This window comes from Nocardia carnea NBRC 14403 (genome assembly GCF_000308515.1).
In the GTDB taxonomy this organism is placed as follows: Bacteria; Actinomycetota; Actinomycetes; order Mycobacteriales; family Mycobacteriaceae; genus Nocardia; species Nocardia carnea.
Window position 1 is genome coordinate 1 of sequence record NZ_BAFV01000016.1, and the last position, 40,378, is coordinate 40,378.

At 66.8% G+C, this 40,378-nt stretch carries 36 protein-coding genes, 2 tRNA genes and 1 pseudogene; 32 read left to right on the forward strand and 7 right to left on the reverse strand.

Features of this window, described 5'->3' with window-relative positions:
- Positions 1-356: pseudogene (locus ON22_RS37490) on the reverse strand (hypothetical protein); the annotation flags it as partial.
- Positions 357-1,131: 775 nt separating this feature from the next.
- Between ON22_RS37490 and ON22_RS34400 the strand changes: the two are divergent.
- The 7 genes from ON22_RS34400 to ON22_RS05140 all read left to right on the forward strand — a co-directional run bounded on the left by ON22_RS34400 (position 1,132) and on the right by ON22_RS05140 (position 8,726).
- A complete protein-coding gene (locus ON22_RS34400) occupies positions 1,132-2,640 on the forward strand; it encodes a hypothetical protein (RefSeq protein ID WP_051157177.1) in 1,509 nt (502 codons plus the stop codon).
- 31 nt (positions 2,641-2,671) lie between these two features.
- Positions 2,672-2,992 (forward strand): hypothetical protein, encoded by a 321-nt coding sequence (locus ON22_RS05115; protein WP_156052480.1) that lies wholly within the window; start codon positions 2,672-2,674, stop codon positions 2,990-2,992.
- 132 nt (positions 2,993-3,124) lie between these two features.
- Complete coding sequence (locus ON22_RS05120; RefSeq protein ID WP_033247496.1) at positions 3,125-3,604, forward strand: YbaB/EbfC family nucleoid-associated protein; 480 nt, start codon at positions 3,125-3,127, stop codon at positions 3,602-3,604.
- 86 nt (positions 3,605-3,690) lie between these two features.
- Entirely contained in the window at positions 3,691-6,288 is a 2,598-nt protein-coding gene (locus tag ON22_RS36535; protein ID WP_051743148.1) for a WXG100 family type VII secretion target, read from the forward strand.
- On the forward strand, positions 6,285-7,079 hold the full coding sequence (locus tag ON22_RS05130; RefSeq protein ID WP_033247495.1) for an ESX secretion-associated protein EspG: 795 nt from the start codon (positions 6,285-6,287) through the stop codon (positions 7,077-7,079). Before ON22_RS36535 ends, ON22_RS05130 begins: the two co-directional genes overlap by 4 nt.
- Before the next feature lie 41 nt (positions 7,080-7,120).
- The gene (locus tag ON22_RS05135) at positions 7,121-7,843 is read left to right on the forward strand and encodes an ESX secretion-associated protein EspG (protein WP_033247494.1); all 723 of its coding nucleotides are present in this window, start codon (positions 7,121-7,123) and stop codon (positions 7,841-7,843) included.
- Positions 7,844-7,949: 106 nt separating this feature from the next.
- On the forward strand, positions 7,950-8,726 hold the full coding sequence (locus tag ON22_RS05140) for an enoyl-CoA hydratase (RefSeq protein WP_033247493.1): 777 nt from the start codon (positions 7,950-7,952) through the stop codon (positions 8,724-8,726).
- A 9-nt stretch (positions 8,727-8,735) separates the two neighbouring features.
- Here the strand turns inward: ON22_RS05140 and ON22_RS05145 are convergent, their stop codons facing one another.
- The gene (locus ON22_RS05145; RefSeq protein WP_081595349.1) at positions 8,736-9,782 is read right to left on the reverse strand and encodes an Hsp70 family protein; all 1,047 of its coding nucleotides are present in this window, start codon (positions 9,780-9,782) and stop codon (positions 8,736-8,738) included.
- A 164-nt stretch (positions 9,783-9,946) separates the two neighbouring features.
- Positions 9,947-10,489, reverse strand: coding sequence for a MarR family winged helix-turn-helix transcriptional regulator (locus ON22_RS05150; RefSeq protein ID WP_033247535.1), 543 nt, complete (start codon positions 10,487-10,489; stop codon positions 9,947-9,949).
- Positions 10,490-10,675: 186 nt separating this feature from the next.
- Here ON22_RS05150 and ON22_RS05155 point away from each other — a divergent pair.
- A tRNA-Cys gene (locus tag ON22_RS05155) sits at positions 10,676-10,747 on the forward strand.
- A 48-nt stretch (positions 10,748-10,795) separates the two neighbouring features.
- Here ON22_RS05155 and ON22_RS05160 read toward each other — a convergent pair.
- Complete coding sequence (locus ON22_RS05160; RefSeq protein WP_033247492.1) at positions 10,796-12,217, reverse strand: metallophosphoesterase; 1,422 nt, start codon at positions 12,215-12,217, stop codon at positions 10,796-10,798.
- Between the two features lie 127 nt (positions 12,218-12,344).
- Here ON22_RS05160 and ON22_RS05165 point away from each other — a divergent pair, with 127 nt between their 5' ends.
- On the forward strand, positions 12,345-12,731 hold the full coding sequence (locus ON22_RS05165; RefSeq protein ID WP_033247534.1) for a nitroreductase family deazaflavin-dependent oxidoreductase: 387 nt from the start codon (positions 12,345-12,347) through the stop codon (positions 12,729-12,731).
- A 189-nt stretch (positions 12,732-12,920) separates the two neighbouring features.
- Here the strand turns inward: ON22_RS05165 and ON22_RS05170 are convergent.
- The 3 genes from ON22_RS05170 to ON22_RS05180 all read right to left on the reverse strand — a co-directional run bounded on the left by ON22_RS05170 (position 12,921) and on the right by ON22_RS05180 (position 14,765).
- A tRNA-Arg gene (locus ON22_RS05170) sits at positions 12,921-12,993 on the reverse strand.
- A gap of 93 nt (positions 12,994-13,086) precedes the next feature.
- Positions 13,087-13,794, reverse strand: a complete 708-nt coding sequence (locus ON22_RS05175) for a DUF305 domain-containing protein (protein ID WP_033247491.1) — start codon at positions 13,792-13,794, stop codon at positions 13,087-13,089.
- Complete coding sequence (locus ON22_RS05180; RefSeq protein ID WP_033247490.1) at positions 13,794-14,765, reverse strand: thioredoxin-like domain-containing protein; 972 nt, start codon at positions 14,763-14,765, stop codon at positions 13,794-13,796. Before ON22_RS05180 ends, ON22_RS05175 begins: the two co-directional genes overlap by 1 nt.
- A gap of 92 nt (positions 14,766-14,857) precedes the next feature.
- Between ON22_RS05180 and argS the strand changes: the two genes are divergently transcribed.
- From argS to murA, 23 genes are all read left to right on the forward strand, one after another.
- Positions 14,858-16,516, forward strand: coding sequence for an arginine--tRNA ligase (argS, locus tag ON22_RS05185; protein WP_033247489.1), 1,659 nt, complete (start codon positions 14,858-14,860; stop codon positions 16,514-16,516).
- Between the two features lie 58 nt (positions 16,517-16,574).
- Positions 16,575-17,990, forward strand: coding sequence for a diaminopimelate decarboxylase (lysA, locus tag ON22_RS05190; protein WP_033247488.1), 1,416 nt, complete (start codon positions 16,575-16,577; stop codon positions 17,988-17,990).
- Between the two features lie 23 nt (positions 17,991-18,013).
- Positions 18,014-19,390: a homoserine dehydrogenase gene (locus tag ON22_RS05195; RefSeq protein ID WP_051157183.1), complete on the forward strand. Its 1,377-nt coding sequence runs from the start codon at positions 18,014-18,016 to the stop codon at positions 19,388-19,390.
- Positions 19,391-19,449: 59 nt separating this feature from the next.
- Entirely contained in the window at positions 19,450-20,511 is a 1,062-nt protein-coding gene (gene thrC / locus ON22_RS05200) for a threonine synthase (protein ID WP_033247532.1), read from the forward strand.
- 2 nt (positions 20,512-20,513) lie between these two features.
- Complete coding sequence (thrB, locus tag ON22_RS05205; RefSeq protein WP_033247487.1) at positions 20,514-21,491, forward strand: homoserine kinase; 978 nt, start codon at positions 20,514-20,516, stop codon at positions 21,489-21,491.
- Positions 21,492-21,897: 406 nt separating this feature from the next.
- Positions 21,898-23,928 carry a transcription termination factor Rho gene (gene rho / locus ON22_RS05210; protein ID WP_373280844.1) on the forward strand — a complete coding sequence of 677 codons (2,031 nt, stop codon included), beginning with the start codon at positions 21,898-21,900 and terminating at the stop codon, positions 23,926-23,928.
- 306 nt (positions 23,929-24,234) lie between these two features.
- Entirely contained in the window at positions 24,235-24,465 is a 231-nt protein-coding gene (rpmE, locus tag ON22_RS05215) for a 50S ribosomal protein L31 (protein WP_033247485.1), read from the forward strand.
- A gap of 286 nt (positions 24,466-24,751) precedes the next feature.
- Complete coding sequence (prfA, locus tag ON22_RS05220; RefSeq protein ID WP_033247484.1) at positions 24,752-25,831, forward strand: peptide chain release factor 1; 1,080 nt, start codon at positions 24,752-24,754, stop codon at positions 25,829-25,831.
- A gap of 270 nt (positions 25,832-26,101) precedes the next feature.
- A complete protein-coding gene (gene prmC, locus ON22_RS05225; protein WP_174375555.1) occupies positions 26,102-26,986 on the forward strand; it encodes a peptide chain release factor N(5)-glutamine methyltransferase in 885 nt (294 codons plus the stop codon).
- A gap of 406 nt (positions 26,987-27,392) precedes the next feature.
- Complete coding sequence (locus ON22_RS05230; RefSeq protein ID WP_033247483.1) at positions 27,393-28,058, forward strand: L-threonylcarbamoyladenylate synthase; 666 nt, start codon at positions 27,393-27,395, stop codon at positions 28,056-28,058.
- Positions 28,059-28,110: 52 nt separating this feature from the next.
- Positions 28,111-29,277 carry an MraY family glycosyltransferase gene (locus ON22_RS05235; protein WP_051157182.1) on the forward strand — a complete coding sequence of 389 codons (1,167 nt, stop codon included), beginning with the start codon at positions 28,111-28,113 and terminating at the stop codon, positions 29,275-29,277.
- A 10-nt stretch (positions 29,278-29,287) separates the two neighbouring features.
- Complete coding sequence (locus tag ON22_RS05240; RefSeq protein ID WP_033247530.1) at positions 29,288-29,755, forward strand: Cg1360 family ATP-synthase-associated protein; 468 nt, start codon at positions 29,288-29,290, stop codon at positions 29,753-29,755.
- Between the two features lie 345 nt (positions 29,756-30,100).
- Positions 30,101-30,877: a F0F1 ATP synthase subunit A gene (gene atpB / locus ON22_RS05245; protein WP_033247529.1), complete on the forward strand. Its 777-nt coding sequence runs from the start codon at positions 30,101-30,103 to the stop codon at positions 30,875-30,877.
- Positions 30,878-30,954: 77 nt separating this feature from the next.
- Complete coding sequence (locus ON22_RS05250; protein ID WP_033247481.1) at positions 30,955-31,203, forward strand: ATP synthase F0 subunit C; 249 nt, start codon at positions 30,955-30,957, stop codon at positions 31,201-31,203.
- A 5-nt stretch (positions 31,204-31,208) separates the two neighbouring features.
- Positions 31,209-31,769 carry a F0F1 ATP synthase subunit B gene (locus ON22_RS05255; RefSeq protein WP_033247480.1) on the forward strand — a complete coding sequence of 187 codons (561 nt, stop codon included), beginning with the start codon at positions 31,209-31,211 and terminating at the stop codon, positions 31,767-31,769.
- A 19-nt stretch (positions 31,770-31,788) separates the two neighbouring features.
- Positions 31,789-32,598 (forward strand): F0F1 ATP synthase subunit delta, encoded by an 810-nt coding sequence (locus tag ON22_RS05260; protein WP_033247528.1) that lies wholly within the window; start codon positions 31,789-31,791, stop codon positions 32,596-32,598.
- A gap of 83 nt (positions 32,599-32,681) precedes the next feature.
- Positions 32,682-34,319, forward strand: a complete 1,638-nt coding sequence (gene atpA, locus ON22_RS05265) for a F0F1 ATP synthase subunit alpha (RefSeq protein ID WP_033247479.1) — start codon at positions 32,682-32,684, stop codon at positions 34,317-34,319.
- Between the two features lie 61 nt (positions 34,320-34,380).
- Complete coding sequence (locus ON22_RS05270) at positions 34,381-35,352, forward strand: F0F1 ATP synthase subunit gamma (protein WP_033247478.1); 972 nt, start codon at positions 34,381-34,383, stop codon at positions 35,350-35,352.
- Between the two features lie 22 nt (positions 35,353-35,374).
- Positions 35,375-36,823 carry a F0F1 ATP synthase subunit beta gene (gene atpD / locus ON22_RS05275; RefSeq protein WP_033247477.1) on the forward strand — a complete coding sequence of 483 codons (1,449 nt, stop codon included), beginning with the start codon at positions 35,375-35,377 and terminating at the stop codon, positions 36,821-36,823.
- A 6-nt stretch (positions 36,824-36,829) separates the two neighbouring features.
- Entirely contained in the window at positions 36,830-37,207 is a 378-nt protein-coding gene (locus tag ON22_RS05280) for a F0F1 ATP synthase subunit epsilon (RefSeq protein ID WP_033247476.1), read from the forward strand.
- A gap of 267 nt (positions 37,208-37,474) precedes the next feature.
- Positions 37,475-37,897 carry a DUF2550 domain-containing protein gene (locus tag ON22_RS05285; RefSeq protein ID WP_033247475.1) on the forward strand — a complete coding sequence of 141 codons (423 nt, stop codon included), beginning with the start codon at positions 37,475-37,477 and terminating at the stop codon, positions 37,895-37,897.
- Between the two features lie 94 nt (positions 37,898-37,991).
- On the forward strand, positions 37,992-38,654 hold the full coding sequence (locus ON22_RS05290) for a cob(I)yrinic acid a,c-diamide adenosyltransferase (protein WP_081595350.1): 663 nt from the start codon (positions 37,992-37,994) through the stop codon (positions 38,652-38,654).
- Positions 38,655-38,808: 154 nt separating this feature from the next.
- Positions 38,809-40,068: a UDP-N-acetylglucosamine 1-carboxyvinyltransferase gene (murA, locus tag ON22_RS05295; RefSeq protein ID WP_033247474.1), complete on the forward strand. Its 1,260-nt coding sequence runs from the start codon at positions 38,809-38,811 to the stop codon at positions 40,066-40,068.
- Positions 40,069-40,378: the final 310 nt, after the last annotated feature.

A 40,378-nucleotide genomic window follows, 5' to 3' on the forward strand; every position in this document is an offset into this window, starting at 1 on the left:
CCGGTGGGCACGCCGGCTGTGTCGGTGGGTGGTCCGCCTGGTACGCCGGTGGGTACGCCGCCGGGTTCGCCGGCTGTGTCGGTGGGTGGTCCGCCTGGTACGCCGCCGGGTTCGCCGGCGCCGTCGGTGGGTGGTCCGGTGGGTTCGGCTCCGCCGGGTACGCCGCCCGGTTCGCCGCCGGCTGCGTCGGTGGGTGGTCCGCCGGGTTCGCCCCCCGGTACGCCGCCCGGTTCGCCGGCCGCGTCGGTGGGTGGTCCGGTGGGTGTGACTTCGCCGGGTACGCCGCCGGGGACGGTTGCGCCGCCGGGGACGCCGATTGCACCGGGCGCGCCCGCGGCGACATCGATGGGTGGCACTGTTGGGGGGAGTGCTGCGGGCAGTGCTGGTAACGGCGCTGCCGGCGGTGGGAACGCCGCCAGCGGTGGCTTCGGGGGTTCGGCGGCGACTTCGCCGCCCGGTACACCGGTAGGGACTCCGCCGACTGCATCTGTGGGGTCGCCGCCAGGCGGTGCCTCGAGCGGTGGCGCTCCCGGCGGTAGCAGTGCCGCCGGTGCCGGCGCACCGGGTGCTGGTGGTGGAACCGGAACCAATGTGGGCCGCGCCGAAACCTCTGGCGGCGCTCCTGAAATCGTGAGTCCGCGGCCGGTGCGCCCCTGGGAGAGGATGCCGCAAGCTCAGTGGTTCACAGCGAGCGAGGGAACGGCCGGTTTCCGGGGTGATCCCGCGGCTGCCCCGCCGCCTCGTTCGGTGTCTCCGTTGTCGGATCCCGGTGTGCCGGCTACTCCGCGTTCGGTGTCGCCGTTGTCGGCGGAGGGTGGTTCGCGGTCGCCGTCGCCGGGTGTTGTGGAGCCTGGTGGGCCGCCGCCGTCGCCGTCCTCTTCGGGGGGCTCTGTGGGGCCGTCGCGTTCGGGGTTGCCGGTGTCGCGTTCGGTGTCTCCGTTGTCGGATCCTGGGGCGCCGTTCACTCCGCATCCGGTGTCGCCGTTGTCGGCCGAGGGGGGTCTTGCGGCTACTCCGCCGTCGCCTTCGGTGTCTCCCTTGTCGGATCCCGGTGTGCCGGCTACTCCGCGTTCGGTGTCGCCGTTGTCGGCGGAGGGAGGTGTGCGGTCGCCGTCACCGCGTCCGGAGGATGTGGCGTTGCCGCCATCGCGGCCGGCCAGCCCCGATGGTGCGGATTCGGCTTCATCGGTCCGGGACAGTGACGGCCGTTCGTCGACCGGCCGGGATCCGGACGCTGCACCACCGCGCCGGCTGTTGCGGCCGGATCGGGACCAGCAGATCGCACATCAACGGTGGCTGGACGAGCAGGTACAACAGTTGCGGCAGCACCGGGACGAAGTCCAGCAGCAGCAGGAATGGCAGGCGCAGCTGGATCTGTTGCGTGCGCTGGACAGCCAGGAGTCCTCGCCGGGGCAGCGCGAACTACAGCGGCAGGAAACGCAGGCGGACAACCTGCGCGAGCAGATCCAGCAGCAGGAACAGCGGGTCGAGCAACGGCAGCAGCAGGTGGATCTGCTGGCGGCGCTGGATGGTGGGAATACCCCGGCCGGGGAACGGCCCCGGGTGCAGGAGCAGTTGGCCGAACAGCGGGAACAGCTGAACCGGGAGAACGCCGATCTGCGGCGCCTGCAGGCCGAGCAGAATGAGCGGCAAGAGGATATGGACCGGCTGCGGCGGCAGATTGCTCGGGAGCAATGGCTGGATTCCCAGCTGGCGCTGTTGCGCGATCTCGACCATACGCCCCCTCAGGACCATCACGCGATGCGGATCGAGGCCGGCAGGTTACAGCGCGAGCAGGACAGCATACGGCAGGACCAGCTCGACCGGATGCCGCCCGAGCATCAGCAATTCGAGCAGCAGATGCAGCTGGACCGGGAGCAACGCCAGGCGGCCGTCGCCGATCTGCGTGACCGGCTGGACCGCTCGCTCCAGGAGCAGTGGGACAGGGTGCCACCGCCCCTGCGGGTACTGGAGGATCGGTCCCAGCCACCGCAGATGTGGCAGGTACTGGGGCTGGAACAGAACTCGGTGGCGCATTATCAGGCGGCCCGCGCCTGGTTCACCGAGAACCGTGATCCGCATTTCATCGGCGAAGGGAAGGATCTGCGCGGTAAGCCGCGGCCGCAGCGCTGGCCGATGAAGGTGCCGTACCCGATCGACAAGTTCCAGGCCCCCGATATTCAAGGTGATTGGGTCCCCGACGGCGCGGTGCCCACTGGGGACTCGCCGGACGGCCGCCCACCGGAGGCCTCGCCCGGCACACCGCCGACGATCCATCCGGACGCCATTGTCGACCCGGATGCCGAGATCGGTTCGGATTCGTCGGTCGATGCCGGTGCGGTCGTGGGCGATCGCACGAAGGTGGGGGACGGTGCCACGGTGGGGAAGTCGGTCACCGTGGGTGTCGGTGTGGTGATCGATGACGGTGCGGTGATCGGCGAGGGGGTCGAGATCCACACCGGCGCAAAGGTCGGCGAGGGTGCTGTGGTGGGGAAGGGGGCTGTCATCCACGAAGGCGCGATCATCGAGCCGGGGGCGGTGGTGCCGGACGGTGCGATCGTGGGCCCCGGGGAGATATTCGAAAATACGGCGGACGAGCCGGGTGACTCTGATGTCGATAAACCGTTCACATTGACATGACCCGGCGGTGCCCGGGAGTGAGGAGATGATCATGGCCGACCGTATCGAGGTGGATCCGGACAAACTGGATATCGCCGCGGATTCGACCGAGGCTTTGGGCGAGAGCATCCTGAGCATCGGTGAACGGCTCCGCAACGACCTGGCCGGGCTGGAAGACGAATCGACGAGTCAGCCGTGGGGCGACGACTCGATGGGTTCGAAGTTCATCAACGGCGACAACGAAAACGGTTACGGCAGTTCGAAGCCGAACTTGCTGGACGGGGTGGACGCGATCGGTGGCACTTTCACCTCGTTCGCGGTGGGCCAGCGCGACGCTGCCAACCAGTTGCGCACGATGGACGGCCAGATCTGAGCTCGGGCCGGGTGGCGGGCAGTACACCGAATTTGCATGCGCGCCATCCGGAATTCAACATCTTGCGCTGTAATCCCCGGGGTGTGGTCTTTGTGGAGTCCACTCCCGGACCGGAAGGACTGAGGTAGCACCGTGGTGAACGACCGTCTGCAAGAAGATATGGCGACGATGCTGTCCGGCTTGAGCCATCAGATGCGCAGTATCGCGGAAGTGCAGAAGAAACGTTCCCTGCTCACTGCCACGGTTCTCGCCGAGGAGAAGCGGATCGAGGTGACGGTGAATGCCGATGGTCTGCTCATCGACACCAAGTTCGCCGATGACATTCTCGACCTGACCATGGACGAGATCGCGGCGGCGCTCACCAGGGCTGTCCAGGAGGCGGCGGCCGAGGTGCAGAAGAAGGCTCGCGCGTTGATGGATCCACTGCTCGAGCACAGGGAGTCGCTGCCCAAACTCTCCGAGATGGTCGACGGGGCACCCGATATGAGCGATGTGATTCCGCAGCCACCGGCGGCGCCGACCATGTCGCCGGATTCCCCCGATTGGCCGGGTAGCAAACCCGACGATCCCGATGACGAGTTGCCGCGGTCGCTGGTAGCGGACCGCGACTGATAACTGCGGCGCCACAGCGGGTTTCGGTCCTCGTAGGGCCGGTCTGCCGCTTCGCTGCCGTGCGCGATAGACGAAGGTGAACGCAGATGCCTCTCGAACCAGGAACTATCACGGACCTGACGGGTGCGGTGAGCGACGGCAGGCTGGAGTTCGATCCGGCCGACGCCTTGAAATCCGCCAACGCCGCGCGTGACCTGTACAACGATCTGATCGGCAAGGCGGACGCCGTGGTGACGGCGGGCCTGAACGATCTGGCCGTGTTCGGAACGCTCAATTCCGGTCGGGAGCTGGCAGAGGTCTTCAACGACAAGGCCGACCGGTTACAGATGGCGATCAACGAACACGCGAAGATCGCCCGTCAGTTGAGTGATCTCTTCGTGGCCGCCGGCAAGGCCTTCGACGACGCCGAGGACGCATCGTCGGAATCGTTCAAAGGCCTCAACAACTTCGAGTTCAAGGAGAACCCGGGAAAGTACTCCCCGTCCGGGGACGGGGACAAGATCGATGTGAACGAACCGATGGACCACTGGGTTCATGCAGGTCACAACAGTAAGGATCCGGACAAGCACGACGTTCCCTCCTTCATCAACGACTACCAGAACATCGATAATGGATCCGTCGTAACGGTCGAGAACAAGGATTCGGTGACCTTTCAGGAACTGTACGATCTCGGGCAGGCCATCGAACCCCAGCCGGTGATGGACGCGGCGACTACGTGGTACCACTTCGGCAAGGATCTCGATGCGACCCTGTCGAAGTTCGTCGACCAGATCGTGGTCTTGAACCGGTCCTGGGTCGGCCCGGCCGCCCAGAAGGCGGCCGATGCGATCACCGCCTACCAGGACAATATGGACCCGCTGTTCACTACGGTCAGCCAGATCAGCAAGCTGCTGAAGTTCACGGCGGAATGGCTGAACCATACGAAGAAATGGATGCCGCCGAATACCGATCGGCACGTCGGTTGTAACGATCGGCTCGACGACTACCGCGACGCGTTCGACAAGACGTACATCACCGGAATGAAGGCCACCGCAGAGAACATGCCGCTGCTGGACGGTCCGCTCACCAAGGACGAGGGACACGGCAAGGGCGGCGACGGCAGCGGTGACGGTAGCGGAGGCGGAAGTGGAAGTGGTGACGGTGGTGGAAGCGGTAGCGGCAGTGGAAGTGGAAGCGGCAGTGGAAGTGGAAGCGGCAGTGGAAGTGGAAGCGGCAGTGGAAGCGGCAGTGGAAGTGGAAGCGGCAGTGGAAGCGGTAGCGGTGACGGAAGCGGTAGTGGTAGTGGCTCCGGCACCTACGACGAAGGCTACGAGGATGGGTACGACGACGGTATAGCGGACGCCAAGGAGAAACTGGAGAATTCGGGCGCGGGCGCGGGTTCGGGCGACGGATACGGTGGCGGTTCGTTCGGTGGCACCGCGGGCGGCGGCGGCCCCACCGGTGCTGGGCGGGGCGCAGGCGGTTCGCCGGGTGGTGGTGGATCCAACCAGGGCTCGGGTGGCGGACCCAGCCCGATTCCGGTACCGCCACTCACCGACGGCACCGGTGGCGGCGGTGGCAGTCCGTCCAAGAGTTCTGTCCCCGGCGGCGGCAGCGGCGGCGGTTCGTCGAAACCCTCGCAGCAGGCCGGCGGTTCCGGTGGTGGCTCCGGTCAGCAAATGCCGGAGATCCCGGAGATCCCGTCGGTGGAGGATTTCCTGGGCAACGAGGGGTCGTCGGAGTTCGGCAACAAGAACGTCCCAGGGCTGCAGCCGGGAGAAAGCAACTACGGTCCGGGTTCGAGCCACAGTGGCGGTGGCGGCAGCCCCAAGATGCCGAAGTCTCCCACCGCGGCCGATGTCCTGAGCAAGCTCACCGGTATTCCGGCCGATCAGCTGCCGGACGCGCTGAAGGACCGAAAGATCACGGCCTCGGACGGTTCCGGGAAGCCCAGCCTGGCGGATGCGCTGTCGGAGATCACCGGTATCCCGCTGGACGAGATGCCGGAGGAGCTGAAGGATATCCCGCTCTCGTCGCTGTACGACGAGAATTCGCCCTTCGGCTCCGCCGATACCCTGTTCGGTGAGGACGAGGGCGGCGAGCTGGTCGGTGATCGTGGTTCCGATGATGGTGCGGGGCCTGGATCCAGTTCCGGAAGTAGCGGAGCGGGGGGCAGTAGCCAGGACCCGCTGGGGATTCTGTCCAATCTGCTCACCCAGGGCATCCAGGCGTTCACACAGCTCGGTAGCGGGCTTCCCGGGATGGACGAGCTCGCGCGGATGCTGGATCCCAGCCAACTGCAGCAGCATGTGCAGGACATGCTGAACCCGGCGCAGGAGAAGCTCGGTGAACTGGCGAACGCACTCGGTGGCGGTGGCGCCGGTGCGGGTGGTGGTCCTGGTGGTGCCGGTATTCCGGACGAGCCCACCGCGCCCTACCCGCAGCAGGGGTCGGCGCTGTTCCCCCGTGCCGCATTGGCGCCGGACGGCGAGCAGATTGCCGGGTACGGATCTGGCCCGGGCGGGTCACCGCACCACCCGGGCGGGCCGATGGGAGGTGCGCCCATGGGGGGTGCCCCCGGCGCGGGCGCCGGAAACGGCGGTCCCGGCAACGAGCACAAACCGGCGAAGTTCCTGCAAGGCCGGGAGAACCTGGATGATGTCTTCGATGTCCCCGATCGGGTGAAGCCGGTGATCGAACCGTGACCTGGGTTCTCACCGACCTGGAATTCAAGGTGCTGTGCGAGGAGCACGGTCTGCCCACGGTTCCGCATCCGTTCGACTTCACCAGCCGAATCCGGCTGGAGAACGATTACCTGATGGCGAAGGCGGTGGCCCGAGGCCGGCTGGCACACGATTTCGATGCCGATATCGACGAATTCGGACGGACACTGAGCAGGCCGGACGTCTATGTTGTCGCGCAATCGTGGACCGACAGCGATTTCGACGACCCCGCCGATCGAACCAAGGTGCTGGTGTTGCGCCGCGGAAGGCGCGGCTACATGATCTACCAGCAACCGGGGGAGACCAAGGAGCACAGTGCGGGTTTCGAGGTCGCGAACTGCTATCCCGACGGTTTGGGCGAAGCGGCACTCGTCCGGATGCCCCGGGTGGAATCCGGGCGGCAGCAGGATATTCCGGTGCCGCTCGCAGGTCCCGACGTGGAGTCCGGGTATGTACCGGGCGGTTCCCTGGTGTCCGACAACGACGAACTCGAGAACAACGATTCCTACCGTGCCGCGGAGTTCTTCGGTACCGCGGCGGCCCGTAGCGGGTATGTGCGAGTGCATCAGGGGCGATCGAAATTCGGTCCGCGGGGCAGGATCGATATGGGTATGCTCTGGCGTGATCTGCCTGGCGACGGCCGCTATGTGATCCCGATGAACCATCCGGCGCCGACAGCGACCGGCATGGGCACCGAGGAACTGACCGGGTGGATCGACGAACAGGTTTCACTGGTGATGTCCCGGCTGGAATGGAACCAGGAGAACGAGTGACGGCCGGTCCGCCTTGCCCGGGCTCCGGCAGCGTTGTGCCGATGCGGCTCCGCTGGAAGTTCACCGACCTGGAATTCAAGGTGCTCTGCGACGAGTACCGCCGCGGCCGCCTGCCCAAACCGTTCACCTTCACCAGCCGGATCCGTTCGGCCGTCGAGTATTCCGCCGAGTACGAGCGGGTGCGCCGGTCGCTGCTGGGTTCCGCGGATGCGGCCTTCGCGGCGATGGCCGGGGCATTGTCGCGGCCGGACGTGATCGTGGTGGCGCGGGGCTGGGACGAGCGTAATCCGCAGGATGCGCAATCGTGTACCTACGTGCACGCGGTGCGGCAGGATTCGCGATGTTATGTGCTCCGGCAGCAGATGGGTGAAACCACTGATCACAGTGTGGGTTTCGATATCGCCGAATGCTCCGCCCCGCAGCTGTCGGAGATCGTTGTGGGGTATTTGCCCGCGATGGGCGCGGGGGCCCGGCCGCAGTTCACAGTGGATTCCCATATCGGGGCGCCACCTGCCGCGAGCTTCTTCGGTACCGCCGCGACCGGAACCGGCTACCTGCGGATATTGCAGAGTCGATTGCACTTCCAGGTGCCCGGGGTTCTCCAGACCTCGGCGGTATGGCGTGACCTACCGGGTGACGGCCGGTACCTGATCCGCTCGGACGGTAGCCGCTCGACCGTCACGGGAATGGACCGGCAGCAGCTGTCCGGGTGGCTCGACGGCTGGATCGATCGGATCGTCGACCGGCTGGAAACCGGCGAATGACCGAGCATGCCCGGGCCGCGCGCGGGGTGGCCCGTCCCGACCGGTCGTGGCCCCCGAACGGTATCGTCACCGATATTCGTAACCGTTTCGACGAAGAGGATGTGCTGTGACCGACTTCGAGACGATTCTGCTGGAGCGTAAGGACAAGGTCGGCCTCATCACGCTGAACCGGCCCAAGGCGCTGAACGCACTGAACGCGCAGGTCCTCGACGATGTGGTCGCGGCCCTCGACGAACTCGAACGCGACGACGAGATCGGTGCGGTGGTGATCACCGGTTCCGACCGCGCGTTCGCCGCCGGTGCCGATATCAAGGAAATGCAGCCCAAGTCCTATATGGACATGTTCATGGACGACTACTTCGCACGGTGGGAGCGGCTGGCGCAGTTCCGCAAGCCGACCATTGCGGCCGTGGGCGGATACGCCCTGGGGGGCGGCTGTGAGCTGGCCATGATCTGCGATCTGCTGATCGCCGCCGATACCGCCAAGTTCGGGCAGCCGGAGATCAAGCTCGGCGTTATCCCGGGTATCGGTGGTTCGCAGCGGCTGACCCGCGCGATCGGTAAGGCCAAGGCCATGGACCTGGTGCTCACCGGCCGCAATATGGATGTCGAGGAAGCCGAACGCGCCGGGCTGGTATCGCGGATCGTGCCCGCCGCGGAACTGCTCGATACCGCGCTCGAGGTCGCCGCCACCATCGCGTCGATGTCGCTGCCGGTGGCCATGGTCGCCAAGGAAGCCGTGAACCGGTCCTTCGAAACCACCTTGAGCGAGGGGCTCCGGTTCGAGCGGCGGGTCTTCCACTCGTTGTTTGCCACCGCGGATCAGAAGGAAGGGATGGCGGCATTCGTGGACAAGCGGACCGCCGAATTCACCAACCGCTGAGCGTGCCCGTCAGGGCTCGGGTGGGGCGTCGAGAATATCGGTCGGCACGTAGGTGTCCCGGGCCGGCTGCGCCGTACCGTTCTGTGCGGTGAGCAGCCCGGCCACGGTGGCGCCGAGGCCGATGGTGACGGCCGCCGCCGCATACACCTTGCGCCGGCCGGTCACCGGTGGGCTCAGCGGCACCACCTGTCCGCCCGCGCGGATATGCGCGGTACGGGTTCCGGCGGCCGGCCGCTGGGCCGCGAACAGCAGCGCTCCGCGCGCCGAGACGTATTCCGGTTCCCGGTCGCAGACCAGCGGAAGGTCGAGCAGTTCGGCCAGCCGGGTGCGTAGCCCCGGGTTGCGGGCGCAGCCGCCGAGCAGGGCGAGGGTTTCGGCCGGGGTCTCGGATTGTTCGCTCACCCGCCGGATCAGGCCGGCGGCCTCCGCCAGGGGTTCGGCGCAGAGATCGGTGAGGTCGCTGCGGGTGATCACCGCGCGTTCGGCGGTGGCGGGATCGGCGGCGGTGACCACCCGGGCGCTGCTCAGTGCCTCCCGGTATCGGCCGGCGGCGGCCTCGTCGGTGAACACTCCCGCCCGGTCGAGCCATTCGCACAGCAGTTCGTCATAGGTGTCGCCGCCGAGGCCGGGGCAGTGGGCGGCGGCGATCACCGAATCGGTGCGGCAGTCCACCTGGGTCAGCGTGAGCCCGGATGACCCCAGGTCGAACAGCATCACCGAACCCGATACCGGTAGTTGTTCGGTGAACCGCAGGTACCGGAGCTGGGCCAGCGGTTCGTCCACCAGCGTGACCCGGCCGGTACCCAGGGCCTCGCCGACCAGTTCGACCTGCCGGTGGTCCCGGCACGTCACGGCGGCGCCGGTGATGTATTCGTCGCGATCGCGGGCCGCGGTATGCATCCGCCGGACAGCAGTGAGCACCGGGTCGATCAGGGGCACCCCGGCCGGGCGGGGGATATGGCAGTGGTCGATCGGCGGGAGGTGCGGTTGATCGGAATGGGTCAGCACCGCGCGCGCTCCCGAGGAGCCCACCGATACCCCGAGGACCAGCACCATAAACATATGGTGCGCTGTGTGGCCGGGGATGCCAAGCCGAATCACCGAGAAATTTGCTGATCGGGTGCCTGGCCGTTATTCGTTTGCTACCGACCGGGCGTACAAGGCCGACCGGTATGTTCTCGGCTAGTTGTTTGCCCGCCCGGTGCGCACCCCGCCGGATCTCAGGGTTCGTTCCAGCGGGCCGGTTCCTCACCGGTGTCGAAGTCGCCCGCGGTATGCCGGAACTCGGCCAGCAACTGCAGCAGCGTCCGTAACCGGTCCGGCGGGAGTTCCGGGCGGGCGAACACCCTGTCGTTGAGGTATTCGGTGGCCTCGGCGACCAGCGAACGCCCCGCGTCGGTGATCTCGATCAGGGTCGCGCGCCGATCGTTCGGGTGCGGCACCCGGTTCACCAGCCCAGCGGCCTCGAGCCGGTCCACCGAATTGGTCACGCTGGTCGGATGGACCTGCAACCGCGCGCTGGCCACCGCCATCGGCAGCGCCCCGGTGGTGCTGAAGTTCAGCAACTGCAGCAGTTCGTAGCGCGAGAAGGTGAGCCCGGTGGGCCGCAACGCCTCGTCCACCCGGGCCATCACGATCTGCTGGGCGCGGACCAGCGAGGTCACCGCCGCCATCCCGTCGGCGACCGCCCCCCAGCCGTGGCCGACCCATTGACGATGGGCCTCCTGTATCGGGTCCAGTGGTAGCGGCCGGGGACGAGACATGTGTTCGATCATCGCACGGCGGCCCGGTATCCGACCCCACAGCGCGGCCCGGCACGCTTGCGCGGCACGACGTTGTCCGGCCCGGATTTCGCGCTACTTGATCGTGGGCCGCGCGACCCGATTGCGATCCGGGTGATCCGAACCCTGGCTCGCCACGCCGCGTACCGGCGATGATCACCTGGTCACGCGGGCGTGGCTGAGTGGTTGAGGCAACGGTCTGCAAAGCCGTTCACGCGGGTTCGATTCCCGCCGCTCGCTCGATTTGCCTACCGGGGCCGGGTTCGTGCCCCGGCTCCGGTGGAGGTATCAGCGCAAACCCGAGAAATCGCGCAACACAACGTGATTGCGGTCGGCAAAAGTGCCCAGAGCGTAATCGGGAAGCAATCCGAAGTACTCGCCGCGGGTCAGTGTGCTCCAGCGGCGGGCGTCCGGGGTACGGGTTTTGTAGAAGTTCACCGTGTACCCGCCCTCGTAGATCCGCAGCAGGCTGTAACCGCCGGGGTACTCCTTGACTGCCGCGACCTCCAGGAATTCGACCGCGCAGGCGGTATCGGACCGGGTGCGGCGGGTGCGGTGCGTATGGCCACTGTGCTGCAGGAATACGCCGGGCGCCTTTTCGTACAGTTGCTGGAGGCGCAGGGCGTGGTCGCGGTCCAGGATGAAACCGGGCCCGCCGGTATTGGTCAGTCCCGCCTCCGCGGTAACCGGGTGGTGACCGAAAACGATTGTGGGGCGGTCGGGTTCGCTGTGCAGCAATTCGCTCACCCGGTCGAACTGCGGAGGGTCGAGCACCCCGCCGGACCCGTCGAGCGCGCTTGTGTCGAGACCGAGCAGCCGCAGGCCGCCCAGTTCGTATTCGACAAGCTGTTGCCGCGGCCCGAAAACATCGCTCCAGCAATCGTGGTGCTCGCCGGTACCGGGAACGGCGGGGCAACCGGCGTATTCACTGCCCGTATGCGGGCGGTCGTGGTTTCCGCGCACGGCGAGGTAGTCGGTGCCCGCGCTGCCCCAGCGGTCGAGCCGGTCGCGTACGGCGCGCAGGTCCTCGGGTGCGGCCTCGGCACTCAGGTCGCCGGCCAGCAGCAGGGTGGCGGCGCCACGATCGGCGCGGCGCAGATCGTCGAGCAGGGCATCCAGCATGACCTGCGGGTACGGCGGCAGACTCGGCTCCTGCCGGAAGCCGGGCGGTAGATCGCCCACCATCAAACCGCTGACGGTCTCGCCGTAGTGGATATCGTTGGCCAAGGCCAGGGTTCGCAACAGCCTGCCGGGCGGGGGGACGAGGGTGGTGAAGGTGCCGGTTGTTTCCGGGGTACCAGGTAGGCCCGTGGCCGCCGAAACCGCCGGTGTCGCCCGTACTCCGGCGGTGCGGGCTTCGAACCGGTATGTACGCCCCGGTTCGAGACCGTCGATCTGCGCGTAGTGGAACGGGGTCGTGCCGTCCGAGCCCCAGACCTGCCGGGGTGGCCGCGAACTGTCGGCGGGAGCCAGCCACACCTCGCCGTCGGCGGGCACCGGAACCGGCCGGCCCGCCGCATCGGGTGCCCGGCCGGTCCAGGTGAGCACCGCGGCGTTATCGGTCACCGTGACGACTTCGAGGTCGGTGGCGAGAACCCGGCCCGGCTGTGCGATGGCCCGACCGGCCACGGGCAGCAGTGCGGCCAGACCGAGTGCACCCAGTACGGTGCGACGCGACGGGCCGCAGCAGCTCGTCAATGTTCTCTCCATTCCCCGCGTATATCAGGTCCCCTCGATACCACCGGAACCCTATGACAAAGACCCGGCCGATGCCGGGTGCGTGCCGGGTTGCGAACCCGTCAGGAATCGAGAAGCAGTGGTGTGGTTCCAGCGGAAGATGAACGCGCGGACCGCCGGCAAGATCCGCCGGAAGGGCGGTAAGTACCTGGGGATGGATCTGCTGATCCTGCACACGGTCGGCCGCCGGAGCGGGGAACCACGGGAAACGCCGATCACCTGGTTCGCCGATGACGCCGGCTGGCTGGTGGTCGCGTCGGGTGGCGGCAAACGGGATCCCGATTGGTATGTGAACCTGATGGCTCATCCCGAGCAGGCAGCTGTCGAAGTGCACAGCAGCCCGGCCGTCCCGGTGAGGCCGCACCATCTCGCCGGCGACGACCGGGCCCAGGCCTGGCAGCGAATCATCGGGCAGCAGCCGCGTTATGCGAAGTACCAGCAGAAATCGGCTCGGGAATACCCGGTCGTCCGGCTGGCTCGGCGGTGAGCTGGGTCTTGCCGCCCGGCAATGCCGCGGGCGGGCTGATGTCCCCGCCCGGATCTACACCATTCCCCGGACGAAGCGCTTCGAGCGGCGGCGAGGATATCGGGGCGAGGTTGTGACACTCAGGCCGGCTGAGGCTGCAAACGAGAAAAGCTCCCGACCGGAATTGCCCGGTCGGGAGCTTCTTGGGTGTGCCCTCGGCAGGAATCGAACCTGCGGCCTTCTGCTCCGGAGGCAGACGCTCTATCCCCTGAGCTACGAGGGCGGGGATCCACCCGAAGGTCCGGAAGTCCGGTCGATCGGGCGGACCACAGCGTAACGCATCAGCCGCGGTAGGGCCAAAACGCGTGGTGGCGACTCACCCGAACGGTAGCGGGCGGGCGCCGCGGTCGGCGAGCATCTTGGTCATCAACCGGGATTCGCCTTCCTGGGCGGGCAGCATCTGACCGGCGAGTGTTGTGATCTCCGTGGTCTCGGCGTGTTCGGCGCCGTATTCGAGCATCGGGACCCCGCCCTGGTGGTGTCGCAGCATCAGCTGGAGGAACAGGGTGTCCAGCTGCGCGCCCCGGGCGGCGCGGAGCTGCCGGAGTTCGTCGGTTGTGGCCATACCCGGCATCGCGGCCATCCCCGCGCCGCTGTGGTCGTGGCCGTCACCGCCGTGCTCTTCCTGCGGCATCCACGTCATATGCCCGCCGGTGGCGCTCGCCGGTGCATCCCACATCTGCAGCCAGCCCTGCATCCGTCCGATCTGGCCCTGCTGGGTGGTGAGGATGTCGAAGGCCAGCCGCCGGATATCGGGGTCGGTGGAACCGTTGAGCGCGATACCGGACATCTCCACGGCCTGCGCGTGATGGGCCGACATATCCTGCGCGAACCCGATATCCACCGGCCCGGCCGGACTGGCGTCGCCGGTGGTGTCCGGCGCCAGCAGGACACCGGCGCCGAACCCGGCCACGAGCAGGGCGATCGCACCGATGATCAGCAGCGGGACGCGTTGCGCGCGCACCTGTGCGCGCCAGCCGCGCGCCGGCTGCACGTCGTCCGCGGCGGTCCCGGCGTCCGGCATTACTGCCCGGCTCCGGGCGCCGGCTGTGCACCCGCCGGCGCCTGCTGCTGTTGCGGCAGGGTGCCCGGCATCCCCGGGATGGCCGGAATACCACCGGGCAGTCCACCGGGCAGCCCGCCCGGTGCGCCGCCCATTTCGCTCAGGTCGGGCTGGATACCGCCACCGTCCATCGGCACCGCGTCGGGACCCGGCTCGCTCGGGTCGTAGGCCGGCGGGTTCTCCGTACCGAAGGTCGGGTTGGAACAGCTGGCGCCGACCTCCGGGTAGGCGTAGTTGTTCAGGCGCAGTGCTGTGACGAACTGGCCGATCCGCTCGTCATCGGCGTTCGGCACGGTGAGCTGGTGGCCCCACGACTGCAGCGAGATGGGCGCTTCCTGATCGGGGTACGGGGACATGAGCATGTACTGCTCACCGTCGACCCACGCCTCCAGCGTGTCGACACCGTCCTCGTCGACCTTCTCGGGGTTGTAGGTGATCCACACCGCGCCGTGTTCCAGCGAGTGGATGGCGTTCTCCTCGCGGATCGCGGTGTCGTAGACGGCGCCCATACAGTCGGCCCAGGACGCGTCGTGCGGGCCGCCGTACGCCGGGGTCTTGTCGTAGGCGACGCGCTGGGTGGCGTCGACATGCAGACCCGCCGGGTACTCCTGGATCGCCACGCCCTGGATCTGCGTGGAGGGGTCCTGGTTCTGCTCGGTCGGCGCGAACTGCTGTCCCAGCGATTCGCGCAGCTGCCGGACGTGCTCCTGCCGTTCCCGTAGCGCGGCCTGCTCCTGATATTTCGGGAGCAGGCTCGCCGCGAGCGCCCCGACGAGCGCGACGAGCACCACGACAGCGCCCACCGTGAGCCACGGGATGCGCTGCATGAGCGGTGGTTTGTTCCCTTTTTTACCCCCACCCGCCCGGGCAGGTGCTACTTTGCCCGCTGCCTTGACGGCTTTCGCCGATTTGGCGCTGGTCCTGTTCGGCATACCGGTCCTAGCTCTTTCCCACGTGATGAACAGTGCATTGCTGCGGTGCCCACTCGCGGCGCGCACCCACTCGGACCATAGGATAGAGACTCGTGACTCCAGCCGACCTTGCAGATCTCCTTCACGCGACGGCCGCGAAGGTACTCGCCGAACGCGGACTGGACCCCGCGGTCCTGCCCGACAAGGTCGATGTGGAGCGTCCGCGTAATCCCGAACACGGTGACTACAGCACGAATGTGGCGATGCGGGTCGCCAAAAAAGCGGGTACGAATCCGCGTGAGCTGGCGGGCTGGCTGGCCGAAGCGCTCGGCGATACGTCCGGCGTGGCGAGCGCGGAAGTGGCGGGTCCGGGCTTCCTGAACATCCGGCTGGCGGCGTCGGCGCAGGGCGTGATCCTGCAACAGGTGCTGACCGCCGGTGTGAATTACGGCACCGCGGACGCCCTGGCCGGTACCAAGATCAATCTGGAGTTCGTCTCCGCGAACCCGACCGGTCCCGTACATCTCGGTGGTACGCGCTGGGCGGCCGTCGGCGACGCATTGGGTCGTATTCTCGCCGCGCAGGGCGCCGAGGTCACCCGCGAGTACTACTTCAACGATCACGGTGCGCAGATCACCCGGTTCGCCGAATCGCTGGTCGCGGCCGCCACCGGCGCGCCGACACCGGAGAACGGGTACGCGGGCGCCTATATCGCCGAAATCGCCGACCAGGTCATTGCCGCGCATCCCGGTGTACTCGACCTCGACCCGGAACGGCGTATCGAACTGTTCCGCGCCGAGGGCGTGGAGCTCATGTTCGCCCATATCAAGAGAACGCTGCACGAATTCGGGACCGATTTCGATGTGTATTTCAACGAGAGTTCGCTGTTCGCCTCGGGCGCGGTGGAACGCGCGGTGGAAACGCTGAAGAATTCCGGCGACCTGTACTCGAAGGACGGCGCCTGGTGGATCAAGAGCTCCGAATACGGTGACGATCAGGACCGGGTGGTCATCAAGAGCGACGGCCATGCCGCCTATATCGCCGGCGATATCGCGTATCTGCAGGACAAGCGCTCGCGCGGCTTCGACCTGTGCATCTATATGCTCGGCGCCGACCATCACGGTTATATCGGGCGTCTGAAGGCGGCCGCCGCGGCGTTCGGCGACGACCCCGACAGTGTCGAGGTGCTCATCGGGCAGATGGTGAACCTGCTGCGCGACGGTATCGCGGTGCGGATGAGTAAACGCGCCGGCACCGTGGTCACCCTGGACGACCTGGTGGAGGCCATCGGCGTGGACGCCGCCCGCTATTCGCTGGTGCGCAGTTCGGTGAACTCGAGTATCGATATCGACCTGGACCTGTGGACGAAACAGGAAAGCGTCAACCCGGTCTACTACGTGCAGTACGCGCACGCCCGCGCGGCGTCGATCGCCCGCAATGCCGCCGAATTCGAATACGACAAGGTGGCACCGGATTTCGCGCTGCTGGACTCCGATCTCGAAGGCGCGCTCATCCGAACCCTCGGTGAGTTCCCCCGGGTGGTGGCGAGCGCAGCGACCCTGCGGGAACCGCATCGCATCGCCCGCTACCTGGAGGAATTGGCCGGCGCCTACCATCCGTTCCAGTCCAACAAGGCCCTGCGGGTGCTGCCGATGGGCGACGAACCCGTGAGCCCAGTCAACGCCGCCCGGCTGGTCCTGGCCAACGCCACCCGGCAGGTACTCGCCAACGGGCTGGCCCTGCTCGGCGTCACCGCACCGGAGCGGATGTGACCACCACCCACCATCGCAACGACCGACTGTTCCGGCAGTGGGTGAGGAAGGGAGACCGATGAGTGTCCATCCGGCCGGACCTCGGCACGCCGATATCCCGCACGCGCCGAATCTGCCGCAGCGCCCGGCGGATCCGCGGGAGATGATCGATCTGCCCGAGAACGTGTGGCCGCGCGGTGCCACCCGCGACACCGACGATGTGGTGCGTCTCGGCGGTATACCGGTCACCGAACTCGCCGCGAAGTTCGGCACCCCGCTGTTCGTGGTGGACGAGGACGACTTCCGGTCCCGCTGCCGCGATATGGTGCGCGCTTTCGGAGCCGATTCGCGAGTGCACTACGCCTCCAAGGCTTTTCTGTGCGGCGAGGTGGCGCGGTGGGTCCGCGACGAGGGCCTGTCCCTGGACGTGGCCTCCGGTGGTGAACTGGCGGTCGCGTTGCACGCCGGTTTCCCCGCTGAACGTATTGCGGTGCACGGCAACAACAAATCCGTAGCCGAACTCGAGGCCGCGGTCGCGGCGGGGGTCGGCCACGTGGTGGTCGATTCGCTGTTCGAGATCGACCGGCTGGAAGCCGTCGCCGGTGCGGCGGGAGTGGTGCAGGATGTGCTGGTCCGGGTAACTGTCGGGGTCGAGGCGCATACCCACGAATACATTTCCACCGCCCACGAGGATCAGAAGTTCGGTTTCTCCATCTCCGGCGGTGACGCCATGGAGGCCTTGGCCCGGGTTTTCGAAGCCGGTAACCTGCGCCTGGTCGGCCTGCACAGCCATATCGGCTCCCAGATCTTCGAGATCGACGGTTTCGAGATCGCGGCGCACCGGATGCTCGGGCTGCTTCGTGAAGCCGTCGACAAGTTCGGCGTCGAACGCACCGCGCAGATATCGCTGCTCGACCTCGGCGGCGGGCTCGGGATCTCCTATCTGCCCTCGGACACTCCGCCACCGCTCGACGCTTTCGCCGAGAAACTGCGGGTCCTGGTGGCGCGGGAAGCCGAACTGGCCGGGTTGCCCGTCCCGCGGATCGCGGTCGAACCGGGCCGGGCGATCGCCGGACCGGGCACGGTGACCCTGTACGAGATCGGCACCATCAAGGACGTATCCCTGGATGGTGGCCTGCGCCGCCGCTACGTCAGTGTCGACGGCGGGATGAGCGACAATATCCGGCCCGCGCTGTACCAGGCCGATTACCATTGCCAGCTCGTCTCGCGGGGTTCGCAGGCCGAGCCGGTAGTCGCGCGCGTCGTCGGAAAGCATTGCGAGAGCGGCGATATCATCATCCGTGATACCTGGCTTCCGGCCGACGCCGGGCCCGGCGACCTGGTTGCCGTGGCCGGGACGGGCGCCTACTGCTATTCCATGTCGAGCCGGTACAACATGCTGACCAGACCCGCGGTCGTTGCCGTCGCAGACGGTACGGCGCGGCTGATCCTGCGCCGGGAAACGATCGACGATCTGCTCGGTCTGGAGGTCTGATGGACGCGACGAAAGAGGCGAATATGCCCGAGGCGAGCGTGCCCGCGGTGAACGATGTCGTACCGGGACAGTGGGGTCCGGACCGGCCCATCGGGGTCGCGGTACTGGGTATGGGCAATGTGGGCAGTGAGGTCGTGCGGATTCTGCGCGAGCACGCCGATGATCTGCAGGCACGGGTCGGCGCACCGGTGACCCTGCGCGGGGTCGCGGTGCGCAGTCTGGACCGGGACCGCGGTCTGCCCGCCGAACTGCTGACCACTGATGCCGAGGGGCTGGTAGCCCGCTCCGATGTGGACGTCGTGGTCGAGGTCATCGGCGGTATCGACCCGGCGCGCGCGCTGATCCTGGCCGCGCTCAACGCCGGTAAATCCGTGGTCACCGCCAACAAGGCGCTGCTGGCCGATTACACCGGGGAGCTGGCTGCCGCGGCCGAACGCAGCCGCGCCGACCTCTACTTCGAGGCCGCGGTCGCCGGGGCGATCCCGGTGGTGCGGCCGCTGATCCAGTCGCTGTCCGGTGACCGAGTCAATCGGGTGGTCGGCATCGTCAACGGCACCACCAACTTCATCCTGTCCGCGATGGACGAAACCGGTGCGGATTACGGCGAGACGCTCGCCGAAGCCACCCGCCTCGGATATGCCGAAGCCGATCCGACCGCGGATGTCGAGGGCTACGACGCCGCCGCCAAGGCTGCCATCCTCGCTTCCCTCGCCTTCCACACCCGGGTCACGGCCGCCGATGTGTTCCGGCAGGGCATCTCGACGATCAGCTCCGAGGACCTGGAAACCGCCTCCGCGGTGAACTGCGCCGTAAAGCTGCTCGCGATCTGTGAGCGGGTGCCGGCCGGTCCGGGGGAGCCGAGTCCGGCCGAGGGCGGTAAGGAGCGGGTTTCGGTGCGGGTCTATCCGGCGTTGATCCCGCGCAAACACCCGTTGGCCACGGTGAGCGGGGCGTTCAACGCGGTGGTCGTGGAGGCCGAGAACGCCGGCCGGCTGATGTTCTACGGCCAGGGCGCCGGCGGTGCACCTACCGCCTCTGCGGTCCTGGGCGATCTGGTGATGGCCGCGCGCAACAAATTCTTCGGCGGCCGCGCTCCCGGTGAATCGGTCTATGCGGCGTTGCCGATCGCGCCGATCGGCGATACACCCACCCGCTATCACGTGAATCTGAAGGTCGAGGACCGTCCCGGTGTGCTGGCCCGGGTGGCGGGTAAATTCGCCGAGCACGGGGTCAGTATCTCCACCGTCCGGCAGGAAGGGCACGATGACCGGGCACGGCTCGTCGTCGTCACCCACCTGGCGACGGAGTCGGCGCTGGCCGAAACCGTGGCCGCCCTCGCGGATATGGAATCCGTCACATCTGTCACCAGCGTTTTGAGATTGGAAGGCACCGAAGAATGACAACAGCATCGCGCAGCGGGGCGGTGGGCGGGCCTTCCGGCGTGGCCCCGCAATCCGGCGTGCACTCCCGCTGGCCCGGGCTGATCGCCGCCTACCGGGACCGGCTCGCGGGTGCGGCCGACTGGGAACCGGTCACCCTGTTCGAGGGCGGCACCCCGCTGGTGCCGGCTCCGTACCTGTCCGAACTCACCGGGTGCGAGGTATATCTCAAGGTCGAGGGCACCAACCCGACCGGTTCGTTCAAGGACCGGGGTATGACCATGGCGATGACCGATGCCAAGTACCGGGGTCAGCAGGCGGTGCTGTGCGCCTCCACCGGTAACACCTCGGCGTCGGCCGCCGCTTACGCGACCCGCGCCGGGATGACCTGCGCGGTGCTCATCCCGCAGGGCAAGATCGCCATGGGCAAACTCGCCCAGGCCGTGATGCTCGGCGCCAAGGTGATCCAGGTCGAGGGCAATTTCGACGACTGCCTGGAGCTGGCCCGTAAGGTCACCTCCGATTTCCCGGCGATCGGCCTGGTCAACTCGGTGAACCCGGCGCGGATCGAAGGCCAGAAAACCGCCTCGTTCGAAATCTGCGATGTGCTCGGCAGCGCCCCTGATGTGCACGCGCTGCCGGTGGGCAACGCCGGCAATATCACCGCCTACTGGCGTGGCTATCGCGAATACCACGCCGACGGCGTGACGGGTTCGCTGCCGCGCATGCTGGGCGTTCAGGCCGCCGGGGCGGCCCCGCTGGTCAACGGTGCCCCGGTGAAGGAACCGGAAACCATCGCGACCGCCATCCGGATCGGCGCGCCCGCCTCGTGGAACGGTGCGGTCGCGGCCAAGGAGGAGTCCGGTGGCGCGTTCCGCGCGGCCACCGACGACGAGATCCTGGAGGCATACCGGCTGGTCGCGGCGAAGGAAGGCGTTTTCGTCGAACCGGCCTCCGCGGCGAGTGTCGCCGGAGTGCTGGCCGCCCGTGCCGACGGCTGGCTCGAACCCGGGCTGAAGGTGGTCTGCACGGTCACCGGTAACGGTCTCAAGGATCCCGATACCGCTCTGCTCGGTATGCCCGAGGTCCAGGCCATCGCGGTCGACCCGGTGGCTGTCGCCGCCCGACTCGAACTGGCCTGATCTTGGATACGCGCGAGAGCCGGCTCACCGCTCCCACCCTGCCGGCCGGGCTCACCGTCACGGTCCGGGTCCCCGCATCCAGCGCGAACCTCGGCCCCGGTTTCGATTCGCTGGGGATGGCGCTGGGTATCTACGACGAGATCGAGGTGCGCAGCACCGATTCCGGACTGGATATCCGGGTCGAGGGCGAGGGCGCCGACGAGGTGCCCTGGGGGCCACAGCATCTGGTGGTCCGGGCCATCGAACGCGGACTGGAATCGGCCGGTGTCTGGGCCGACGGTCTGGAGGTGCTGTGCCGGAACACGATTCCGCACTCCCGCGGGCTCGGTTCCTCGGCGGCGGCCGTGGTCGGCGGGATCGCCGCGGGCTGCGCGCTGGCCGCCGAATTCGACCCCGCCCTGGCCGTCGACACCGACCGGATGGTGCAGCTCGCGGCCGAATTCGAGGGACATCCGGACAATGCGGCGGCCAGTGTGCTCGGCGGTATCGTCGTCTCCTGGACCGAAACCGGCCCGGGGCCCGAGGCCATCGGTGATATCGCTGCGCCGCAGCGGATCTACCGTGCTGTCCGCCTCGACGGGCACGCCGGCCTGAAACCGGTGGTTCTGGTTCCCGACGAGCGCTCGTCCACCGCGCAGACCCGGGGCCTGCTGCCCGAGCTGATCCCGCATCGCGACGCCGCGTTCAACGTGAGCCGGGCCGCGCTGGCGGTGGTCGCGCTGACCCAGCGCCCCGATCTGCTGCTCCCGGCCACCGCGGACCGGTTGCACCAAACCCAGCGTGCACCCGCGCTGCCGCTGACAACCGCCTGGATCGACCGCTTGCGGGCCGCCGGAATCGCGGCTACCGTTTCTGGCGCCGGCCCCACGGTGCTCGCACTCGGGACCAGCGCTTTCCCCGACGAACTGCGTGCGCGTGCCGCGGCGGACGGCCTGCGAGTACTCGAGCCGGGCCTCGCGGAAGGCGTCCGGATCGCCTGACGGGCGCGTCCGCCTTGCCGAGGCTCGTAGTTGCCCGCTATCCTGGGCAAGTCCGTACATCGCGCGCATCAGACGCCGGTGCTTCATCAGGGCAATCGCTCCAGCAGGCTCCAGGCTCGAGCCTCCATGCCATGGGGGTGCCGCGCAGCCTCTGAACTGGAATGATCTCTTCCACCATTTTCCTCGGTGGCGAAGCACCCGGTCCCGGAGGGGCAGGCGATACGGCTACAAATCCGAGTCCGGCAGCGAGATCGGGCTACGGAACGAAACCCTCGACAAAGCACACGGCCATCGAGGGAAGGAAAGGATCTCCGTGACAGATACGGACCTGCTCGCGACACCCGGGGTGGAATCCGACTCCGTACCCTCGGGCAACCGCGAAAGTGACTCCGGACAGATTTCGAAGATGAGCGAAAACACCGACATCGGATCGGGGCTGACTGGAATGTTGTTGCCGCAGTTGCGCGCACTGGCAGGGGAACTCGGAATTCGGGGCACCTCCGGTATGCGCAAGGGTGATCTCATCGCTGCTATCAAGGAAAATCAGGCCGGCAGACCCGCCGCCGCGGAGCGCAACTCCCGCGCGAAGGCTGCCAAGGAACGTAAGTCCGCGGAGCCCGTCGCGGCCGCGTCCACCACGGCTGCTGCTGCGCCCGCCGCCGCTCCGGCCGAGGCGCCCGCGCCCGCCCGGACCGCGAACGATCGCGCCTCCACCGGCGCCGATAGTGCGTCCGGCGATGCCAAGGGCGCCGAGAAGCAGGCCGCCACCAACGGTGCGGCGAATGCCAACGGCGTCGCGGAGGCCGGGAAGGCCGACACTTCGAAGGCCGGCACCGGGGCGGACACCAAGGGGGATACCAAGGCCGACGCCAAGCCCGAGACCAAATCCGCCGACGCCGAGGACACCGGCCGGGATTCCGGCCAGCGTGGCCGCGGCCGGCAGCGGCGCGGTCGCGATCAGCAGGGCAAGAGCTCCGGCGATTCCGGCGAGGCGCGCACCGACGACGCCAAGTCCGACGGCAGCAAGTCCGACGGCGGCAAGTCCGAGTCCAAACAGGACAGCAAGGACTCCGACCAGGGCGAACGCCGGCGTGACCGGAACCAGGGCGGTCAGCAGAACCAGGGCGATCAGCGTGGCTCCGGTGGTAACCGGGGTGGCGACGGTAACCGTGGTGGCGATGACGAAGAAGGCGGCCGCGGTCGCCGGGGTCGCCGGTTCCGCGAGCGTCGCCGCGGCCGCGATCGCGAGGGTGGCGGCGGGGAGGCCCGCGAGCCCGAGATCCGCGAAGACGACGTTCTGCAGCCGGTCGCGGGCATCCTCGATGTCCTGGACAACTATGCGTTCGTGCGCACCTCCGGCTACCTCGCCGGGCCGAACGACGTCTACGTCTCGATGAACCTCGTCCGCAAGAACGGCCTGCGCCGCGGTGACGCGATCACCGGTGCGGTGCGTGCCCCGCGGGAGGGCGAACAGTCCAATCAGCGGCAGAAGTTCGATCCGCTGGTGCGCCTGGACACGGTCAACGGCGCCGAGGTGGATTCGGCGAAGCGACGGCCCGATTTCAACAAGCTCACCCCGCTGTACCCCAATCAGCGGCTGCGCCTGGAAACGACGCCGAACAAGCTGACCACCCGGGTCATCGATCTGATCATGCCGATCGGTAAGGGTCAGCGTGCCCTGATCGTGTCGCCGCCCAAGGCCGGTAAGACCACGATCATGCAGGACATCGCCAACGCGATCGCGATCAACAACCCCGAGTGCTATCTCATGGTTGTGCTGGTCGACGAACGTCCCGAAGAGGTCACCGATATGCAGCGTTCGGTGAAGGGTGAGGTCATCGCCTCCACCTTCGACCGGCCGCCGTCCGATCACACCTCGGTCGCCGAACTGGCCATCGAACGGGCCAAGCGCCTGGTCGAAATGGGTAAGGACGTGGTGGTCCTGCTCGACTCGATCACCCGCCTGGGTCGCGCGTACAACAACTCCTCGCCGGCCTCCGGACGCATCCTGTCCGGTGGTGTCGATTCCACCGCGCTGTATCCGCCCAAGCGGTTCCTCGGCGCGGCGCGCAATATCGAGAACGGCGGCTCGCTGACGATCATCGCCACCGCGATGGTGGAAACCGGTTCGACCGGTGACACGGTGATCTTCGAGGAGTTCAAGGGGACCGGTAACGCCGAGCTCAAACTCGACCGCAAGATCGCCGAGCGGCGTGTGTTCCCCGCGGTGGACGTCAATCCGTCCGGTACCCGTAAGGACGAACTGCTGCTCAACGTCGACGAGGCCGCGGTTCTGCACAAGCTGCGCCGTGTCCTGTCGGGCCTGGATTCGCATCAGGCCATCGATCTGCTGATCGACCGGTTGAAGAAGAGCAAGAACAACCTGGAATTCCTGATGCAGGTCTCCAAGACTGCTCCGGGAGCCCTGGACGAATAAGTAGTACTGCTCGGCATGGGGTCGGGTCCTCGAACGGACCCGTCCCTGCCGGGAGTCCATCGGACCAGCGTGGGTCGGCCTTCTGGAAGGTCGGCCCACGTTGTGTTTCCGCCGGACGTGCATTCGAAGGCACCTGTCTCGATGCGGAACAAATCCCAGGGGAGGCGCGTTTCAGGGGGCGTCGGAGGTTCTGGCATACTGGACCGCCGTGCGTCTGCGAATCGCGCAGACTCCCGCCTTAGTCGGTTCCGGTTCACGTTCGGCAAATATACGAGCGACCCGGCGACCAATATCGAGAGGACATCCATGAAGGCAGGAATTCACCCGTCCTACGTCGACACCACCGTCGTCTGTGGCTGCGGAAATACGTTCCAGACCCGCTCCACCAAGGACTCCGGGCATATCACCGTCGAGGTCTGCTCGCAGTGCCACCCGTTCTACACCGGCAAGCAGAAGATTCTGGACACCGGTGGTCGTGTGGCCCGCTTCGAGGCCCGCTACGGCAAGCGCGCCAAGAAGGCCGACGCCGACAAGTAGCTTCTCCGCCAGCGCCCGGACCTGCCCTTGCAGGCCGGGCGTTGGCGTTTTATTTTGGCGGCGCCTGCGGCGCCGTGGGTTTTGGCCCCTGAGGTCCCTACTGTCAGCACTCGATGCCCGCGGCTGCGCCGCATCGCATCGAGCACTGACAGCAGGGACGGGCCAAAACCTTTCAGGGCCTCGCTGAACTCGGCACCACCGTTGGACACTTTGGGTTGATGCGGGGCCGGAGCCCTCGAGTGCTGTGCATTGCCTGTCGGATCAGTCGCGTGGTAGGAGACCTGTAATGGCCGAGAAGACCGCACCGTCGGCGATCGACGATGTGCTGGCCGAATACGCCGGGCTGGAGAGCCGGCTGGCTGATCCCGCGCTGCACAACGATCCCGGGGCGGCCCGGCGGGTCGGGAAGCGGTTCGCCGAACTCGCACCGGTGATGACGACGTACAAGAAGCTCGCCGCGACTCGAGACGATCTGGAGGCGGCACGGGAACTGGCCGCCGACGATCCTTCGTTCGCGGCGGAGGTGCCCGGGCTGGAGGAACAGCTCGAAGAGCTGGAGAATCAGCTCGCCGATCTACTGGCGCCGCGGGATCCGCACGACGGTGACGATGTGGTGCTGGAGGTGAAATCCGGTGAGGGCGGCGAGGAATCGGCGCTTTTCGCCGCCGACCTCGCCCGTATGTACATCCGTTACGCCGAACGCCGCGGCTGGAAGGTGGAGGTGCTGGACGCGGCGTTCTCCGATCTGGGTGGCTACAAGGAAGCGACGCTGTCGATCAAGAGCCGTGATGCCGCGCGCGACGGAGTGTGGTCGCGGTTCAAATTCGAGGGCGGGGTACATCGGGTCCAGCGGGTACCGGTGACCGAATCGCAGGGCCGGGTGCATACGTCCGCGGCCGGCGTACTCATCTACCCCGAACCCGACGAGGTGGAAGAGGTGCAGATCGACGAGAACGATCTGCGTATCGACGTCTACCGCTCGTCCGGCAAAGGTGGCCAGGGCGTGAATACCACCGATTCGGCGGTCCGGATCACCCATCTGCCCACCGGTATCGTCGTCACCTGCCAGAACGAACGCTCCCAGTTGCAGAACAAGGCCCGCGCCATGCAGGTCCTGGCCGCGCGGCTGCAGGCGCTGGCCGAAGAGCAGGCCGAACAGGAAGCCGCCGAGGGCCGGGCGAGCCAGATCCGCACCGTCGACCGTTCGGAACGGATCCGCACCTACAACTTTCCCGAGAACCGCATCGCCGACCACCGCATCGGTTACAAGGCGCACAATCTCGACGCCGTGCTCAACGGCGATATGGACGCCCTCCTGGACGCCCTCGGAACCGCCGACCGCACTGCCCGGATGGCAGCCGAATAGCTCGCTCGATCCCTCGGAGCTGTTGTCGAATGGGTCCGCCCCGGACCGCGGCGCGGGCCCGGGGCGGGCACTGCATCGAGCTGCATCGGCGTTCGGGCAGTGTGCGATTTCCGGACCCGCACAATCGGCCGGCACCGTCGTAGGCGAAGCCCGCCAGTTCGTGCCCGTCCGAACACAACGGAACCCGCGGCGGTGCCGAGTCAGCGAGGCCCTGAGCGGACCATGGGGGCCGAAACCCCGCGCTGCCGGAGCCGGCGCAAAATAAGCACAGTGACCCGTGTGCAGTTGCGCCCCGTGCTTGTCGAGGCGATCGAAACCCTCCGGACGGCCGGCGTGGCGAGCCCGCGCGCCGATGCCGAACATCTTGCCGCGCATGTGCTGGGGGTGGAACGCGGACGGCTGTTGCTCGCGCCGTTGATCGATCCCGAACAACTCGACACCTACCGTGCACTGGTGGCCCGCCGGGCCGAGCGAGTACCGCTGCAGCATCTGACGGGGCAATCATCCATGGGTGAGATCGATCTCCAGGTGGGGCCCGGAGTGTTCGTACCCCGTCCGGAAACGGAGTTGCTGTTCGCCTGGGCGCTGGCCCGGCTGGAAGCGGTCCGGCACGACCACACTGCGATCGTGGTGGATCTGTGCACGGGCTCGGGCGCCCTGGCGCTGGCGATCGCACACGCCCGCCCGGACGCCGAGGTCCATGCGGTGGAGCTGGACCCGGACGCCTTGCACTGGGCCCGGCGGAACGCCGGCCTGCACAGCGCGGCCGGTGATACACCGATCACCCTGCACCACGCCGATGTCACCGAGCCGGATTTGCTCACCGAGCTGAACGGCCGGGTGGATATCGTCGTCGCCAACCCGCCCTATATCCCGGAAGGCGCGCAGTTGTCACCCGAGGTGGCCGAACACGATCCGCACCGCGCACTGTTCGGAGGCCTCGACGGGCTGGATGTGATCCGGCCGATGGTGCCGCTCATCGGCCGGCTGCTGCGTCCGGGCGGCGGTGTGGCGATCGAACACGACGACAGCAACGGCGGTGAACTGGCCCGCTTGCTGGCGGCCGACGGCCGATTCGCAGAAATTGCCGAACATCCCGACCTCGCCGGCAAACCGCGCTTCGTAGCCGCTATATCGTCGGCGACCCCTACATGAGCTGCCGGGTATCCGCTCGAGAGGGCAAGCCGTTGTCGTTCTCGGTCTTCGGCCGCACCCGCTGCCACCACTGATCGGGTCGGAGTTCGGCAGCGCGCTCGGCTCTCGGCCCCGGCTCGGCGCCCCGCAATGGGCTTGCGGCGGTGTACGCCGAAATATCGGGGTGGCTCGAGGTGGGTGCCATCGTCGGGTGTCCGGGGGAGCGACGGCCCGGCGCGCACAAGTGCCCAGTGGGATCCGGGGCCCGATACTGCCGCGGAGGCCCGTCGTCCTGGCAGCGGATACCGGTCGGCGTGGCTGAACCGGCCGCAGCACGGCGGTGCGCGACAGAGGGGCGGACCCGGCGGCGAGGGGTAGAGGGGGCCGAAACCGGCGCCGCCGGGGGTAGCGCAATACGATTGTCGCCGTGAGTACCGTCTACGACTGCGCCGACCCCGATTCGCGTGCCGCCGGCCTGTCCGCGGCCACCAGTGCTCTGAAATCGGGGCGGCTGGTCGTGGTGCCTACCGATACGGTCTACGGTCTCGCCGCCGACGCCTTCGATTCGGCGTCCGTGGCCTCGCTGCTGGCGGCCAAGGGGCGGGGTCGCGATATGCCGGTGCCGGTGCTGGTGGGGTCATGGAACACCATCGACGGCCTGGTTTTCTCGGTGCGGCCGCAGGCGCGCGATCTGATCCGGGCGTTCTGGCCGGGTGGTTTGAGCATCGTGGTGCAGCAGGCGCCGTCGCTGGCATGGGATCTGGGAGACGCGCGCGGCACCGTGATGTTGCGGATGCCGTTGCATCCGGTGGCCCTGGAACTGCTGCAGGAGGTCGGGCCGCTGGCCGTGTCCAGTGCCAATATCTCCGGTCGCCCCGCGGCCGATAACGTCACCCAGGCGCGTGACCAGCTCGGTTCTCTGGTGGGTGTCTATCTCGACGGCGGGCCGGCGCAGCATGCCACCGCCTCGACCATCGTGGACCTGACGGGTGATCAGCCGCGCATTCTGCGGGCGGGCGCCGTGTCCACCGAGGCCGTCGCCGAAGTGCTCGGAACCACACCCGAGGCGTTGATCGGATCCGTCGCGCAGTGAGTGTTGCGAGCTGTGCGGAGGCAGTACCCACGGTGACGGGGTGGTCGGTGCGATGACCGGGTCCGGTGCGGTTGTCCCGCTGCGCGAACTCCTGCTGGTCCTGTTGATCTCGGCGGTGGTCACCTTCTTGGCCACCGGCGGGATCCGGACACTGGCCATCGGGTTCGGCGCGGTGGCCATTCCGCGTGACCGTGATGTGCATGTGAAGCCGATTCCCCGGATGGGTGGGGTCGGGATGTACATCGGGGTGGTGGCGGCCGTGTTGTTCGCCCACCAGCTGCCCGCGCTGCGGCGCGGGTTCGACTACCGGCCCGATATCGCGGCGGTACTGGTGGCAGCGACGATCATCGTGGCGGTCGGGATCGTCGACGACCGCTGGGGTCTCGACGCACTCACCAAATTCGCCGGTCAGGTCACCGCCGCGGGGGTGATGGCGGTGATGGGCCTGGGCTGGTACCTGATCTACGACCCGTTCAACAACTCCACCGTCGTGCTGGACGGCCTGCAGGGGGGGTTGGTGACGGTGGCAGTGGCGGTGACGTTGATCAACGCCATGAACTTCGTGGACGGTCTGGACGGTTTGGCCGCCGGGCTGGGCTTGATCGCCTCGGTGGCGGTGTTCGCGTTCGCGATCGGTCTGCTCACCGAACAGGGCGGGTCCGTGGACAGTTATCCGCCCGCGCTGCTGGCGGCCGCGATGGCGGGCGCCTGCCTGGGTTTCCTGCCGCACAATTTCTCGCCCGCCCGGATCTTCATGGGCGATTCCGGGTCCATGCTGATCGGGCTGGTGCTGGCCGCCGTATCCACCAGCGCGTCCGGCCGTATCCCGCTGCAGGGGTACGGGCCGCGCGATATCGTCGGCCTGCTCTCGCCGCTGCTGCTGGTGGGTGCGGTGATGTTCATCCCGGTACTGGATCTGCTGCTGGCGATCGTGCGCCGGGTGCGGGCGGGGGTCAGCTTCTCGACGCCGGACAAAATGCATCTGCATCACCGGCTGTTGCAGATCGGTCATTCGCAGCGCCGGGTGGTGCTGGTCATCTATCTGTGGGTCGGCATCCTTGCCTTCGGTGCGGTGGGCACCTCGGTGATGGACCGGCGGGTGGTCGTGGTGCTGATGGCCGCCGGCTTCCTGTTCGCGCTGGTCGTGACGGCTGTTCCGGGATTGTGGCGCCGGCAGGCCCGGCGGGACGCGGCAGGGTCGGCTACGGGGCCCGGGTAGAGTGCGGTCTGTGTCCACCAGCTCTGCCAGTTCCGGTACCTCCGATCACCAAGACGCGCCGCTGAAGGCCGCCCTGCGGTACGGACTGATCGGTCTGGTGGTGCTGACCGTGCTCGCCGTGGTGGTCGCGACCCTGATTGCCGGCGTTGCCGGGCTGTGGGGCGCGCTGCTGGGTGCGGCGATCGGCGGGGGTTTCATCCTGACCACGGCCGCGGTCGTGTTGCTCGGCGCCAAATTGCCGCCCACTACGGCCGGGATGGTAATGCTCGCCAGTTGGGTCGGAAAGCTGCTGGTCGCGCTGATAGTTATCGCTGTTCTGCAGCAATTCGAGTTCTACGATCGGGTCGCATTGTTCCTGACCGTCGTGGGTGCGCTGATCATCGTGCTGGGCGCGGAGACTTACGGTGTATTGCGCACCAAGGTTCCCATTGTCAACCTCCCTGACCAGGGTCCGGGCGGCGATTCCGAAACGGCCTGACCGGCCTCAACGACAACCTGTCGTAGATAACATCGCCCCCGCTACACGTTGTCGTAGATCTCTTGGTAAAGTCTTGGTAAGCAAGCGACTCAGTAAGGGGTGCCGACCAGGCATTGCGAGCTGCCGCTATGCTACTGCCGTGCCGGGCTTGTACAGAGCTCGGTTCTGCATGTCGACGATGTCGCCGACACACGTACAGACGCCAGCGCGGATCTCCCGCTACAGCTGCTGACGAACTTCGAGCCGACCTCAGTCGACCACATTGATCGTCAATGTCCGATCGAACCGCGGGAACGAAAACATCCCGCGGCCCGAACACGGGAGAGAACGCTGAGCGTCACCACCTTGGCCGCGGAGTTTCACGCGCCGTCGCTAACCGACTTCTTCCCTCCGGCGGTGCTGTTCGAGGGGACTCCCATCGAACTCGATCGGCTCATGCTGGTCCGGATTCTGATGACCGCCGTGCTGGTCGCCTTCCTGTTCCTGGCTTTCCGCAGCCCGCGTCTGGTGCCGAAGAAACTGCAGAGCATCGGCGAAATGGGGATGGTCTTCGTCAAAGAGCAGATCTGCGAGGAGATTCTCGGCAAGGAATCAGGCCGCAAGTTCTTCCCGCTGATCGCGACGATCTTCTTCACGGTTCTGTTCCTGAACTTCTCGGGTGTGATTCCCGGTCTGAACATCTCGTCGAACGCGCGTATCGGCATGCCGCTGGTACTGGCAGCGATCGCGTATATCGCGTTCAACTATGTGGGCATCAAGAAGTACGGCTTCTTGACCTATATGCGCAGCAGTGTCGTCGTTCCGAATGTTCCGCCGGCCATGCACGTCCTGCTCATTCCGATCGAGTTCGTCTCGACCTTCATCCTGCGCCCGTTCACGCTGACCGTCCGACTCATGGCGAATATGCTCGCCGGTCACATCATGCTGGTGCTGTTCTTCAGCGCGACCCAGTTCTTCCTCTTCGACGCGGACAACTGGATGAAGATCTTCTCGCCCTTCTCGCTGCTGGGCGGGCTCGCCTTCACCCTCTTCGAACTGCTGGTCATCTTCCTGCAGGCCTATGTGTTCGCGTTGCTGACCGCCGTATACATCAGCCTTGCCCAGCACGCCGACGATCACTGACCGACCGGAACTATCGATAAGAACCTGCTGCACCGCGCCGACCGGCGGGTGAGCAACAGAAAGGGAATGGAAGACTCATGAGCCTCTCGTACTTGGCCCAGGAAGCTGCCACCAACGAATCCACGCTGAAGGGCCTCGGCGCTGTCGGCTACGGCCTGGCCGCCATCGGCCCGGGCATCGGCGTCGGTATCGTCGTCGGTAAGGCGATCGAAGGCATCGCCCGCCAGCCCGAGCTCCAGGGCACCATCCGGACCAACATGTTCCTCGGCATCGCGTTCACCGAAGCCCTGGCACTGATCGGTCTCGTCGCCGGCTTCATCTTCTGATTCCGATGAACGAGTTCATTCTGCTCGCAGCGGAAGAGGGAGAGGATGTGAATCCTCTCATCCCCGCGACGTACGACATCGTCTGGTCGGCGGTCTGCGTGGCGATTATCGCCTTCGTGGTCTACAAGTACGCCGTTCCGCGCCTGATGAAGGTGCTGGACGAGCGCGCCGACAAGATCGAGGGTGGCATCGAACGGGCGGAGGCGGCACAGACCGAAGCCCAGGAGACGCTGCAGCAGTACCAGAAGCAGCTGGCCGACGCCCGCCTGGAAGCCGCGAAGATCCGCGAAGACGCCCGCACACAGGGCCAGCAGATCCTCGCCCAGATGAAGGTCGACGCCCAGGCCGAGAGCGACCGTATCGTCGCGGCCGGGCACACCCAGTTGGAAGCCCAGCGTCAGCAGATCCTGACCGAGCTGCGCGCCGAGGTCGGCCGCACCGCGGTGGATCTGGCCGAGAAGGTCATCGGGCAGTCGGTATCGGACGAGGCCAAGCAGGCCGCGACGATCGATCGATTCCTCGATGAGATCGATCGGTCGGATGCCGGTATCGGGGTCGGAAGGTAACGACGGAGGCGTGAGAACCATGTACGCAGCAAGCCGTGAGGCCAGCTCCCGGTCCAAGGAGGCTCTTCGGGCCGCGCTGACCGGAAGTAACGGTGTCGCGGCCACGACGGGGTCCGAACTGTTCGCCGTTGTCGACGTACTGGACGACCAGCGTCCGCTGCGTGTGGCGCTCGCGGACGTGTCGGTGCCCGGCTCGGCCCGTGCCGAACTGAGTGAGCGGGTCTTCGGGAGCCGGGTCAGCGCTGCCACGCAGGCGGTGCTGACCAACGCGGTGGCCCAGAATTGGTCCCGTGCCCGTGACCTGGTCGACACCCTGGTCCTGCTCGGGCAGCTGGCGCTGCTGGAATCAGCGTCCGAACAGGGCCGGATGACCGCGGTCGAGGACGAGCTGTTCCGGCTCGGCCGGATCATCAACGACAACCCGGAGCTCGAGCGGGCGCTGTCCGATCGTGCCGGCTCCCCGGCGGCCAAACGGGAACTGCTGGGGCGACTGTTGTCCGGCAAGACCGAGACCGTCACCCAGGCCTTGGCCGAACAGGTGGTGACTCGCCAGAGTTCCGGTATCGGTCCGGCCTTCGACGAACTGTCCGATCTGGCCGCGGCCCGGCGGCAGCAGGTCGTCGCCCATGTGCGGTCGGCGATCGAGCTCACCGATCCCCAGCGGGAGCGGCTGGCCGGCGCGCTGGGCCGCATCTACGGCAAGGCCGTCACCGTGCATATCGAAGTCGATCCCGGGCTGTTGAGCGGGCTCGTCGTACGCATCGGTGACGATGTGATCGACGGAAGTGCGATCGGCCGACTGGAACGGCTGCGCCGCTCGCTGACCTAGCGGTACGCCACCGGGTAACCCCGGCGCCCCGGCCGCACCACACCCCCCGACATTCCAGACCAGAGACCGAGAGCAGGAAGAACATGGCGGAGCTGACGATCTCCTCCGACGAGATCCGTAGCGCGATCGAAAGCTACACCCAGAGCTACACCCCGGAAACCTCCATCGAGGAAGTCGGTGTTGTCACCGATACCAGTGACGGCATCGCGCATATCAGCGGCCTGCCTTCGGCCATGGCCAACGAGCTGCTCGAATTCCCGGGTGGCGTGCTCGGTGTGGCGCTGAACCTCGAGGACCGCGAAATCGGTGCCGTCATCCTCGGCGAGTACGCCGAGATCGAAGAGGGCCAGCAGGTGCGCCGCACCGGCGATGTGCTCTCGGTCCCGGTCGGCGACAACTTCCTCGGCCGCGTGGTGAACCCGCTCGGCCAGCCGATCGACGGTCTGGGCGAGATCGAGTCCAACAACCGGCGCGTGCTCGAACTGCAGGCCGCCACCGTGCTGGAGCGGCAGCCGGTCGAGGAGCCGATGGCCACCGGTATGACCGCGATCGACGCGCTGACCGCCATCGGGCGGGGGCAGCGTCAGCTGATCATCGGCGACCGCAAGACCGGTAAGACCGCGGTCTGCATCGATACGATCCTGAACCAGAAGGCCAACTGGGAGTCGGGCGATCCGGCCAAGCAGGTGCGCTGCATCTACGTGGCGATCGGCCAGAAGGGCTCCACCATCGCGGGCGTCAAAACCGCCCTCGAGGAGCACGGCGCGCTGGAGTACACCACCATCGTGGCGGCCCCGGCCTCCGATTCCGCCGGTTTCAAGTGGCTGGCCCCCTACACCGGTTCGGCCATCGGCCAGCACTGGATGTACGAGGGTAAGCACGTCCTGATCGTGTTCGACGATCTGACCAAGCAGGCCGAGGCCTACCGCGCCATTTCGCTGCTGCTGCGCCGCCCGCCGGGCCGCGAGGCCTACCCGGGTGACGTCTTCTACCTGCACTCGCGTCTGCTGGAGCGTTGCGCCAAGCTCTCCGACGAGATGGGCGGCGGTTCGATGACCGGTCTGCCGATCATCGAGACCAAGGCCAACGACATCTCGGCCTTCATCCCGACCAACGTCATCTCCATCACCGACGGTCAGGTCTTCCTTGAGTCCGACCTGTTCAACAAGGGCGTCCGCCCGGCGATCAACGTCGGTACCTCGGTCTCCCGTGTCGGTGGCGCCGCGCAGACCAAGGGTATGAAGAAGGTCGCCGGTTCGCTGCGTCTGGAAATGGCCCAGTACCGCGAACTGGAGGCGTTCTCCGCCTTCGCTTCCGACCTGGATGCCGCGTCGCTGGCCCAGCTCGAGCGCGGTGCCCGCTGGGTCGAGCTGCTCAAGCAGGACCAGTACTCGCCGATCGCGGTCGAGGATCAGATCGTCTCGATCTACCTGGTCGACGCCGGCTACTACGACTCGGTACCGGTGGCCGATATCCGCCGGTTCAACGTCGAGCTGCTCGAGGATCTGCACGCCAACGCGGCCGATGCCTTCGCGAGCATCGCCGGTGGCAAGGTCCTTCAGGACGAGGCCGCCGAGCAGATCAAGACGGCCACCGACAAGTTCAAGCAGGGCTTCCTGGCGTCCGACGGCAGCCGCGTGGTGAACGAAGCCGAAGCCGGCGAATTGGCTCACGAAGAGGTCGAGTCGCTGTCGGTCACCCGTAAGCACGTCGAGAAGTAGACCGGGCGAACCATGCGCTGTTTTCCTGTAACGCCGCGAACGAAGGGAGTGTGAACCGCCGATGGCTACCTTGCGCGAGCTGCGCTCCCGTATTCGTGGAATCAACTCGATCAAGAAGATCACCAAGGCCCAGGAACTGATCGCGACCTCGCGTATCACCAAGGCCCAGGCTCGGGTGGCGGCCGCCAAGCCGTACTCCGAGGAGATCACCAAGGTGGTCGCGGAGCTGGCGAGTGCGTCGAAGAATCTGACGCACCCGCTGCTCACCGAGCGTCCCGATCCCAAGCGTGCCGCGGTGCTGGTGATCACCAGTGACAGCGGCCAGTGCGGTGGTTACAACTCCAATGTGCTCAAACGGGCCGAGGAGCTGATGACCACCCTGCGCGAAGAGGGCAAGGAACCGGTGCTCTACGTCATGGGCAACAAGGGCCTGACGTACTACACCTTCCGTGACCGCCGGCCGGTTGCCGCGTGGACCGGGTTCTCCCAGCAGCCGGGCTACCCGGATGCTTCGGCGGCCTGTAACCACCTGGTCGACAGCTTCATGGCCGGGTCCGCGGGCGAGGTTCCGGCGCCGGACGGTACCGGTTCGATCGCGGGCGTGGATGAACTCCATATCGTCTACACCCGGTTCGTGAGCATGCTGTCGCAGACGCCGGAGGTGCGCCGGATGGCGCCGATCCAGATCTCCTTCGTCGACGAGAACTTCGACCTGGGCGCGGATATGTTGTCCGATTCGCCCACGGCCGAGGTGAGCGCGCAGTACGAATTCGAGCCCGACGCCGATGTGCTGCTGGCGGCGCTGCTGCCCAAGTACATCAATACGCGGATCTACGCGTCGTTGCTCGACGCAGCGGCATCCGAGCACGCCGCTCGGCGCACCGCAATGAAGGCGGCCACCGACAACGCCAATGAATTGGCGAGTTCCCTGTCCCGGCAGGCCAACTCGTTGCGGCAGGCCAACATCACGCAGGAAATCAGCGAAATCGTCGGCGGCGTGAATGCCCTGGCGGCCAGCTCGGAACGCGACTGAGACGCAGGAAGAGAACCTAGAAATGACCGCAGCTGTTACTCGAGAAGACTCGAGCCGGACCAGCGCCGCCAGTGGCCGCGTGGTCCGCGTCATCGGCCCCGTCGTGGACGTCGAGTTCCCGCGGGGTTCCATCCCTGAACTGTTCAACGCCCTCGCCGCCGAGATCACCCTGAAGTCGGTGGCCAAGACGTTGACCCTCGAGGTCGCCCAGCACCTCGGTGACAACATCGTGCGCACCATCTCGATGCAGCCCACCGACGGCCTGGTCCGCGGCGCCGAGGTTCGTGACTCCGGCAAGCCGATCTCGGTGCCGGTCGGCGATGTCGTCAAGGGGCACGTGTTCAACGCCCTCGGTGACTGCCTCGACAGCCCCGGCCTCGGCCGCGACGGCGAGCAGTGGGGTATCCACCGCAAGCCGCCGAGCTTCGACCAGCTCGAAGGTAAAACCGAAATCCTCGAGACCGGCGTCAAGGTGCTCGATCTGCTGACCCCGTACGTGAAGGGCGGCAAGATCGGTCTGTTCGGTGGTGCCGGTGTCGGCAAGACCGTTCTGATCCAGGAGATGATCACCCGTATCGCCCGGGAGTTCTCGGGTACCTCGGTGTTCGCCGGTGTCGGTGAGCGCACCCGTGAGGGCACCGATCTCCACCTGGAAATGGAAGAGATGGGCGTCCTCCAGGACACCGCCCTCGTCTTCGGCCAGATGGACGAGCCGCCGGGCACTCGTATGCGCGTCGCCCTGTCGGCGCTGACCATGGCGGAGTACTTCCGCGATGTGAAGCACCAGGACGTGCTGCTGTTCGTCGACAACATCTTCCGGTTCACCCAGGCCGGCTCCGAGGTTTCGACCCTGCTGGGTCGTATGCCCTCCGCCGTCGGTTACCAGCCGACTCTGGCCGACGAGATGGGCGAGCTGCAGGAGCGGATCACCTCGACCCGTGGCCGTTCGATCACCTCGCTGCAGGCGATCTACGTCCCCGCCGACGACTACACCGACCCGGCGCCGGCGACCACCTTCGCTCACCTCGATGCGACCACCGAGCTCTCCCGCCCGATTTCGCAGAAGGGTATCTACCCCGCTGTCGACCCGCTGACCTCGACCTCTCGTATCCTCGAGGCCTCGATCGTCGGCGACCGGCACTTCGCGGTGGCCAACGAGGTGAAGCGGATCCTGCAGAAGTACAAGGAACTGCAGGACATCATCGCCATCCTCGGTATGGACGAGCTCTCCGAGGAGGACAAGGTCCTCGTCGGCCGGGCCCGCCGACTGGAGAAGTTCCTCGGCCAGAACTTCATCGTGGCCGAGAAGTTCACCGGTCAGCCCGGTTCGGTCGTGCCGCTGGAGCAGACCATCGACGACTTCGACCGGGTCTGCAAGGGCGAATTCGACCACTTCCCGGAGCAGGCGTTCAACAGCTGCGGTGGTCTCGACGATGTCGAGGCGGCCGCGAAGAAGATCGCCGGAAAGTAGTCCTTCATGGCGGATATGTCAGTTGATCTCGTCGCGGTCGAGCGGCGGCTCTGGTCGGGCCGGGCGAGCTTCGTCAGCGCCCAGACCACCGAGGGCCAGATCGGCATCATGCCAGGTCACGAGCCCCTACTGGGGCAGTTGATCGAGGGCGGCACGGTGACCATCGTCGATTCCGAGGGCAATCGGATCGTGGCCGCGGTGCACGGCGGATTCTTCTCGGTCACCGCGGACACCGTGCGTGTACTGGCGGAGACCGCCGAGTTCTCCACGGAGGTCGATATCGACGCGGCACGCAAGGTGCTGTCCGACGGTTCGGCCGATCCGGAGGCCCAGCTGGCCGCGCAGGCCCGCGTTCGCGCTGTCGAACAGGCCGCGGCTTCCTGATCTCCGATCCGGAGACCAAGAGAATATTTCGGCTCCGGCCGGTGACGGGCAACCGTCACCGGCCGGAGCCGATTCTCGTCCCGGCCCTGCCGATATCGTGTGGGTACCGTCACCCTGTCCCACCTGGATCGATGAGATCGCATTTTCCGAGACATCCGCGTGCCGTTTGTAAACTGGGTCGTGGTTGAATGACGTCGGGTGCATCTGCCGAGCCCAGCCGGCGATCGCCTCGGGTGAACGAAGGGATGTGCGGCATTGCAGACCGGGATGGTGATTGCGATCATTCTGGTTGTAGTGCTGGTCGCATTGGCCCTCCTCTCCACATATCGCCTGGTGATGCTGCGTCGTGGGGGGACGGCGGCCATTCTGCGGATACTTCCGGCACGGGGCGGGGAACGCTGGCGGCACGGCGTCATCCGATACGACGAGGATCATCTCGTCTTCTACAAACTCACCAGCCTCAAGCCCGGCGCGGATTCGGTGATCCGGCGCCGCGGTATCGAGATCGGCGATCGCCGCGGCCCACGGGGTGACGAGTACGACATCATGACCGACGCGATCTCGGTGATCGGTGTCGCGGACCGCAACGGCGACTATGAACTGGCGCTGGATCGCCCTGCGTTGACCGCCTTTCTGTCGTGGGTCGAATCACGACCCTCCGAACGCGCCCGCCGTCTACGCGGCCACTGATCCACCCCGATGTGATGACGGCCGTGTCCGGCAGCACATAGACGCAGCACCGGTAACCCGGTCCGGGACGCCGCGAGCGTTTATGGTGGGTCCTGTGAGCGTGCATCTGACGCGGATCTACACCCGAACCGGCGACGACGGGACCACCGGTCTCAGCGACTTCTCCCGAGTCGCCAAGACCGATCCCCGCTTGGTCGCCTATGCCGATTGCGACGAGGCGAATGCCGCACTCGGTGTCGCGATCGCTCTCGGTGCGCCCGGCGCGGAGCTGGTCGCGGTGTTGCGCGGTATCCAGAACGACCTGTTCGACGCCGGCGCCGATCTGTCGACACCACTGGTGCCGGATCCGGAGTATCCGCCGTTGCGTATCACCGAGGCGTATATCGAACGCCTGGAATCCTGGTGTGACGAGTTCAATGCCGAACTGGCACCGCTGCATTCGTTCATCCTGCCCGGCGGGACACCGCTGGCGGCCCTGCTGCATACGGCCCGCACCGTCGTTCGGCGGGCCGAGCGTTCGGCGTGGGCCGCCGTACAGGCTCATCCCGGCGATACGAGTGTCCTGCCGGCGAAGTATCTCAACCGGCTGTCGGACCTGCTGTTCATCCTCAGCCGGTACACGAACCCGGAGGGTGATGTGCTCTGGCAGCCCGGTGGCGGGCGCGCGGACACCGAATCGGCCGAGTCCGCCGGGCGTAACGAGCCGGGCGCGGATTCCGGTACCTCGTCGGGGGCCGACAGCCCGTCGGAACACTGAGGCGGACCGGTTCCGTCAGCGGTGGTCGTACCAGAGGGCCGTCGGGTCGAACCCGGCGACCGGCCCCGGCGCAATCGTGCGACCGGCACACCAGCGCGGACGTCTGCGCTCTATCCTTGCACCCACTGGTGCGCCGAATACTCGGAGAGGCGGCATGGAACGGTTTTTGGTAACTGGCGGCAACCGGCTGGTCGGTGAGGTCTCGGTCGGAGGCGCCAAGAACAGCGTCCTGAAACTCATGGCCGCGGCTCTGCTCACCGAAGGCACCACCACCATCACGAACTGCCCGGACATTCTGGACGTCCCCTTGATGGCGGAGGTTCTGCGCGGTCTGGGTTGCGATGTCACGATCACCGGCGATGTCGTCGCCATCGATACTCCTGCCGAGCCCAAGTACCACGCCGATTTCCCGGCGGTGACCCAGTTCCGTGCGTCGGTCTGTGTCCTGGGCCCGCTCATGGCGCGGTGTAAACGTGCGGTGGTTGCGCTACCGGGCGGTGACGCGATCGGATCCCGTCCCCTCGATATGCATCAGGCGGGCCTGCGTCTGCTCGGGGCGACGAGCGAGATCGAGCACGGATGCGTGGTTGCCCGCGCCGACGAACTGCAGGGCGCACGGATCCGGCTCGATTTCCCGTCGGTCGGGGCGACGGAGAACATCCTGATGGCGGCGGTGCTCGCACAGGGGGAGACGGTGATCGACAACGCCGCGCGCGAACCCGACATCGTCGACCTGTGCACGATGCTCACCCAGATGGGTGCGCATATCCGGGGTGCCGGCACCTCGGTCCTGACCATTCAGGGCGTGAAGCAGCTCTCGCCGACGACGCACCGGGTGATCGGCGACCGTATCGTCGCCGCGACCTGGGGTATCGCCGCGGCCATGACCATGGGTGATGTCCGAGTCACCGGGGTCAATCCACAGCATCTCGCGTTGGTGCTGGACAAACTGCGTTCGGCCGGCGCGCGTATCTCGTTCGAACAGGACGGTTTCCGGGTGGTCCAGGCCGACCGCCCCCGCGCGGTGAACTTCTCGACCCTGCCTTTCCCCGGCTTCCCCACGGACCTGCAGCCGATGGCCATCGGTCTGGCCGCGATCGCCGACGGCACGTCGATGATTACGGAGAACGTGTTCGAGGCCCGGTTCCGGTTCGTCGAGGAGATGATTCGTCTGGGTGCCGATGCCCGCACCGATGGGCATCACGCGGTGGTCCGTGGCATTCCGCGGTTGTCGAGTGCACCGGTGTGGTCGTCCGATATCCGTGCCGGCGCCGGTTTGGTTCTGGCGGGGCTGGTCGCCGACGGGGTCACCGAAGTCCACGACGTATTCCATATCGACCGCGGATATCCGGCCTTCGTAGAAAAGCTGCAGGCGCTCGGTGCGGCCGTAGAACGGGTGGGTTCGGCGGGATGAGGGTTTCCGGGCCGAAACGGTGCGCGCGGCTAATACATGAATGTCGCGATTTACCCACCGTGACCAGGCGATTTGACATCTATTTCGACGCCGCGTAACTTTATCCAAGTCAGAGCGACACGGACACCGACCCGGGGCCCGGAGCAAGGCGGAAACGCCGAGCCGGAGGGACCAGGGAAACGAGGTAGGACGAGGAGCGCCTGGCGATCACACTGGTTCGACCGGAACCCCCGATTTGCAATCGGGGAAACGGATGAGCTAAGCTTGAGAAGTTGCCTCACAGAAGCACCGGATAATCCGGCTGACGAAG

Bases quoted from the DNA above. Each gene is read 5' to 3' on its own strand.
- ON22_RS05115 (WP_156052480.1), top strand. From the start codon at position 2,672: ATGGCCGACCGTATCGAGGTGGATCCGGACAAACTGGATATCGCCGCG.
- ON22_RS36535 (WP_051743148.1), top strand. From the start codon at position 3,691: ATGCCTCTCGAACCAGGAACTATCACGGACCTGACGGGTGCGGTGAGC.
- ON22_RS05135 (WP_033247494.1), top strand. From the start codon at position 7,121: ATGCGGCTCCGCTGGAAGTTCACCGACCTGGAATTCAAGGTGCTCTGC.
- ON22_RS05145 (WP_081595349.1), bottom strand. From the start codon at position 9,782: ATGGTGCTGGTCCTCGGGGTATCGGTGGGCTCCTCGGGAGCGCGCGCG.
- ON22_RS05150 (WP_033247535.1), bottom strand. From the start codon at position 10,489: ATGTCTCGTCCCCGGCCGCTACCACTGGACCCGATACAGGAGGCCCAT.
- ON22_RS05160 (WP_033247492.1), bottom strand. From the start codon at position 12,217: ATGGAGAGAACATTGACGAGCTGCTGCGGCCCGTCGCGTCGCACCGTA.
- ON22_RS05165 (WP_033247534.1), top strand. From the start codon at position 12,345: ATGAACGCGCGGACCGCCGGCAAGATCCGCCGGAAGGGCGGTAAGTAC.
- ON22_RS05175 (WP_033247491.1), bottom strand. From the start codon at position 13,794: ATGCCGGACGCCGGGACCGCCGCGGACGACGTGCAGCCGGCGCGCGGC.
- ON22_RS05180 (WP_033247490.1), bottom strand. From the start codon at position 14,765: ATGCCGAACAGGACCAGCGCCAAATCGGCGAAAGCCGTCAAGGCAGCG.
- lysA (WP_033247488.1), top strand. From the start codon at position 16,575: ATGAGTGTCCATCCGGCCGGACCTCGGCACGCCGATATCCCGCACGCG.
- ON22_RS05195 (WP_051157183.1), top strand. From the start codon at position 18,014: ATGCCCGAGGCGAGCGTGCCCGCGGTGAACGATGTCGTACCGGGACAG.
- rho (WP_373280844.1), top strand. From the start codon at position 21,898: ATGAGCGAAAACACCGACATCGGATCGGGGCTGACTGGAATGTTGTTG.
- rpmE (WP_033247485.1), top strand. From the start codon at position 24,235: ATGAAGGCAGGAATTCACCCGTCCTACGTCGACACCACCGTCGTCTGT.
- prfA (WP_033247484.1), top strand. From the start codon at position 24,752: ATGGCCGAGAAGACCGCACCGTCGGCGATCGACGATGTGCTGGCCGAA.
- ON22_RS05235 (WP_051157182.1), top strand. From the start codon at position 28,111: ATGACCGGGTCCGGTGCGGTTGTCCCGCTGCGCGAACTCCTGCTGGTC.
- ON22_RS05250 (WP_033247481.1), top strand. From the start codon at position 30,955: ATGAGCCTCTCGTACTTGGCCCAGGAAGCTGCCACCAACGAATCCACG.
- ON22_RS05255 (WP_033247480.1), top strand. From the start codon at position 31,209: ATGAACGAGTTCATTCTGCTCGCAGCGGAAGAGGGAGAGGATGTGAAT.
- ON22_RS05260 (WP_033247528.1), top strand. From the start codon at position 31,789: ATGTACGCAGCAAGCCGTGAGGCCAGCTCCCGGTCCAAGGAGGCTCTT.
- atpA (WP_033247479.1), top strand. From the start codon at position 32,682: ATGGCGGAGCTGACGATCTCCTCCGACGAGATCCGTAGCGCGATCGAA.
- ON22_RS05270 (WP_033247478.1), top strand. From the start codon at position 34,381: ATGGCTACCTTGCGCGAGCTGCGCTCCCGTATTCGTGGAATCAACTCG.
- atpD (WP_033247477.1), top strand. From the start codon at position 35,375: ATGACCGCAGCTGTTACTCGAGAAGACTCGAGCCGGACCAGCGCCGCC.
- ON22_RS05280 (WP_033247476.1), top strand. From the start codon at position 36,830: ATGGCGGATATGTCAGTTGATCTCGTCGCGGTCGAGCGGCGGCTCTGG.
- ON22_RS05285 (WP_033247475.1), top strand. From the start codon at position 37,475: ATGGTGATTGCGATCATTCTGGTTGTAGTGCTGGTCGCATTGGCCCTC.
- murA (WP_033247474.1), top strand. From the start codon at position 38,809: ATGGAACGGTTTTTGGTAACTGGCGGCAACCGGCTGGTCGGTGAGGTC.